Origin of the sequence: Salinicola corii, from assembly GCF_008298015.1 — a bacterium.
In the GTDB taxonomy this organism is placed as follows: domain Bacteria; phylum Pseudomonadota; class Gammaproteobacteria; order Pseudomonadales; family Halomonadaceae; genus Salinicola; species Salinicola corii.
In genome coordinates this window covers 230,686-285,107 of record NZ_VTPX01000003.1, presented here as the reverse complement: position 1 = coordinate 285,107, position 54,422 = coordinate 230,686, and the positions used below count along the sequence as shown (strand labels likewise).

Below are 54,422 nucleotides of genomic sequence, written 5' to 3'. Positions count from 1 at the left end.
GGCGCCGGCCACCTCCTGCATGAGAGCTTCGCCATCGAGCGTGAAGGTACCGAAGAAGGCCCGCTCCCGTTTCAGTTTCGCTTCCCCATTGAAAAGCCGGTTGAGAGAGGGAAGATCTCCGGTACGGCCTATCAGGCAGATCACGTCTCTCATTCGCAACCGAGTGCTTCCTTTGGGGTGCAGCATGGCGTGTTGGCGAAAGATCGCCGAGATCAGTGTTCCCGAGGGCAGGCGCAGCAAACGAATCGGCACATCGTCCAGCGATTCGTTCTCGACCTTGTAGACGAACATCTCGTAGTCGTTCTCCGGGAGAACACCTAACTGTCCCCGACGATCGGGCGTGGTGGTTTCCGGCAATACCACACGCATCCAGCGGGCGACTCGAGCCAGGATCGAACCCTGCAGCAGCAAGGAGATCAGGACGACGAAGAACGCGACATTGAAATAGAGCGTCGCGTTTTCGACGCCGCTTATAACGGGGAAGATGGCCAGCACGATAGGGACCGCACCACGCAGCCCGACCCAGGAAATGAAGCAGATTTCTCGCCAGCGAAAGTTGAAAAACGGAACCAGCGAGACCATCACGGCAACCGGACGTGCCAGCACGATCAAAGCGATACCCAGAATGGCGCTCGGTAACGCGTAATCGACCATTTCCGATGGCGTGACCAGCAGACCGAGAACCAGGAACAACCCGATCTGGCTCAACCATGCCAGCCCATCGTGGACAGGAAGGATATGGTTGAGGTGCCGTCCCGGTTGATTGCCGATCATCAGGCCGGTGAGATAGATAGCCAGGAAGCCACTTCCTCCCGCCGCACTGGTCGCTCCGAAGATACAAAAACCCAGCGCCAGTGCCAGCAACGAATAGAGGCCGGGGGCCAGATCCAGCCAGCGAAGCAATTTGGCGGAGATCCAGCCGCCCCCCAGTCCGACGGCAAGCCCCAGCCCGAACTGCAGGGCGAATCGCATCAACGTCTCCCCTATCCCTCCCACTGCGCCTGTCAGTAGCTCGGCGAGCGTGATGGTGAGAAAGATCGCCATCGGATCGTTGGTACCGGATTCGATCTCGAGCGTCGCACCCACGCGCTCGTTGAGATTGACGCCCTGCCCCTTGAGCATAGAGAACACCGCAGCGGCATCCGTGGAGCCGACGATCGCACCGACCAGAAGGCCTTCCGTGAGCGACAGGTCGAGTAGCCACATGGCCAGCAGGCCCATGATGCCGCTGGTCAGGAAGACACCGACGGTCGCTAACGATAAAGCTGGCTTCAGGCCTACGCGGAACGTCCGCAAGCGTGTCCGAAGTCCGCCATCGAGCAAAATCATCGCCAACGCCAGGTGGCCGATCAGGAAAGCCTGAGAATAGTCATCGAACTTCAGACCCAGCACGCCTTCTTCGCCGGCGAGCATGCCCAGGCCCAAGAACAGGACGAGCAGAGGCACGCCAATCCGTGACGACACGCGACTGGCCAGAATACTCAGGGCTATCAGCGCCCCGCATACGAGGAACAGGCTATTGATCGAATCCAAGAATCAGCCATCGGTTATCAATTGAGATACCTTAGTATGCCATGCACGGATGCTGTTGCGTGGCGTAAAAGGGCTGCAAATTTAATCTTTTAGCCAGTGGGGGTGATAGTAGGTCCTGGCTGTTGCCTTCTCGCCATGCAGTCCCAACAACAGCGCCAGCGATCGCATGCCAGGTCGGTAACGGGCGAGATCCGGCACGGCATGGTGGCGACGATAAGCCGCGACGAACGCATCGCGCTGGGCGCGACTCTCCAGCACCAGTTCTATCAGACACAGATCCCATTCCAGCGGCGCCCAGACCAGCGCCTCCCAGTCGCTCCATCGCCAGTCCGGGGCTCCGGCGAGAAACTGATCGCTGCGCAGATCCAGCAATGACCAGACGGCTTTCGACGGCAATGGCCACGCCGGCATTTCAGCGAGCCAGCCACGATTGGGGTGCGTCTCCGTGAAATGGCGGGCCCGCTCGGGCCAGTCCGACAGCGGGGAGACCTCGCCTGCGGGATGACCGAAGCCCGGTAGTGCTCGGCGATGCAGTAGCGCCAGTTGGATTCCGAGCCGCGCGGCCAACCCCTCGCTCATCGGCGGCGGCGTGGCAGAACACCAGGGCAGACACCAGAGCGGCGCCCCCTCCAGCCGGCCGAGGAGTGTCATCGGCACTGGCGCCATCGGCAGACAGGAAGGCAACATCGATGGGATCCGGGTCAGCGCCTCGGGCATGCGCCAGCGATCGAGGCCGAACAGTTGCTGGACACCCCACCAGAATCCATCGGTCGTCGCCGACCTCCGAGCCAGCTTGAACAACTGCGGTGACGGCCCTTCGCTCTTCCAGAGCCAGTTGGCACTGTCCGGCCAGCGCAGTGGCAGTGGCGACAGTGATTTTCCGGTCAGTTCCGCGACTCGACGGGTGAGTTCGGCATCTGCCTCGATCGGAGCGTCGTCGGTTCTCAAAGAAAGTCGTCCTCGTGTCGGTCGGCCCACAGCGCGGTGGGCAGGCGCGGCTGGTCGGCGTACAATTCGCAGCACTGGATAGGGGTGCCCGTCGACGGGCTGAGAGTGCCGTGCACAACCCTGGAACCTGAACCGGCTAGTACCGGCGGAGGAAATGCCAGCAGTTCTCGCATGACTCCGCCCGCCCCCCACTGGGAGCTGTCATGCCACCACCCGGACTCATCGTCCGCGAAGCCTCGCTGACTTTCGGCGACCGCCCGTTGTTCCGAGCGCTTCAGGCACGATTCGACGCCGGCAGCTGGACCTGCCTGCTCGGTCGCAGCGGCAGCGGCAAGAGCTCGCTGCTGCGAATGATCGCCAGCCTGAGGCTGCCTGACAACCATCACCTCGAGCTCGAGACCAGTGACGGCGCCCCGCTGAAGGGCCGGCTCGCCTGGATGGCGCAACACGATCTTCTCGTTCCGTGGCATCGGGTGATCGGCAACGTGATGCTCAGCGCGCACTGGCGGGGCCGCCCCACCGCCCAGGATCGACAGCGCGCCGAGCGACTGCTGGCCCAGGTCGGCCTGACCGACAAGACCAACCGATGGCCCGACGAACTCTCGGGGGGCCAGCGCCAGCGCGTGGCTCTCGCCCGCACGCTGTTCGAGGATGCCAGTATCGTGCTGATGGACGAGCCGTTCTCCGCCGTCGACGCCATCACCCGCCTGGAGCTTCATGATCTCGCCAGCCGGCTTCTGGACGGACGCACCGTGATCATGGTGACGCATGATCCGCTCGAGGCGCTGCGCCTGGCCGACCGAATCCTGATCCTGCAGGGAGAACCCGCTCGACTGGTATCGATGCCGGTGCCCGAAGGTCGCCGTCCCCGCCCGCTCGACAGCAGCGAATTATCGCATCGCCAGGCCGAGCTGGTAGCCGAACTGCGGGAGATGACGCATGGCTGAACCAAGGGTCTGGAAACGGTGGGTCCGCCCGCTGCTGGCGCTCGCCGTGCTCGTGGCGATCTGGCAACTGGTACTGACCCTGACCGGGGTCCCACGCTACATCCTTCCCTCGCCTGCGGCAGTCGCCAGCGCGCTGATCGAACAGCGGGAGCTGCTCGCCCGCCATGCCGCGGTTACCGCCATCGAGATCGTGGCCGGGCTGATCGGCGGCATCCTGCTGGGGCTGACGACGGCACTGGCCCTGGCTCGATTCCGTGCGCTTCGCCGAACGCTGTTGCCGCTGCTTCTGATCAGCCAGGCCATTCCGCTGTTCGCGCTGGCCCCGATTCTGATGCTGTGGCTGGGTTACGGTCTGGGTCCGAAGATCCTGATGGCCATGGTCATCATCTATTTTCCGGTTGCCTCCACCGGCTACGATGGCCTGCGACAGACACCGCAGGGCTGGCTCGACCTGGCCCGGACCTTCGGGTTGAGCCGGCGGCAGCAGCTGCTGAAGGTCCAGTTGCCGGCCGCCCTCCCCTCACTGGCTTCCGGCCTGCGCATGGCGGCGAGTGCGGCGCCGATCGGCGCGGTGATCGGCGAGTGGGTAGGCTCCAGCCAGGGGCTGGGCTACCTGATGCTCAATGCCAACGCGCGACTGCAGATCGATTTGATGTTCGCGGCCCTGGTCGTACTCGTCATCTTCGCCGTGCTGCTCTATTTCGGCGTCGATGCTGCCCTGAGGGCGGCGATGCCCTGGCAGCAGGACCGCATGACGCCCGACCAGTGAGCGAGAGAGGGGCGCGACCGGCCGACGCGCGCAAAAACGGAAACAGGGACCATGAGATGAAAAGGAACGGGAAATGACAAAGACGCTTTCGACGATGTGGCGCCGCACTCTGGCGGCAGGCCTGGCCCTGCTCGCCCTGGCCGCGGCCCTGCCCACCCTGGCGCAGGAGACCGATGACGATCTGGCACCACCGCAAATGATCCCGTTGAGCGTGATGCTCGACTGGTACGTCAACCCGGTCCATGCGCCGATCATCATCGCCCAGCAGCGCGGACTGTTCGAGAAACGTGGCCTGGATGTCGATATTCAGGCGCCGGCCGACCCCAGCGTTCCGCCCAAGCTGGTCGCCGCCGGACGGATCGATCTTGCGGTCAGCTATCAGCCCCAACTGCACCTCCAGGTCGATCAGGGGCTTCCCATCGTCCGTGTCGGCACCTTGATCGCGACGCCGTTGAACGCGCTGCTGGTGCGCGCGGACAGCGGTATCGAGGAGATCTCCCAGCTCAAGGGGAAGAAGATCGGGTACTCGGTCGGTGGCGTCGAAGAGGTCCTGCTGGCGGCCATGCTGGAGCACAACGGCCTGAGCCTGGACGATGTCGACATGGTCAACGTCAATTTCTCGCTAACGCCCGCGCTGATCAGCGAAAAGGTCGACGCCGTGACCGGCGCGTTTCGCAACTTCGAACCGGCCCAGATGAAACAGGAGGGTGTCGAAAGCAAGACGTTCTATATCGAGGAGCAGGGCGTCCCCGACTACGACGAACTGATCTTCGTGGCCAATCGTGAAACCCTCGACCAGCACCGGGACGCGGATCGGCGATTCATGGATGCCATCGGAGAGGCGACATCCTGGATCATCAACCACCCGGACCAGGCATGGCAGAGTTTCATCGGCTACGATCCCGCGCTGGACACTCCCCTGAATGCCGCCGCCTGGGAGGCCACCCTCCCCCGCTTCGCCCTGCGCCCTGCCGCACTGGACGCCAAGCGCTATCGCGATTTCGAGGCGTTCCTGCTGGAGCGCGGTCAGATCAAGGCGCAAAGTCCGGTGTCTCGCCTGGCGGTGGATCTCAACGCGCCCTAGGGAAAAATAGGCTAGATTGATGATATGACTTCAAGATCATCAAGTTACGGCCGGTTGAACCCCGAGCCGCTAGGCTACGACCCGCAGCAGGATCCGATCCGGACGCTGCCCAGCACGAGCCTGCAGGACCTGGGCGCGTTACCCGCGCGCCCGGGAGTCTATGTCTTCTTCGGTTACAACGAACTGCCGCTCTATGTCGGCAAGAGCGTCGACATCCGCAGCCGCGTTCGCAGCCATCTCCAGCAGCCGGTGTCCAGAAGACACGGGCAGATGGTGGCCCAGGCCCAGCGTATCGCCTGGCGGCGGACCAGCGGCGATCTTGGCGCTCAACTCCTGGAAGCGGACCTGATCAAGCGCTGGATACCGCTATACAACCGGCAGCTTCGCAAGCGCGTGCGCATGGTGAGCTGGAACTGGCCGCCGGGCGAGGAGCGGCCGACACTGACCGATGGCCAGTGGGTGGTGGCGGCACGCAGCCGGTTCTATGGACTGTTTCGCAATCGTCGTGATGCCCAGATGACGCTGCGAGACATTGCCACCGAGGCGTCGCTCTGCCTGCGGGTGCTGGGGCTGGAATCGGGACAGGGTCGCTGTTTCGGCTATCAGATCGGCCGTTGTCTCGGTGCCTGCTGCGGCGCGGAAACCCGGGAGGCGCACGCGCGGCGGGCACGCGACGCGATGGAACGGCTACGTATCGAGAACTGGCCGTGGCCCGGTCGCGTCGCCTTCCGGGAAAACGGCCCTCATGGCGATGTCGGGCTGCATGTCGTCGATCACTGGCACTATCAGGGAAGCGTCGAGCGGCTCGACGACCTGCATTCGCTTCCCGACACCCGTGGCTTCGATATCGATACCTATCGCATTCTCAACCGTTTCCTCTCATCGCCCGACGACACAGTCGAGCCGATCCCGATCGATGGCGAGATCGACGCGACATGAGGTCGGTTCGGCCGGAATGCCGGCTGCTCATGAAACGGTCGTGAAGCGATTCACCGCGTCCCGAAACGCGTCGGGTTGCTCGGCATGCAGCCAGTGGCCCGCCCCTTCCAGGGTTTGCCATTCGACATTGGGCATGACCGCATCAACGCTATCGCGATGACGATCCTGAACGTAGGGGGAGGCACCGCCGCGAATCAGCAGTGCCGGGCCTTCGAAAGGCCGATCGCCGTCCGGCGGTGCGATGATGTCCGCGTAACCGGCACTGATCTCGTCGAGCCCGACACGCCAGTACATGATGCCGTCGTCGCCGCGGAGCAGATTGGTCGCCAGGAACTGTCGCGTGGCTGCATCCTCGATCTCCTCCTCCATCAGTGCCATGGCATCGCGCCGAGAAGTCGGCTCGCCCGCCTCGACCCGCCGCATCGCGGCAAAGACGTCGGCGTGGCCGTGGTCGTAGGCGACAGGCGCAATATCGGCGACGATCAAGTGCGCCACCCGCGCCGGGTTCGACCGGGCCAGCGTCATCGCAACCTTACCGCCCATCGAGTGGCCCAGCAGATCGAACCGCTCGATACCGAGATCGTCCAGCAGCGCGATGACGTCGGACGCCATCGCCGCGTACCGCATCCCTTCGACATGGGGCGAGCGACCATGGTTGCGCAAGTCCACGGCAATCACGCGACGATCGCTCTGCCACTGCTTGATATGGGAGCGCCAGTTGTCGGCGCTACCGAACAGACCATGCAGTACGATCAGCGGTAGCGCCGGGCTCTCCTCGCCCGATGCGCCGGTGTCGATACAGTGAAGGTGCAACGTCGTCTCTCCCCAATCCGGTCCGGTAGCCGGAACGGCCACCGCTTCGGCCCCTAGGATAACAAAAGCAGGCGATGGCTATCCCTGCTCCCGCGGCATGCCCGGCAGGTTGGCCTGATCACGCCGCGTCAGCAGATGACGGCCGAGACAGGCCAGCAAGACGCCGTAAAGTGGCAGGAAGAAAATCAGGCTGATCGATAGTTTCACCGCGTAATCGAACCAGGCGATTTCCACCCAGTGCTCGCGCATGAAGGGGTCGGGGCCCTGCCAGAAAGCGATGGCAAAGAACGCAAAGGTATCCGCCAGATTGCCGACGATGGTGGACAGGGTCGGCGCGATCCACCAGGCACGGAGCCTGCGCAGTCGGTCGAACACGTGGATGTCCAGCAACTGGCCCAGCACGTAGGCCATGAAGCTCGCCAGTGCGATGCGTCCAACGAAAAGATTCCATTGCGCCAGCGCCTCGAAGCCCTGGAAACGCCCCTGCTGAAACAGTACCGATACCGCGTAGGAGACCAACAACGCCGGCACCATGACGCCAGCGACGATCCTCCTTGCCGGCGACTTGCCGAACAGCCGCACGGTCAAATCAGTTGCCAGGAAGATGAACGGAAAGCTGAAGGCGCCCCAGGTCGTATGTAACCCCCACAAGGTGAAAGGCAGTTGAACCAGGTAGTTGCTGGCCGTGATCACCAATACATGGAAGCTGACCAGCCACAGTAAGGCGAATCGGAGTCGACGGTTATCGAGTGCTGGCATGTGAAACCTTTTTATCTGCCTCGGCTTCGCCGCATGCTGTCTGGCGGAGCCCGGCCAAGGGGTTAGGGAACCCTCTGGGTGGCAAGGAATGTCTGAGCTATCAAGAACGGGCGCGAATTATAGGGATCCAACGAGAAGAGCACCAGCGTGGTCGCTATCGGATACGCGAAAAAACATTGTAACTCTAAGTTACATTAAGCTAATATCAGAAACGACTTACCATGAGTTCAGTAGCAGCAATCCGCCCGTCGCGCTTGGAATTCTGACTATGACGAGAAAGGCTATCCCGCTCGGCAACCACCAGATTGGCCCCGCCACCGCTGCCCTCAAGGCCATCGCCAACGAGAGCCGGCTACGCATTCTCTGCCTGCTGATGCACGGCGAGCGCTCGGTCACGCAGATCAATCAGGAGATGACGCTCAGCCAGTCGGCGCTCTCCCAACATCTTGCGGTGCTTCGACAGGAACGCCTGGTAGCGACGCGACGCAGTTCCCAGGTGATCTACTACTCACTGCGCGGCAACGTGGCCGAGCGGCTGATCCAGACACTCGGCGAACTGGATATCGCGTAGCGGGCGTCCTAGCGGCGTTGCCAGCGAAGGTCCTCGACTCGCTGTAGCACGCGATCGATGCCAGTCTCCACACCGCTCTCCACGCCCTTCCCCAGCTTTCCCATCAAGCCGGAACGAGGCGTCAGCGACACCTTCAACACCCGCGCTCGATCTCTCTGCTTCTCCAGGAGATAGGCGTCGCTGGTGCCCACCGCATCGATAAGGCCAGCCTCCAGCGCTTCGCTTCCATACCAGATTTCGCCGGTCGCGACTTTCTCGATATCCAGCGAGGGACGACGGGCGGACACGTAACGCTTGAACAGATCGTGGGTGGACTCGAGATCCTCGAGGAATTTGGTTCGGCCCTCCTCGCTGTTTTCACCCAGCACGGTCAAGGTCCGCTTGTAGCGCCCCGCCGTTAGGAGCTCGACGTCCACGTCGTGCCGTTTCAGCAAACGGTGGACATTGGGTATCTGCGCCACCACACCGATCGATCCGATCACGGCAAACGGTGCCGCGATCAGTCGGTTGGCACAGCAGGCCATCATGTAGCCACCGCTGGCGGCGACCTTGTCGACGCAAACCGTCAACCGCGCGCCGGCATCACGCAGGCGGTCGAGCTGTGCCGCAGCCAATCCGTAACTGTGCACCAGTCCACCACCGGACTGCAGGCGCAACACGACCTCGTCTCCATCGCGGATCGTTTCCAGCAGCAGTGACACCAGCTCGGCCAGCGCCGGCGTGCCGGAAGCCTTGAGGTCCCCATCGAAGTCGAGCACCCAGACACGCTCGGCCTCTTGCGACGCCCCCTGCTTCTGGGTCAGCTTGACCGACCTTCGCAACTGCTTGGACAACTGCCGTCGACGCGCCTTGGGCGCCGCGGCCAGGTTCAGCTGTCGGGACCGACGCTGAAACCGCTCATCGAGCTCCGTGACCTTCAGCCGGGCTTCGCTATCGCCCCGGCCTCTACGACGCCCATGGGCCACCAGCGCCAGAATGATCCCGATGGCGATGACCAGCGTTGCCGTCTTCGCTAGAAAGAGGCCGTACTCGGCCAGCCATTCGACCACATCACGCTCCTTGTCCTTGGTTCGGAAACTTCATCGGTTTGAGCTACTCCCGGGGGGAGATTAAGCTGCTCCGGCGCTTGCATGCCGATACTGGCGATGATCTTCTTAGCGCTTCTGTCACGGGAGATGTCATCATGGACGACGATCAGTTGATCGCCAAACTCAGGGCTCGGTTCGACGCCAAGGCTGCCGAGGGCGTTTCGGCCATCTATCAGTTCGACCTCGACGATGTCGACGATTATCACATGACCATCGATGATGGTTCGCTCGACATTCAGCCCGGTCGCCATCCGAATCCCGGCGTCACCATCTCGAGCGATACCGGAACGCTGATGGCCCTGGTCAGGAAGGAGCTCAACTCGATGCAGGCCTTGCTGACCGGCAAGGTAAAGGTCACCGGAAACATCGGCCTCGCGAGCCGGCTTCCCAAACTTTTCGCCAACTCCAGTCGATGAGCCGCAGCGATCAACGCACTGCGACCGCGCCTCGATGCGTCTCGATCAACTGACGTGAAATCGAGTACACCGGTGGCAGTTGCGGCAGCGTTTCGGGACTGAACCAGGCAGCGTCCACGATCTCTTCTCCGTCGATACGAATACGTCGGCTGGCCGCTTCGGCGAAGAACCCCATCATCAACGAGTGCGGAAATGGCCAGGACTGACTCTTGAAAAAGCTGACGCGTCCGACATCCACGCCCACCTCCTCCATCACCTCACGGCGAACGGCAGCCTCTACGGCTTCTCCAGGTTCGATGAAACCGGCAAGTGTCGAATAACGCTGTGGCGGAAAACGGGGGCTCCGCGCCAGCAGCATGTCCTTGCCATGGGTCACCAGAGTGATGATGCAGGGCGATATCCGCGGATAACCGCGCAACCCGCAGTGGTCGCACTGCATCGCGAATTCGTGAGTCAGGCGGCGGGTGGCGTTGCCGCAGCGCCCGCAAAAGCGATGATCGCGCTCCCAGCGGGTAACCTGCAGCGCGGTCGCCAGCAGTTCGCTCTGCGCGACGCTCACTTGGGCCAACCAGTCACGGAAGCCCGGCCAGTCGTCGCCGTCAGCCTCGACCACGACGGCGACCGGCTTGCCCTCCCAATACCCCAGGCGCAGCGCCTGTTCGGGCCACCGCTCACAGTAGCCGAGCATGCCGCCCGATTCGGCCGGCGCCACACCGCTGCCGTTCATCCGCAGCAGCCAGCCGCCGACCACGTCCACCGGCGGTATCTCCCGCTGCAACATCAGTGCTGGTTCTCCGGCGCTGCCAGCGTGTCCCAACGACACTCGCCGGCCGCCTTGCGGATCTGCTCCAGACGTTGATGATGAGCCTGCCACTCGGCTTCGCTGGGTCTGGTCACCGCCAGCCTCAAGCCTTCGCGGTCGATGCGACGCAGCCCGCTGGCGCCACCCGCCTCGCGATCGCCGCCCTCGTCGTTGCCGGCCAGCGACAGCGCGGTCTGGCCACCGGTCATGGCGAGGTAGACATCGGCGAGAATCTCGGAGTCCAGCAGTGCGCCGTGAAGCACGCGCTGGCCGTTGTCGATGTCGTAGCGCTTGCACAGGGCGTCGAGGCTGTTGCGCTGCCCTGGGTGCATCTCGCGGGCCATCTTCAACGTATCCAGCACGCTGCAATGCTCCGCTACCGGGCCCAGGACGGGTTCGCCGCGCAACGCTTTCAGCAGCCTGAATTCGTGATCGAAGAACCCGACGTCGAAGGGCGCGTTATGGATGATCAGCTGTGCGCCCCGCATGAACTCCCAGAGCTCGTCGGCGATCTGGGCGAAGACCGGCTCGTTGGCGACCCGGTCGTTGGTGATGCCATGTATCTCGATGGCTTCCGCCTCGATGTCACGCTCCGGATTGACGTACTGATGATAGGTCCGCCCCGTGAAACGGCGGTTGATCAATTCGATACCACCGATCTCGATGATGCGATGGCCTTCACGCGGATCGATGCCGGTGGTTTCCGTGTCCATGACGATCTGGCGCATGGTTATCCTCGCTTTTGCCTGGCGGCAGTCATGTCGTTTCGGTGCGGTAAACCGCTATTTCGAGGCTCGACGCCTGGCAACCACTTCATCGATGGCCTCGTTGACCAGCCGGTCGGCCGCTTCATTGCCCTGGTGCCCGCTGTGGCCTTTGACCCAATGCCACTCAATACTGTGGCGGCGAGTCTCGGCGAGCAACTCCCGCCATAGTTCCGCGTTCTTTACTGGCTGCTTCGCCGCGGTCACCCAGCCGCGCTTCTGCCAGCCGTGAATCCATTCGGTGATGCCCTTGCGAACATATTGGGAATCCGTCCAGAGAGAGACCCGGCACGGCCGGTCCAGCGCGCGCAGCGCCTGAATAGCGGCCATCAATTCCATGCGATTGTTGGTGGTCTCGGCCTCGCCGCCTTTCATGGTTTTTTCGTGCCGACCGGCAACCAGCAAGGCCCCCCAGCCACCGGGCCCAGGGTTGCCGCGGCACCCGCCGTCGGTATAGATCGTCACAGCGGGCATCGTCGAGGATTCGGAGGTAGGAGCGGACAAGACATACTCTCTCAGTGGCAAGCGGTCTTTGATATCTATCGGTCTTCGATGTGGTCGGGCCATCGAGCTCAGGCGATCGTCCGGGGCGATCCTTCGCGGGTGGAGGCATGCAGTTCGGATCGCTCTCGCCTCGATTCGGAGCTCCGATCTTTCCGGCCCCCACTCGGAGGCTGTGCCCCGGGTTCGACGGTCGTCCGGCACTTGGCACTGGCCGGCGTGAGGTTCGATTCGTCGCGGTTGCGCGGCCGATCGGGCCCGGCCTCCTTCGCCAGTCCGAGCCATGCGCCCGACCGGCGGCCCTGGAGCACCGGCTTGCGCAGCTTGATAGGCTGGACGGGTACGTTGCGCCGACGCGCAACCAGCAGGTAGGCCGTCGCCAGCGGCACATTGTAGCGGCGCCCGAGCGTCTCCAGACGATCGCTCCCGCTCGCCCGGCCCGGCAATCGAAAGCCGCAGTAGTCTACCCTCTCGATCTCGAAGTCGACAAACGTCAACCAGTCCCGCAGGCGCCCCGGCGTTCGCCACTGCTTCCGCCACGGTGTCGGGCGCTTGCCTCGGCGCGCCGCGGCCGGCCCGAACGGATGCCAGCCGAACACCAGCAGGCGGCCATCCGAGCGCGTGACCCGGGCGGCTTCCTGAAGAACGTGGTGCGGTTGATCCACCGCCTCCAGCAAATGATGCAGCAACGTCAGATCGACGCTGTCGTCGGCCAACGGCAGGCTATCGGGCAGACAGATCAGGCTGTTCTCGTTTCGAACGAGATCGGGAGAAGGCACCCAATCCAGCGCATGGCGAATGGGACACATGTCGCTCATCATCGGCGCCATGCCCATTTGCAGACTGACGATGCCCCGATGCTGTTCACAGTGTGGCCCGAGACAGGCACGCTCGGCTCGCCACAGCGCAACTCCGGGTGTCGATTCCCAGAACCGGCGCCCCTCTCGGACGGCGGACGGCAAGCTCTGAACGGGCGGCGAGATTGACACGGACGACTTTACTCCCCAAGGTTATCGCTTTTTGACGACGGTTCGATGCCACGTTCGACGACCGGACGGTGGTCGTCTCCGTGAACCTGTGCTCGACGCGCGGGTCACAACGGCATTCGAACCTCGACACCTGAATCTCGAGACCAACCTGCCGGAGAAGAATGCCACATGTTGACCGTGATGCCGATTCCCGCGTTCCAGGACAACTATATATGGGTGTTGCGTCAAGACACTCAGGATCGTGTCGCCGTCGTCGATCCCGGTGACGCCGATCCCGTGATCGCCTGGCTGGAGCAGGAGAATCTGACGCTCGACACCATCCTCGTCACTCATCACCACAAGGATCATACCGGTGGGCTGCAAGCGCTGACCGAGCGCTACGCGCCGCAGGTCTACGGTCCCAACAACGAAGCCATTCCCGGCATCCTCCACCGCGTCGGCGAGGGTGATGAATGCCGTGTTCTGGGTCGTCGCTTCGAGGTCTACGCCGTCCCCGGTCACACCCTGGATCATATCGCCTTCCACGCCCCCGGCACACCAGGATTACTGTTCGCTGGCGACACGCTCTTTTCCGGCGGCTGTGGCCGGCTATTCGAGGGCTCTCCCCTGCAGATGCAGGAGTCACTCGCCAAGTTCGACGCGCTGCCGGAAGACACGCTGGTGTTCGCCGCCCATGAATACACGCTGGCCAACCTCGCGTTTGCCGCCGCCGCCGAGCCCGACAACGCGATCCGGGATAGCTACCGGGCCGAGTGCCGGAAGGCGCGCGATCTCGATCGCCCCACCCTGCCGACCACCCTGGGGCGGGAGCGTCAGATCAACCCCTTTCTGCGCATCGGCGATCCGGGACTGCTCGAGACGCTTCGCCAACAGGGGCCCGTCGATGACGACGCCACCGCGTTCGCCACGCTGCGAGCCTGGAAGGACCGATTCTGACCATCACCGTGAAAGACGAGGGTATCCACCGCGCGGTCGCATCGATTGGCCAGCGGTGTCATCAAGGATGTTGAACGCATGAATTTTCGAACCGGACGCTGCCGGATTGTCGTCGGTCTCACCGGCGGCCTGCTGCTGTCGACGCTGCCCTTGGCGGCCATGGCCAAGGAAGCCCCGGATACGACGAGCAGCGCGTCCCGGCACTCGTTCTGGTCCGCTCTCGCCCTGCAAGGGCGTAGCGCCCCCGATGTCTGGAGCCGGCTGCGCAAGGGCTTCCGGCTGTCTCACGAAACGGCCAACCCCAGGGTCGCCGAATGGCTCGACTGGTATCGCGCCCACCCGCAGCACGTCGAAAGAGTCGCCTCGCAGGCCAAGCCCTGGCTGCGCTGGGTGACGCAGCAGCTGGAATCCCATCACCTGCCTAGCGAAATCGCGCTACTGCCGTTCATCGAGAGCGGCTACGACCCGACGGCCACCAATCCCGGCGGCGCCGCAGGCCTGTGGCAGTTCATGCCGGCAACCGGCGATGCGATGGGGCTGTCGCGCACGGCGTGGTACGACGGGCGTCACGACGTCGTCGCCGCCACCGCCGCCGCGATGAACTACATCCAGCAGCAGGCCAATCGCTGGTACGACGGCGATATGCTGCTGGCGTTGGCTGCGTACAATGCCGGCGCCGGCACGGTGAACGCCGCCCGGGAGGCGGCCGCCAATCGCGGCGAGCCGATCGACTACTGGCATCTGCGACTGCCCGCCGAAACCATGGATTACATCCCGCGCCTGCTGGCGCTCTCCGAAGTGGTCGCCGAGCCGGAACGATACGGCGTGGTCCTGCCGTCGATTCCGGACAAGGTCCAGTTTGCCCAGGTCGAGACCGACGGCCCCTTGACACTCTCGATGGCTGCCGAGCTTGCGGGCGTCGACCCGCAGACGCTGCGGGAGCTGAACCCGGGATTCAAACGGGCATCGACCCGGCCACGCGACGATGCCAGTATCCTGGTGCCGGTGGCGGCCAAGCAACGTTTCCTGGCCAATCTCGCAACGCTGCCCGCCTCTGAGCGCACGGTGATGAACCGCTATGTGGTTCGCCGCGGCGACACGCTCTCCGCCATTGCCGCGCGCTTCGGGGTCAGTATCGGCGAGATCCAACGCGAAAACGGCCTCGACGGCAGCACCATCCGCATCGGACAGGCGTTGACCGTCCCGTCAACGTCGCTGGCCCAGAACAGCCATCGATAGCCCTCCGGAGATAGCGCTTTGAAATCATGGTCGTTGCCGATAAAGCGTGTCGGAACGCCTGCCTCCCGCGCAGGCATCGGCACCGAGAGCAGGATGTCGACGATGGCTGGATTTCGATGGCTAATGGCGGTCATCACGCTGGCGCTGGCCGCCCCGCTGCCGGCCTCTGCCGATGGCCAGTTTAACGATACCGGGACAGCGCCTGGCGATGTCCCGACAGTGCACGCCATCGCGCTCTATGACGACCCCGCCCTGCCCGCAGACTTCGAACATCTGCCCTACGCCAACCCCGAGGCGCCCAGAGGCGGTACCTTGCGCCGAGCCGCCAACGGGAGTTTCGACTCGACCAACCCCTTCATCATCCAGGGCACGCCGGCGGATGGGCTCAATCAGATCTACGACACACTGATGGAGTCCAGCGCCGACGAGCCTTTCACTATGTATGGGCTGCTGGCCGACGGGATCCGGCTCGACCCGGAGCGCCACTGGATGGAGATCGATCTCCGGCCCGAAGCCCATTTTCACGATGGCCACTCAGTCACCGCCGAGGATGTGGTGTTCAGCTTCCGGCTGCTGCGCGACAAGGGCTCGCCCTTCTATCGCGCCTACTACGCCAGCGTGGAGTCGGTTTCGGCGCTGGACGAGCGGACGGTGCGATTCGAGTTTTCGAACAATCAATCGAGAGAGCTGCCACTGATCCTGGGTCAACTGCCGGTGTTGCCCAAGCACTATTGGCGGGAACGCGACTTCACCCGCACCACGCTGGACAAGCTCCTGGGGTCCGGCCCCTACGAGATCGCCGAGATCGACCCCGGCCGGCGCATCGTCTATCGCCGGGTCGCGGACTACTGGGGTCGCGATCTGCCGCTCAATCGGGGGCGCTACAATATCGACCGACTGGTCTACGACTATTTCCGCGACCAGTCAGTCGCCCTGGAGGCGTTCATGGCCGGCGCGCTGGACATGCGCATCGAAAGCAGCGCCAAGAACTGGGCCACCGCCTATGACACGCCGGCAGTCGAGGATGGTGTCATCCAGCGGGTGATTGTGCCGGATGGGCAGCCCGCCGGCATGCAGGGATACGTGATCAACACGCGCCGAGCGCAGCTCGGCGACCCGAGAGTCCGCCGCGCGCTGGGGCTCGCGTTCGATTTCGACTGGGTCAACCGGCACCTGTTCTACGGCGCCTATCAGCGTACCGAGAGCTACTTCCAGAATTCGGAGATGGCGGCGAGGGGATTGCCCGGAGACGATGAACTGGCGTTGCTCGAACCCTATCGCGATCGACTGCCCGCCACAGTGTTCGACCGGCCACTGCCGATAGCGCAACCGGAAGCGCTCCGCCCGCGCCTGCGCAAGGCGCTGGAGCTGTTGCGCCAAGTCGGCTATGACGTGCGTGACGGCACGCTGGTGAATCTCGAGACCGGTCGGCCATTCACCCTAGAGTTCCTGCTCTACGACAGCCAGTGGGAACGTATCACCCAGCCCTTCGTGCGCAATCTGGAGCGGCTCGGCATCCGCAGCAAGATCCGGGTGGTGGACGTCAATCAATATCTCGATCGCCTGAGGCGCTTCCAGTTCGACATGATCGTCGGCAGTTTTCCGCAGTCGGCCAATCCGGGTAACGAACAGCGGAATTTCTGGACCAGCGAGTACGCCGACGTCCCCCAGAGCCGAAACCTGGCCGGCGTGAAAGACCCGGTGGTCGATGCGCTGGTCGATGAACTGATTCGTGCGGACAGTCGCGAAAAGCTGGATACTGCCTCGCGAGCGCTGGATCGCGTCCTAAGGTGGGGATTCTACGTCGTGCCGCAGTGGAACTTCGACGGCACCCGCGTCGCGGTGTGGAACAAGTTCGCGCATCCCAGACCTTTCCCGCGCTATACGCCGGATTTCTCGGTCTGGTGGGTCGACCCCGAACGGGCCGGCGCCATCGCCGCCCGTCAGCGCGGACAGGAGTGACTGCCGACCATGGCCAGCTACGTCGTTCGCCGCCTGCTGTTGATGATCCCGACGCTGTTGGGGATCCTGCTGCTCAATTTCATCATCGTCCAGGCGGCACCGGGCGGCCCCATCGATCAGATGATGGCACGCTTCGAGGGGTTGAGCAGCACCGCGAGCACCGGCCTCGAAGGCGGTGGCGGGGACAGCGTCGGCGGCAACGACTCCCGGCGCCTCCAGGGCGTCAACGACCAGTTGCGCCAGACGCTGACCGAGGAGTTCGGATTCGACAAGCCCGCCTGGGAGCGCTTCGCCCTCATGCTGCGGGACTACGCCACGTTCGATCTCGGCGACAGCCTGTTCCGGGGTCAGCCGGTCACCACCCTGATTCTGGATCGACTGCCGGTATCGATCTCGCTGGGCCTCTGGACCACCCTGCTCGTCTACCTGATCTCGATCCCGCTGGGCATTCGCAAGGCGCTACGCCATGGCAGCGCGTTCGATATCTGGTCCTCGAGCGTCGTGATCGTCGGCTACGCGATCCCTGGATTCCTGTTTGCCATTCTGTTGATCGTGGTGTTCGCCGGCGGCAGCTACCTCAACTGGTTCCCGTTGCGCGGGCTGACCTCGGCCAACTTCGGCGAGCTCTCCCTGCTGGGCAAGATTCAGGACTACTTCTGGCATATCGCGCTGCCCGTCGCCGCCTCGGCGATCGGCAGCTTCGCCACCCTGACCATGCTGACCAAGAACAGTTTTCTGGACGAGATCCACAAGCAGTACGTGCTGACCGCCCGCGCCAAGGGGGCTTCCGACCGACGCGTGCTCTACGGCCACGTCTTTCGTAACGCCATGCTGATCATCATCGCCGGCATGCCGGCCGCGTTGATCGGCATCTTCTTCACCGGATCGCTGCTGATCGAGGTGATCTTCTCGCTCAACGGACTGGGCCTGCTCGGTTTCGAGGCCGTCATGCAGCGTGACTACCCGCTGATCTTCGGCACGCTCTATCTCTATACCCTGATCGGTCTGCTGCTGAAACTGGTCTCCGACCTGACCTACGTCTGGGTCGATCCACGCATCGATTTTGCTACCCGGGAGTCGTAATGACACCGAATCGACGTCAGCGGCTCTCGCCGATCACCCGGCGGCGGCTCCAGGTCTTCCGGCACCATGGACGCGCTTACTGGTCGCTGTGGCTCTTCGGGCTGCTGTTCGCGCTCAGCCTCGCGGCGGAATTGATCGCCAACGACAAGCCGATCGTGATGCAGTATCAGGGAGAGTGGTACTTCCCCATGCTGGTGGATTACCCGGAGACCGAGTTCGACGGATTCCTCCCCACCACGGCCGATTACCGCGACCCCTTCGTGCGCGAGCAGATCGATCGCCACGGCTGGATGCTGTGGCCCCCGGTCCCCTTCTCCTACCAGACCCTCGATCGCGACATTCAGGGCCCGGTCCCCTCCCCGCCCGATTCACGCCACTGGCTGGGAACCGACGATCAGGGGCGCGACGTTTTCGCTCGGGTGCTTTACGGCTTCCGCTTGTCGGTGACATTCGCCCTGGCCCTGACCGTGGGCTCGATCCTGCTCGGCGTGTTCATTGGCGGCGCGCAGGGGTACTACGGCGGCAAGATCGACCTGTTCGGCCAGCGCCTGATCGAGATCTGGTCGGGACTCCCGGTGCTGTTCCTGCTGATCATCCTGGCCAGCCTGGTCGAACCCAATATCTGGTGGCTGCTGGGGATCATGCTGCTGTTCTCCTGGCTGGGCCTGGTCGACATCGTGCGTGCCGAATTCCTGCGCGCCAGGAACCTCGAGTACGTCAGGGCGGCTCGAGCCATGGGCCTGCCTTCCCGGCTGATCATGCGCCGCCATGTGCTGCCCAATGCCATGGTGGCCACACTGACGTTCATCCCGTTCCTGTTCACCGGCGCCATCACCACGCTGACGGCGCTCGACTTCCTCGGTTTCGGCCTGCCGCCGGGCTCGCCCTCGCTGGGGGAGCTGGTGGCACAAGGTAAGAACAACCTGCAGGCGCCATGGCTGGGAGTCACGGCCTTCGTTTCTCTGAGCCTGATGCTGTCGCTGCTGGTGTTCATCGGAGAAGGCCTCCGCGATGCCTTCGACCCGCGCCATATCGTCACCTCGGCGGCTGCCGCGCGCCCGACGCCAGCGCACCACGACCAGGAAGGTCAGCCATGAGCCAAACGCCCCTGTTCGAACTGTGTCGGTTATCGGTCCACTTCGGCGAGACGCAGGCCGTGTCCGAGCTGGATCTGCATGTGGAGCGTGGCGAGACCGTGGCCATCGTGGGCGAGTCCGGCTCCGGCAAGTCGGTCAGCGTCCTCGGCGCGCTGGGGTTGCTTCCGCCTGGCAGCCAGGTGGCAGGGACGCGCACCTTCGCGGGTCGCGACCTGGGCCGGTTGAGCCGGCGCGAGTGGAACGATCTTCGCGGCGGCAGCATCGGCTTCGTCTTCCAGGAGCCGATGACTTCGCTCAATCCATTGCACACCATCGGCAAGCAACTGCGGGAAACGTTGCGCCTGCACCAGGGATTGCGTGGCAACGCCGCGTCGCGGCGTGCCCGGGAACTACTGGCGCAGGTCGAGCTCCCCAGGATCGACGAGCTCATGGCGGCCTGGCCTCACCAGCTCTCCGGGGGGCAACGCCAACGGGTCATGATCGCCATGGCGATCGCCAACGAGCCGCAGCTGCTGATTGCCGACGAGCCCACCACGGCGCTGGACGTCACGGTGCAACGGCAGATTCTGGCGCTGCTGGACGAGCTCCGGCAGCGCCTCGACATGGGCCTGCTGTTGATCAGCCACGATCTCAACCTGGTCCGGCGCCACGCCGACCGGGTGATCGTCATGCAACAGGGCAAGCAGGTGGAGACCGGCACGGCTCGCGCAGTCTTCGAGACACCGCAGGCGGCCTATACGCGCCAGTTGATCGACGCCGTGCCCTCCGGCCGCCCCCGGCCGTTGCCACCGCAAGGCGAGCTTCTGCTGAGCGCCAGCGATTTCAGCGTGACGTTCAAGCGGCCCAAGCCGCTACTGCGTCCCAGGCCCCCGGCCTTCGTCGCCGTCGAACCGCTGTCGCTGGAACTCCGCCGCGGCGAGACCCTCGGCGTGGTCGGCGAATCCGGGTCGGGCAAGTCGACCCTGGCCTCGGCGCTCATTCGACTGCTGCCGTCCAGCGGCGAAATCCGCTTCGACGGCCAGCGTCTGGATCGGCTGGGCGGCGAGACGCTTCGACGACAGCGACGCGCGCTCCAGATCGTGTTCCAGGATCCTTACAGCTCGCTCTCTCCTCGCATGTCGGTTGCTGATATCATCAGCGAAGGGCTACGATTTCATCACCCCGAACTGACGCCGGCGGTGGTGGCAGAACGTATCGCCGAGGCCCTTCACGACGTCGATCTGCCAGCGGATTGCGGTCACCGCTATCCCCACGAATTCTCCGGCGGTCAACGCCAGCGTATCGCCATTGCCCGCACGCTGATCCTGAAGCCCAAGCTGCTGATCCTCGATGAGCCGACCTCGGCACTGGATCGCACGGTACAGAAGCAGTTGATCGAATTGCTGCGCAACGTCCAGGCAAAGCATGACCTCACCTACCTGTTCATCAGCCACGATCTCGCCGTGGTACGCGCGATGGCACACCGAATTCTGGTGCTCAAGGATGGCAAGGTCATGGAACAGGGCGACTGTGAAACGCTGCTCCACTCGCCCCGCACCGCCTACACTCGCGCCCTCATCGAAGCGTCCTCGCTGACCGGATGACGCTCCAGTCATCTACTTTGCCGTAAAACAAGATAACGGTATAAAGTCATCAACCCGCACGGCCTCACGACCGCGATGCCTAGAAGGCCGCAATCTCTTCCGAACGTAGATGGCGACACTCCCCCGGCGCCAGGTCCGGGTCGAGGACCAAGGGACCGATGGATTCACGATGCAGCGTCACCACCGTATAACCGACCGCTGTCAGCATCCGGCGAATCTGGTGGTAGCGTCCCTCCGTTACCCCGACCACGACCTCGGACTCGCCAACGGCCTCGAAAGTCGCGGGTTTGGTGGGTTTCTCGTCGCCGTTCAGCATGACTCCCTCCGCGAACTGCCTCGCCACACGCGCCGCGTCGGCAGCGGACAGGGTTTCGCTCAATGTCGCCCGGTAGCGCTTCTCGAAAGCGTGGTTGGGCGAGGTCACGCGATGGGTCCACTTGCCATCGTCGCTGATCAGCAGCAATCCCGAGGTATCCACGTCCAGCCGCCCCACCGGATGCAGGCGCTCCAGTTGGGGTATGTCGATCAGGCTGAGTACCGATGGATAGTGCGTCGGCCGCATCGAGCACTCGACCCCGACCGGCTTGTGCATCATCAGATAGCGCATGCCGACCCGTTCCAGCGGCTCCTCGTTCCAGCGAACCTCCTGCTCGTCGCTTACCTGCCTCGCGCCGTCACGCGTCACCTCGCCATCGACGCTCACCTCAAACTGGCGCAGCGCACGCTTGGCCTGGCTTCGCGTCAGTTCCGTGGCTTCGCTAAGAAATCTATCCAACCGCATGTCAGGCTTCCCAATGAAAGGTGTCGGCATCTTGCCACGCCGGAAACTTTTCGCGAAACGTCTTCAGCGCCTCGGCGGACAGCGTCGCGGTCTCGACGAACCCTGCGCCGGTCGGGCTATCGATCATCGGCTCGCCCTTGAAGTCCACGACCATCGAGTCGCCGGCGTACTCCAGCCCATTGCCATCCCTCCCTACGCGGTTGACGCCAATGACGTAACCGAGATTCTCGATCGCCCTGGCCTGCAGCAGCGTTCGCCAGGGCTGTCTGCGCGGCGCCGGCCAGTTGGCGACGCACAATAGCGCGTCGTATTCGAAATGTTCGGGCGCGCTCGGTCGTTGGCGCAGCCAGACGGGGAACCGCAGGTCATAACAGACCGACAGCAGCAGCCGAAACCCCTTCAACTCCACGACCTTGCGGGCCTGGCCCATCGAGTAGTGCAAAGGCTCGTCGCCCATCCGAAACAGATGGCGTTTGTCGTAGTACTCGATGCCGCCGTCCGGCGTCACCCAGTAAAGCCGGTTGTATCGGGCACTGGTGTCGGCGATCGCCAGACTGCCGGCGATCGCGCAGTCGCGCAGTCGCGCAGTCGCGCTCTCGCGCCTGGCGCCTGGCGCCGCATCCAGTCCAGCGTGGGGCTCGCGTCGGCCGGCTCCGCCATCACTTCGGCATTCATGGTAAAACCGGTGGCAAACATCTCCGGCAGCACGATCAGATCCGTCCGGCTTCCGTCCAGCGTGCCCATGCGATGGTCAAGCAACTGCCGGTTGGCCTCGGGATTTTCCCACTCGAGCTCGCTCTGGACGAGACTGACTCGTAGATCGTTCATGACGTTATCTCCTGCCGCATGTCGGGATCCATCACTTCGTCAACGTAAATGGCTGTCATGATAGATTACCCAGCCTCCGAACCCGAGAGCGACGAGAAGCAATATGTCGGTATCCTCCTCAGACAAGACCCTGCTAGGTAGCGCGAAATCGGCGGACGACGCATCACGACACGAAACGCGTCGCGGTGTCGGTTACGGCGTTACCGCCTACGCCCTTTGGGGATGCTTTCCGCTCTTCTTTTCGCTGTTCGACGGGGTGCCGGCCTTCGAAGTACTCATCCAGAGAATTCTCTGGTCCTGCGCCTTCCTGATCGTCGTGGTCACGCTTATGGGCCGCTGGGCCGCCATCCGCAACGGTTTTCCCGGACCCCGGGAGGCGATCCGCAGACTGGGATGGATTATGGGTTGCGCGCTGCTCATCGCGCTGAACTGGGGGCTCTACATCTATGCGGTGGAAACGCATCGCGTGCTGCAGGCGAGTCTGGGCTATTTCATGACGCCACTGGTCAATGTCGCGCTGGGCATGCTCGTCCTGCGCGAACGGCTCGGCCGCTGGCAGATGATGGCGATGGGGCTGGCGCTGGCGGCAGTGACACTGCAACTCGTTCTGCTGGGGACCCTGCCCTGGATCAGTCTGGTGCTGGCCATGACGTTCGGCAGCTACGGTCTGCTGCGCAAACGCGTGCCACTGGATGCGCTCTCCGGCCTGCTGGTGGAGACGAGCCTGCTACTGCCCCTGAGCCTGGTGGCCCTGGCCTGGCTGACATCGCACGGGCAGTCTCACTTCGGCGGTAGCTTCGACACCACGGCACTGATGATCGTCAGTGGCGTGGTGACTACCCTGCCGCTGCTCGCCTTTGCCGGCGCCACGAAGCGTCTGACCCTCTCCACCATCGGTTTTCTGATGTATCTCAACCCCACGCTGCAATTTCTGCTGGCGCTATGGGTCTTCGGCGAGCCGCTCGCCTGGCCTCAGCTGTTGACCTTCGCGTTGATCTGGATCGGCCTCGGCCTCTACTCGGTCGAGGCCTGGCGACATCATCGCAAGGTGCTCGCCCGCAGCAGCGCTCGAGTGCCAAGATGAGCGCATCGAGCCGACTCTCGTTGCTAGGGGACGTATCGCGGGAGCCGGTCAGGAGCTGTTGACGTTTCGGCGCAACCCGGAAGACCGAGCATGAAACGTCAGCAATCTCTATACCTGCAGCCCCATGATCTCCTTGTAGGCGGTTACCAGACGGTTACGCACCTGAACCCCCATATCGAAAGAGACGCTCGCCTTCTGCATGTCGATCATCACATCGTTCAGCGCCACGTTCGGATCGCCGGCCTGGAAGGACATCGCCTGCTGGTTGGCGGTCTGCTGCATCTGATTGATTCGTCCAAGCGACGCCTGCAACTCACCGGCAAAGCTGCCACCGGTTTCGGTCAGCGATGGCTGCGATGCCGCGCCCTGACCGCTTGCCTGGGTCGATAGCGCCTGCATCTGTTGAAGCGCTGCTTGAATGGCTGGAGCACTCATGAGGATTTCCTGTATGACGATGTTTCCGAGCACGACGCGGAGAACCGTCGATGAATTCGACGCTCGCAGCCTATCAACAGCGCGACAACGGCCATCGTGGTAAATGCGTGTGAAAACACCGGCTTTTCCCACCTTCAGCGTTAACAGGCCGACACATAATGGCTGCCATCAAACTAACGCCCCGGCCAGAGCCGCTTCGGAACGGTATTCCGAGCGTGTCGAGGTACGGATGAGCAGACGCGTTGCAGGGAGCAGACTACTGCCATGTTGTCGAGTTGCACCACGTGCCATGATCGGAGCACGACATGAGCACGGCCACGTCGCCCAACGACACTCCAGGTTCAGGTAATCCGTCCGCACGACAGTCGACCCGGCAAACCGCGTCGGAGACGGCCGCTGGCGGACGCGACTGGTTGAACAAGCTTCGGGGCAGCCCGCGCGTTCCGCTCATCGTGGCCGCCGCCGCCGCCGTCGCCGTCGTGATCGCGCTGCTGATGTGGGCTCGCGCGCCGGAATACCGCGTCCTCTATTCCACCCTGACCGATGCCGACGGCGGCCGCATCATCACCCAGCTCGACGCCATGGGCATCCCCTACCAGTTCAGCGAAGGCGGTCAAGCGCTGCTGGTGCCCGCCGACCAGGTGAGACCCGTTCGTCTCAAGCTGGCCGAGCAAGGTCTGCCCGAAGCCAGCGGCGTCGGTTTCGAGCTGATGGATGATCAGGCATTCGGCATCAGCCAGTTCGCCGAGCAGGTCAACTACCAGCGCGCGCTGGAGGGCGAACTGGCCCGTACCATCGGCACGCTGGGTAGCGTCGAACGGGCTCGCGTCCATCTCGCCATGGCCAAGCCGTCGGTGTTCGTCCGCGAAAGCCAGCCCGCCTCCGCCTCCGTCGTCCTCGATCTGCAACCGGGGCGAGTGTTGGGCGAGGGGCAGGTCAACGCCATCGTGCACATGGTCTCCAGCAGCGTGCCCCAACTGGCCGTGGACGACGTCACCGTCATCGACCAGAACGGGGATCTGTTGAGCCGACCCGCCGGCAACACCAACCAGCTCGACGGCAGCCAGCTCGACTACGTCAGCAACCTCGAGACCCAGTACGCGAACCGCATCGAGGCGATCCTCGCGCCCATCGTCGGTGCACGTAACGTGCGTGCGCAGGTCACGGCCCAGGTCGATTTCTCCCAGCGGGAGCAGACGGCGGAACGTTATGGCCCCAATCAGGCACCGAATGCAGCGGCGGTCCGCAGCCAGCAGAACAGCTCGTCGTTCCAGAGCAACGACGACCTCGCCATGGGCGTCCCCGGCGCATTGAGCAACCAGCCGCCGGGCACCGCCGCTTCGCCGATCAACGCCCCGGCGACCCAGGATCAGAACGCGGCCAACGACACCGGCAACCAAGGCGACGATCAGGCAACGGATCGCCTGGGCACGGACACCCAGACCGCGAGCAATACCGATACCGGCCAGGTGCATCGCGACAGCACGATTAACTACGAAGTGGACCGCACCGTCGAACACGTCAAGCAGCACAGTGGCGATATCGACCGCCTCTCCGTCGCCGTCGTGGTCAACTATCGCGACGGGGTCGACGATGAGGGCAATCCGACCCGCGTCGCCCTGAGCGATACGGAGATGGATCAGATTCGGGGGCTCGTGCGTCAGGCGATGGGCTTCTCGGAGGCGCGCGGCGATGCCCTCGAAGTCGTCAACAGCCCGTTTCAAGCCAATGCACCGGAGTTCGAGAAGCAGCCGTGGTGGCAGACACCGGAAGTCTGGAGCCTCGCCAAGAGCGTGCTGAAATATCTCGTCGTGGCTCTGGTCGCCCTGTTCCTGTGGTTCAAGCTGCTCAAGCCGCTGATTCGTCGCCAGACTCGCGAATCGGCCCCGGTACAGCCGGCTTCATCGATGCCCGCCGCCGACGCGGCGGCGGCCGCGGCAAGCTATCAGGCTGTCGGCGGCAGCGGCGGTGTCGACAACGCGAGTCGCGCAAGTGGCACGCAGCGTGGACGTGAGCGAAATCGGCGCGGCGCCTCGAATTACGAGCAGGATCTCAAGGACGTCCGTGAAATCGCCCAGGAAGACCCTCGCCTGGTCGCCATGGTCGTCAGAAGCTGGATGGATAAATCATGACGACGCCAATGACCGGCGCCCGGCGCGGCGCCATCCTACTGCTCTCATTGGACGAGGACAGCGCTGCCGAGGTATTCAAATACCTCTCGAGCCGCGAGGTACAGGAAATCAGCCAGGAAATGGCCAAGCTGGGACAGGTCTCCCACGAAGAGATGGCGGTCGTTCTCCGTGACTTCCACGACGAGGCCGAACAGTTCACTGCCATCAACCTGCACTCCAACGATCATATCCGTGCGGTGCTGACCAAGGCGCTGGGCAGCGAGCGCGCCAGCAGTCTGATCGAAGACATTCTCGAGACCAGTAATACGGCGTCGGGTATCGATTCCCTGAATCTGATGGAAGCCTCTATGGTCGCGGAACTGATTCGCGACGAGCATCCGCAGATCATCGCCACCATTCTGGTACACCTGGAACGCGGCCAGGCCGCCGATATCCTCGAACTGTTCGACGAAAAACAGCGCGACGACGTCATGCTGCGCATTGCCACGTTCAGCGGCGTGCAGCCGGCGGCACTGCAGGAGCTTACCGAGGTGCTCACCTCCATGCTGGACGGCACCAATCTCAAGCGCAGCAAGATGGGCGGCGTGAGAACCGCCGCCGAGATTCTCAACCTGATGAATTCCGCACAGGAGGAGCAGGTCATCAACGTGGTTCGCACGCACAGCGAGGACCTTGCGCAACGCATCATCGACGAGATGTTCCTGTTCGAGAATCTGCTGGATATCGACGATCGTGGCATCCAGTTGATACTGCGAGAAATCGAGACCAACTCTCTGGTCATCGCACTGCGGGGCGCGGAGGAAACGCTGATCGACAAGTTCACGCGCAACATGTCCCAGCGCGCGGCACAGCTGATGCGCGAGGACATGGAAAACCGCGGACCGGTGCGCTTGTCCCAGGTGGAAAACGAACAGAAGGCGATCCTGGGTGTGGTACGGCGGTTGGCCGACTCCGGCGAAATCGCCCTGAGCGGTGGCGACGATGGCTACGTCTGATCGCGGCGACCGTTCTGCATCCGGCGCCCATGGCGCGTGGCACCGCTGGCAGATGGGAGACCTGGGCCACCCGCCCTCTTCCGACACCTCCGTCACTCATGCCGAACCTCCCCAACGTCGTCAACAGCAGGACGCCGAGGCCAGAGCTTGTCAGAGCATCGCCGAAAAAGCCCGACGCGAAGGGCTCGATCAAGGCTACCGCGAAGGACACGAGCAAGGATATCGGGCCGGCTACAGCGAAGGTGTCACAGAGGGCAATGCCGCCGCCGAGCTGGAATTTCACAAGCGGCTGGACATGACGCTTACCCCACTCGCCAGGCTGGCAGAAAATTTCCAGCTGGCGCTGGCATCGCTCGACGCCGAGATCGGGGATCAACTGGTCGAACTGGCGTTGATTGCCGGTCGCCAACTGGCCGGTGAATCGCTGGCCGCCAAGCCAGAGCACATCCTCAGCGTGGTGCGCGAGCTGCTCGATGCCGACACCACGTTGAGCGGCAAGCCTCGGCTCTGGCTGAACCCGCAGGATCTCGAGCTGGTGACATCGACGATGAGCGACACCCTCGAAGCCAGCGGCTGGGAGTGCCATGCCGACCCAACGTTGGAACGCGGCGGATGTCGCGCCTCCAGCGCTGGCGGTGGCCTGGATGCGAGCCTGAGCACACAGTGGAAGGCCATTCTCGATCAACGCAGGCGCTCGAGGGCCGGTTCGCCCCCCACCGATGCAGCGCCCCTCGCGAAGAAGGACACCGGTGACGAAGAGGACTTCGATGGGTGACGTCGAACGTTCTCCACAGGCCTCGGAGGTGGCTTCGCACTATCAACGCTGGCGCCTCTCGCTGGGCAAGGTCACCCAGCGGGTCGAGTCGCTCTCCCACTATCGTCATGAAGGTCGAGTGACCCGCGCTACGGGGCTGGTACTGGAAGCCGTCGGCATCCGTCTCCCCCTGGGGAGCGCCTGCCTGATCGAACTCTCTTCCGGAACGGGAAACGGTGAGGACGAACGTTTCGCCGAAGCCGAAATCGTCGGGTTCGCCGGCGACAAGCTGTTCCTCATGCCGCTGGCCGACACCAGCGGTCTGCTTCCCGGTGCCCGCGTACTGGCGCTCAGCGGCAATCGGCTCGACGTTGCCAGCGCGAGACGCTTTCCCTTGGGCGAGTGCCTGCTGGGACGCGTCGTCGATGGCAACGGTCGCCCTCTCGATGATCACGGCTCCTTGGAGCAGGTGCCACATGCCCCGCTCGAAACGCCTCCCATCAACCCCTTGGCTCGAGCCCCCATCGATACCACCATCGACGTGGGCATTCGCGCCATCAACGCCCTGCTGACCGTGGGGCGTGGCCAGCGCATGGGGCTATTCGCCGGCTCCGGGGTCGGCAAGAGCGTTTTGTTGGGCATGATGGCTCGGTACACCGACGCCGACGTCATCGTCGTCGGCTTGATCGGCGAGCGCGGACGCGAGGTCCAGGATTTCATCGAGAACATCCTCGGCGAGGAGGGGCTGGCCCGCGCCGTAGTCGTGGCGGCCCCTGCCGATACCTCTCCCCTGCAGCGCATGCAAGGCGCCGCCTACGCCACTCGCCTGGCTGAGGACTTCCGAGACCAGGGTCGCAACGTGCTACTGATCATGGACTCGCTGACCCGCTATGCCATGGCCGCCCGCGAGATCGCACTGGCGATCGGCGAGCCTCCGGCGACCAAGGGCTACCCGCCCTCCGTGTTCGCCAAGTTGCCGGCGCTGGTCGAGCGAGCCGGCAATGGCAAGCGCGGCGGCGGCTCGATCACCGCGTTCTATACCGTCTTGACGGAAGGCGACGATCAGCAGGATCCGATCGCCGATTCAGCTCGCGCCATCCTCGACGGCCATATCGTCCTATCACGGCAACTGGCGGAGAGCGGCCATTATCCCGCGATCGACATCGAAGCGTCGATCAGCCGCGCGATGCCCGCTGTCGTCGAAACAAGACGCCTGCGCCAAGCCCAGGAATTCAAGCAGATGATCTCCCGTTATCAGCGCAATCGCGACCTGATCAATGTCGGCGCCTATGTCAGTGGCCAGGATCCTCAGCTCGACCGCGCCGTCGCTCTCTATCCTCGGTTGGAGACGTTCCTGCAGCAACGGATGAACGAAACGGCCGGAATCGAGCACACCCGTTCGGAACTCGACCGCCTCATTCCGATCGACGACTGAACTGCCATCCTAGCTCGCCGTTTCACCGGTCTCCTTCCCCCCTGACCTCGATCGGGAATAGTGGTTTTTATTGCCGCTTATCGAGCCTTTGGGGTGGTATCGGCACCGTCACAATGGGAACCGTTGAATTCTCCCGTTGCCATGGCGACGGACGGATGGATAGGAGGTAACGCTTTGGCCAACATGCAAGCCATGGAGATGCTTCGAGACCTGGCACAACGCAGCAGTGAAAAGGCCGTGGAGAATCTCGGCCGTTTGCAGCGTCAACAGCAGGAAGCCCAGACACAACTAGGACAGCTGCAACGATATCGGGACGAGTATCAGCGCAAACTGCACGACAGCCTGACTCAAGGCGTTTCCTCCAGCCAGTGGCGCGACTATCAGCAGTTCATCGGCTCTCTCGACAAGGCGATCGAACAGCAGCAGCGACGACTCGGCGAGCATCAGACGCGAGTCGACAGCGGCAGAGAACATTGGCAGGGAGAACGCCGGAAGCTCAATGCCTACGAGACGCTGCATGCCAGAGGGGAGCGCGACGCCGCGTATCGCCAGGCTCGTCAGGAGCAGCGTCACAGCGACGAGATGGCCGCGCAGCTGCTTCGTCGACAACAAGACACCCGGCATCCGCAGCAAGGCTGAACTAGAGATTCGACGCGCCGAATCGAGGCCCTGATCCGAAGCGTTACCCGACCACGAAACCGATGGCCCTGCCCATGGAACTTTCTTCAATCAACGCTGTGACGCCACCCTCGGACCGTAGCGCGAGCACCAGAGACAAGGCCGCTACCGAGAGCGTCCCCTTCGCCGATTCCCTGCGCCGCGTGGCGGCCGAAAAATTACCGCAGCCGACTGCACAAGGTGGCGCATCCGCCCAGCAGGCGCCGAGCCCGGATGCCAACGGACGACCCGGCGAGGAAGTCGTGGATGGAGCGGCGCAGCGACCAGCCGACGAAAGCGCTGCGGCCGGCGCAGGAACCTCGGACGCAACTACCGCCTCCATTTCGCAAGCGCCCGACGAAGAAGACATGTCCAGGCTCCGCGCCATTCTGTCCAGCCTTTCGCCCACTGCCGGCGACCAGTCGTCAGGCACGAAAGACGTCGATGAAGGTTCGAGTGCACCCGATGCCGAAGCTCTCGCGGCCATGGTGGCCGGTTTGCCGCTCGCCATGGCATCGCATCCACTGGATCCCCCTGCCGCAAGCGGCGCTGGTGCAGCCTTGTCGAGAGGCGAACATCCGGCGCTGGCACAGCTGGTTCTCAAGGCCACCGACACCACACCGACAGCCAATGGTGCCGCCGTGATCGGTGCACCAGCCACCGAAGGTGATCAGGTCGACGCTTCGGACCGCCCCAAGGCATCCAGTGGTCAACCGGGCTTCGGTGGATTGCTGTCAGCCATCGATAGTCGACACAGCGACGGCGCCATGCCAGGGGCAAATCCCGGCATGACCGCCACCCCCGGCGCGCCGGATAACGCGGCCGTGACCACCGCCAGCCAGATTGGCGATGCCGCATCGATCGGCCTGCCCGAGCGAAACGCCCAGGATGCCGGTCCCGTCCCGACTCCCCGCTCGGACATCGGCGCGTTGACGAACGCCACCGCCGCCCCCTCCAGCGCCGCGAGCCCCGCGACGGCGAGTACGGCAACGCCAGGCTTCGTCAACGCCCCCGTGCAATCACCCCAGTGGCCGGCGTCTTTCGGCCAGCAGGTACTGCAGATGCACCAGCGCGGCGACCAGCAGATGTCGCTCCGCCTCCATCCCCAGGAGCTGGGACCATTGAACGTCTCCCTGACGGTCCAGGACCAGCAGGCACAGCTCCAGGTTCTGTCGGCACACGCCCCGGTTCGCGCCGCGGTCGAAGCGGCGATCCCCCAGCTTCGTCAGGCACTGGCGGATAGCGGCATCGCGCTGGGCGAGGCGATGGTGAGCGACCAGGGACACTTCCAGCAGGGGCAGTCATCCGGCGACGACCACCCGCACCGCAGAGCAGGCGCTGCCGGCTCCGTGTTGACGGCGTCAGGTATCAAGTCGATCGACGACGTCACGGTGCGGAGCCTGACGCTGACTGACAATGGCAATATCAACCTTTACGCCTGACTGACGCTGCCGATAACACGGATGACGACTGGCCGGTTCCAGTCGTGGCACTACGCCATGCGGTGCGTCAGCGGCCAGCCCTGCCCTGCGCCGCTTGGGCACGAAAGGGGAAGTTGGCCGACCGGAAGGCGTCTTTTCCGTCGATCGCCAGATCCCCCGTCACCGCATAATCCGCTGCAACTTCCAGAGATGACCCGTAATGGCAGAAGCAATGGCCGCACCCCGTAAAAGTCGATCCCTACTTCTCGTGGGCCTTTTGATCGTCCTGCTGGCGATCGCGAGTTCGATCGCCGTGTACTTCTTTCTCGATGCCCGTGACGGTAACGAGTCGGCCGATGTCGTCGAGGAGCAGCCGGCCGAACCGCCCGTGCCGATATTCGTGACCATTCAGCCTTTCACGGTCAACCTGCAGAGCGACTACGGAGATCGGCTGCTCTACGTGGGGCTGTCGCTACGCGTCAACGACGACGAGACCAAAGATTTCCTGACCCAGCACATGCCGGAAGTGCGTAGCCGGTTGCTGATGCTCCTCTCCGGCAAGAGCGCGGAGGAGTTGATCAAGCCTGAGGGCAAGATCAAGTTGAAGCAGCAGATTCTCGGCCTGTTCGACGAGCCGATCACCACGCCGCAGCCCACGTTAGCCATCAGTGACGTGCTGTTTTCCGATTTCATCGTGCAGTAAGCGGACACCAGGCCAACCATGTCCCAAGACGACCTGTTATCGCAGGAAGAGATCGATGCCCTCCTCAACGGCGTCAGCGGCGATGACGACAAACCCGCCGACGAGCCGAAAGGCGGACGTCGCACCCGCCCGTTCGATCCGGCAAATCAGCACCGGGTCGTTCGCGAACGCCTGCAGGCGCTGGACATCATCAACGAACGCTTCGCGCGTCTGTTTCGGGTTGCGCTGTTCAACCTGATCCGGCGCAGTGCCGATATCACGGTATCCGGCGTGCGCTACCAGAGCTACAGCGAATTCGCGCGCAATCTGCCGGTGCCGACCAACCTCAACCTGATCAGCCTCAAGCCGCTCAAGGGTACGGCACTGCTGGTGTTTCCGCCGGGGCTGGTCTTCATGGTGGTGGACAACCTGTTCGGCGGCGACGGGCGGTTTCTGACCAAATCCGACGGCCGCGAATTCACCGCCACCGAGCAACGCATCATCCAGCGGTTGATGGCGCTGGCGCTGGAGGGCTACAGCGACGCCTGGAAATCGATCTATCCATTGGAGATCGACTACATGCGCTCGGAGATGCAGGTTCGTTTTGCCAATATCACCAATTCGCCGAACGAAATCGTCGTCAACAGCACGTTTCATCTCGAAGTCGGCAATCTGGCCAGCGACTTCAACATCTGCATACCGTTTTCGATGATCGAACCGATCCGGGACATTCTCTCCAGCCCGATCGGTGCGCTCGACAGCGACGACACGCAGTGGGAATCACGCATGGCCGGCGAGATCAAGCAAACCCAGGTCGAACTGATCGCCGATTTCGTCAGGATCCCCTCGACCATCGGCGATGTACTGTCGCTGGAAGTCGGGGACGTTCTTCCCATCGAACTTCCCAAAGCCATCGACGTGCGGGTCGACGGCGTGCCGGTCATGACCTGCGAGTACGGGAGCCGGCAAGGCCAGCGCGCACTGCGGGTGAAACATCTCATCGACCATGGTACGTACTCCGCCATGAAGGACTTCGACAATGAGTGACGATCAAAAACCGGGATCCCAGAAGGGATCTTCCGATGCGGCTGAAGACAGCCAGCAGGAAGCCGAGGATCTGTGGGCCGCGGCAATGGCGGAACAGGGCGTGGAGCCCGAGACCGACGAGATCGAATCCGTCGAGACGCAGCCCGCCGAGACAGAACCCTCCCAGGTGCCCGACGTCGACGCCAACGCGAAAGCCGCGGCGCCGAGCTCGTCGAATACCGGAGTGTTCCAGTCCTTCGACCAGGGGGAGAACGACACTCGTCAGCCCCGTGATCTGGGCGTGGTCATGGACATTCCGGTCAAGCTCTCGGTCGAGCTGGGCAGAACGCGCATCACCATCAAGCAGTTGCTGGAGCTTGCCCAGGGCTCGGTCGTGGAGCTGGACGGCCTCGCCGGCGAACCCATGGACATCCTGATCAATGGCTATCTCATCGCCCAAGGCGAGGTGGTGGTCGTGGATGACAAATACGGCATTCGTATCACCGAAATCATCACGCCGTCAGAGCGCGTCCAGAAATTGAACCGATGAACGAAGATACCCTACGGCAGGCCTCCGAGGCCGGCGGCGGCGACAGTATCGGTCTGCTGATGATGGGCAAGACTGCGGCCTCCCTGCTCGTGGTCGTCGCGATCATCCTGGCCTGCGCCTGGCTGCTCAAGCGCATCGGACCCAATCGGCGAGCGGGCACGCAACATCTTCGCGTCGTGGCCAGCACGCCGGTGGGACAGCGCGAACGCGTGGTGATTGTCGAAGTCGCGGATCGCTGGCTCGTGCTGGGTGTCGGTGGCGGACAGGTAACCCGACTGGACACGCTCGAGCCACCGGCGACACCCGACGCGGAGCCTCCGCCCCCCCCGCTCGCCGGTTCCTTCGCCAGCCGCTTTGCACAGGCGCTGAAGCAGAACACGACGCGGGGCGCGGTCCGGGGTCGGCGGAACGGGCGGGACCGCAGCTAGTGGCGATTGCACTCCGACTCAGGTCGCGTCACATTGTCGCTGTTCTGGCGGCCCTGCTGACGATGATGGCTAGCCAATGGGCGGTGGCCCAGGCCCTGCCCGGCATCATCAGCGAGCCGCTGCCCAATGGCGGCCAGCGCTGGTCGTTGAGCCTGCAGACCTTGCTGTTTCTGTCGTCGCTCGCCTTCCTGCCGGCGATGCTGTTGATGATGACCTGTTTCACGCGAATCATCATCGTTCTCGGGCTGCTGCGCACGGCCATGAGCACGCCATCGGCGCCGCCGACTCAAGTCCTGCTGGGGCTCGCGCTGTTTCTCACGTTCTTCGTCATGTCGCCGGTGCTGGACCGTGTCTACGACGAGGCCTGGCAGCCTTTCTCGGCCGAGCAGATTTCGCTGGAGGAGGCACTGGACAGAGGTAGCCAGCCTTTCCGTGAATTCATGTTCGCGCAGACCCGGAAGACCGATCTGGCGATGTTCGCCCGTATCGCCGATATCGGCGAGATGCAGGGCCCGGAGGACGTGCCGATGCGGATACTGGTACCGGCGTACGTCACCAGTGAACTGAAGACGGCCTTCCAGATCGGCTTCACGATCTTTATCCCGTTTCTGATCATCGATCTCGTCGTGGCCAGCGTGCTGATGGCATTGGGGATGATGATGGTGCCACCTGCCACGATCTCGCTACCGTTCAAGTTGATGCTGTTCGTACTGGTTGACGGATGGCAACTACTGATCGGTTCGCTGACCCAGAGCTTCTATCTATCATGAGTCGCGCTGACGTGAGTCGCGCAGGGATGAATAGGGTCGCCATTCGCGCCCCGCGACCCGGAGGTGAACAGTGTCCCCGGAAATGATCATGAGCATGGCGTATCAGGGCATGAAAGTGACCCTGATGGTAGCTGCCCCGCTGCTGCTGACCGCCCTATTGATCGGCCTGCTAGTCAGCCTTTTCCAGGCCGCGACCCAGATCAATGAAATGACCCTGTCATTCATTCCCAAGATCCTGGGCGTCTTCGCCATGCTGATCGTATCCGGTGCCTGGATGATTCAGCTACTGGTCAACTTCACTCGGGAGTTGCTGCAGAACATCCCTCAGATGGTGAGCTGAGGCGCCAACGCCTGCGATGATCGACATCACCTCCGACCAATGGCTGGGCTGGCTGCAGCTATTCTTCTGGCCCACCGTCCGCATTCTCGCTTTCTTCATGGCCTCACCGCTATGGAATCTGCCCAGCGTACCGACACCGGTAAAAGCGTTGTTCGGTGCGGGAATCGCCATCGCCATCGCGCCTGCACTCCCGCCGATGCCCGCGCTTCCCCTATTCTCGGTGGAAAGCTTCGGCCTCATGCTGCAACAGATCCTGATTGGCGTCGCCATGGGCATGGTGCTGCGCATCATGATTGCCGTGGTGCAGACTGCCGGTGAATTCATCAGCATGCAGATGGGCCTCGCATTTGCGACTTTCTATCAGCCGGATGCCGGAACCAACACCATGGTGTTGTCGCGCATGCTGGAGTTGCTGACGCTACTGATGTTTCTGGCGATGAACGGGCACTTGATCACCATCGAAATCCTCGCCTGGACCTTCGAGGAGCTGCCCATCGGCACCACCTCGATCGATGCCAGCTTTGCCGAGACACTGGCCCGCTGGGGAGGCACCATATTCTCCTCGGGTCTGCTGATGGCTATCCCCATCGTCACCGCTCTGCTGCTGATCAACCTGTCGCTGGGTATTCTCAACCGGGCTTCTCCGCAGCTGTCGATCTTTTCGGTGGGTTTCCCGATGACGCTGACGGCCGGTCTGGTGCTCATCACCGCACTCATGCCGGATCTGGGCGGGTTCTGGAGCGACCTGTTCACTCAGCAGTTGCGTTTCATGCAGGGAATGATCGAGCAGATGGCTGGCCCTGCGTAAACGAGGAATATCGTGATATCCGACCTCGTCTGCTGGGGCCCATGCCGTTCGGTCTGTAGCGTCTACACCATCTGGTCTATCACCTCGACACATTCAATCAAAAGGGGCGCATCCGACGTGATGCGCCCCTTTTGATCATAGGCGGCCCATTCGAACCGGGGCCGCCCCACGTTGACTACATCATCTCGAACAATGAAGTTCCCTGCAGATCGACGAAAGCCTTCTGCGCCGCCTGTAGACCCACCTGGCGCAGCACGTAATCGGAGATCGCGGTGGTGTAGTCGAGATCGATCAGGTCGCTCTGGGTCTGGGTGTAACTGATCTTGCGATCGCTGCCCACGGTGTCGAGGGTATCCAGCTCGTTGAGGCGCGCACCGACGGAAGCCCGAACGGTCAGCACGTTATCCAGCGCATTGTCCGTCTCTCGGCTGGAGGTCGATAGCGTATTGGCGAAGGCCGCCTTGTCGGCGTCGGAATCGAGCGGATTTTCCAGCGCCGAGAGCATGTTCTCCAGCGTGGCGAATACATCCGGATTCATGTTCTTGGCGGTGCCGACCTCCAGCGCATCGCCATCTTCCGGCGTGCCTTCCAGGGTGAGACGCACCCCACCAAACTCCAGGGTGGCACTGGTGCCATCATAATTGCCGGTGGTGTCGCCATCCGGTCCGCTGATCGTGTAGTCGAAGGTGCCATCACCGTTCGCGGCGAACGAGATGGCGTAGTCGTCACCATACCCCGACGCCGTGGTATCAGCGACTTGCGGGCCGGTGAACGTCAACGTGCCGGCGTTATCTGCGCCGGCCCTGGCGACGTAGCCGGCGCCTCCCGCCACGGTCTGGAACACGTCACGACCGGTATTGCCCACTTCCATCAGGCGCGAGGAGCCCACTTTCTGCTGGCGAACCTGGTCGGAGCCGGCGTACTGCACCGCGCCGGACGCGTCCTTGACGAAAGGCTCGGCACCGTCCTGGTAACCGCCGAACAGATAGCTGCCGTTACCGTCGGTCGAGTTGGCCTGGCCGAGAAGCGCTTCGTAGACGCCGCGCAGCTCCGTCGCCATCGACTGGCGATCCGCATCGCTCAAGGTACCGTTGCCAGCATGAATCATGAGCTCCTTGGCACGGGTAAGCGAGTCGGAGACGCTGTTGAGAACGCTCTCCTCCTGGCTCAGCGAGTTGCGCGCCGTGATCCGGCTGTCGCTCTGCTGGGCGTTGGACGCCAACGACTGCGACACGCCGACCGCACGGGAAGCGGCCTGAGGGTCGTCGGAGGGACGCACAACGCGCTTGCCGGAGGCGATTTGTTCGCCGACTTGCATGAAGGCGCTCTGCTGGCGGTTCATCGAGCTGACACTGCGCTCGAACATCATCACGGTGCTGACACGCACGGCTCTCTCCTCGAAGGCGCCTCGACTTGGCGCACTCAATGGCTATTCAATAACGACGCGAAGTCGGCCCCCGGGTAATCGCTGGATCATGCCGCCGCGCCTCAGGCCCGCAGCCCCAGGATTGTATCCAGGACGGTCGAGCCCGCCTCGATGATCTTGGCATTCGCCGAGTAATACTGCTGATACTGCAGCAGATTGGCGTACTCTTCATCCAGGTTCACGCCCGAGTCGGCCTGCTGGTAGGCGAAGAGCTGATCGCTCAATCCCGTCTGCGTGGTGAGATTGGCCTGGGTGATCGCAGCCCGATTACCGACATCGCTGACCAGCGAGGCGTACCCGCCACTGAAGGTCTTGCTTCCCCCGACCAGCTTCTGGTTCTGCAGATCGAGCAGCGCCAGCGCATTTCGGTTATCGCCACTACCGCCGCTGTCGGCATCCGCGGCGGCGATCTTGTCGGTGTCACTCACCGCGACATCGAACGCCGCAGCGGCGTTACGCGTCGGCTGCAGCATGAAGACGTCGCCTTCGGCCGGCGTACCGCTCGGCGTCAGGGTCACGCCGCCGACGGATAACGTGCCATCCGCCGCCGGCGATACCGAGCTGGTCTTGCCGCTACCGAGATTCTCCACCGAGTAGCTGCCGTCCGCCTGGTAGGTGAGTCGATAATCGTCCGCCGTCAGCTCGCCGGCATCGCCGTACTCGGCAGCCAGGACCCCATCGCCCGCATTGGTGGCATCGCTGACGACGATCGGGCTACCGATGGCGAAGAACGCTTCACCGGCATTGCCGTCTAGATCCACCCCGGCCTCGTGCTGGGCATTGAAGCTCTGCGCCAGCGTTACCGCCAACTGGCCGAGCTGGTTCTGCGCACTATCCAGGGTTTCACTGCGAAAGCCCAGCAGCCCGCCCAGCTCACCGCCCTTTATCACCGACTCCTTGAGCGGCGAACGGGAACCGCCACCATCCTCGTAGGCGATGGTAATGCTGGAGGGATCTTCGCTGCTCTTCACCGCCACCAGCTCGAAGGACTTGTTGCCGGCGACCAGCGGCATGCCGTTGGAGAGCGATACCTGGTAAGTGGATCCGTCCTGCACCTGAACGTCGACGTCAACCAGGTCGCCGAGATCGCTGACCAGCTTGTCGCGCTGATCCAGTAGCGCGTTGGGCTCTTCACCGCTGCGGGCACGCGCCAACGTCACCTGCTTGTTGAGATCGGCGATCTGGTCGCTGAGATTGTTGACCTGGGTGACCACGTCGCCAATCTGGCCATTGATGCCTTCGCGCATGTCGCTGAGATAGCCGTCGTAGGCGCGAAACTGCGCCGCCATGCTGCGAGACGTGCCGAGCACGCCTTCCCGAGCCGCTGCATCCGCCGGCGAGCCGGTCAGATCCTCCACGCTGGAGAAGAACCCCTGCATCAGCGTCGCCAGACCGGAGTCGCTGTCCGCCAACAGATCGTCGATCTGGTTGACCTGACTCTGGTAGGTCTCCAGTGCCGACTGCCGGCTGTTGACCTGGTTGAGCTGCGAACTGATATAGCTGTTGTACTGGCGCTGGATGCCGTCGACGTTGACGCCGGAGCCCGCGCCGCCGCCACTGGCGTTCTGCCCCAGTAGCGTCAGCTGTCGGCTATAGCCATCGGTATAAACGTTGCTGATATTGTTGCTGGTAGTGGACAGCGCATTCTGTGCCGCGCTCAACCCACTGAGACCAATCGAAAACAGGCTCATATCGCTATCCCGTGAAACGCCATGAAGAGTCCGGCGAGAATCCGTGCAAGGTTATGATTTCTATCGGCTGCAGCAGCCGTTTCTTGAATCCCACGGGGCGGTATTTCGCAATGTTTTGTTACCGCGCCCCAGACCGAGAATGATGGCTAGAAGATCGCGGAGGGCACCGCGCCCGGACCGAAAGGATTGTCGTTATCTCCAGAGGCTGCCAGCAGGTCGCGGCCTCTTGGGGCATCCAACTCGCCCAATTGCGCCATGACTCCCTGAAGCTTTTCGGCATATCGTGGGTCCGTGGCGTAGCCGCCGTACTGCAACGCCTGTGCGGCCAGATCTGGCGACGAAGCTGCCACCACGCCTCGATAACGGGGATTGCCCCCGATCAAGCTGGCGTAATCGGCGAACGCTTCCGTGTAGGAGTCGTAAACACGGAAGCGGTCGGACACCTTGATCGGCCGGCCATTCACGTATTCGGTGGTGGTGATTTCCGTAGTAGCGCCCTGCCACGACTGGCCGGCCTTGATACCGAACAGATTGTGACTGTTTCCACCGCGGGCCGTGGGGATCTCACGCTGCCCCCAGCCTGTCTCGAGCGCCGCCTGGGCGAGGATCAGTTCGGCGGGCACTCCCGAAGCCTGCTCGGCGCGCCGGGCGGGACCCGCCAAACGCTCGAGGAAGGCACGGACGTGGGCCGGACGATCGCCGTCATCGGCGCGTGCCGACGAAGGTGCGACGGCAACATCGTTGTCCGTCGCGCTGTTGCCTGGCGTTCCAGACAGCGCCATATCATGCCGAGACGAATCCGGCGCGAATCCGGGAGTTCGCTGACCATCGTGCAGCAGACGTGGCGTGCCACGGGGAATACCCGCAATCAAGGTCGAGGTGTCCTCCTTCCCGCTGGTTGCCGGCAGCGCCGACGTCCCGGGCAATCCGCTTCCTTCCAACTGCTGCACGAGTTGGTCGGCCAACCCCAACCCCTTTCCCGCCAGCTGCTGGGCCCACTGCTGGTCCTGCATCGAGCGCATCATGTCCATCTGATGGCTCTGCAGCAGACCGGACTTGGGGCTGGCATCGCGCATGCTCTTGAGCATCATTTGCAGAAAGATGGCCTCGAACTGGCGCGACGCTTCCTTGAGGCTGCCCTGCGATGAGTTCGCCGCGCTGTACTTGAGCCGCTGGACGCTCTGGACGTCGAGCGCGAACTGGTCGGAGAGATCGTTGCCCATCGTCATCAGATGATATCCAGTTCGGCGTTGAGCGAGCCCGCGGACTTCAATGCCTGCAGGATCGACATCAGGTCCTGCGGCGAAGCCCCCAGCGCGTTCAACGCGTTGACGACATCCATCAGGTCGGCGCTGGTCTGGACCATCTGCAGCGCGCCGCCCTCCTGTTGAACGCTGATATCGGCATTGGGTACCACGACCGTGTCACCGTCGGCCAGGGCATTGGGCTGACTGACCTGTGGGTTGGAATCGATGACGATCGACAGGTTGCCGTGAGCTACCGCCGCCCGGTTCAACGTGACGGTATCCGACAGCACCACGGAGCCGGTGCGAGCGTTGACGATCACCTTGGCCGGGCCACGCTCGGTGGTGACGTCGATACCCTGCACGCGTGCCAGGAAGGTGACTCGATCGTTGCCGTTGGCCGGCAGCTTGAGTTGCACCGTCCGCCCATCGAGTGCGGCCGCCACCGGCGCTCCGAACTCCTGGTTGATCGCCGCCACCATCCGGCGCGCATTCTCGAAGTCGGACTGCTTGAGGAACAGATCCAGCGTGCCGCTGGCATCCCCAAGCCGCACCGGTACTTCCTGCTCGACCAGACCGCCGCCCGGTATTCGACCCGCCGCCAGGTGATTGACGGACACACTGCTGCCGGCAGCCTGGCCACCGGCACCGCCGACATAGACGTTGCCTTGGGCCAGTGCATAGACACGGCCGTCCGCGCCCTTGAGTGGCGTCATCAGCAGCGTTCCACCCCGCAGGCTATCGGCGTTGCCAACCGACGAGACAGTGACGTCGATCTCCTGTCCCTGGCGCGAGAAAGGCGGCAATTTCGCCGTCACCATGACCGCGGCCACGTTGCGCAACTGCATGTTGGTACCAGCCGGAATCGTCACCCCGAGTTGCGACAACAGGTTGGTAATGCTCTGGCCGGTGAACGGAGCCTGGGTGGTCTGATCTCCCGTGCCATCGAGGCCGACGACCAGCCCGTAGCCGACCAGCGGGTTGTCACGCACGCCCGAGAAGTTGGCGAGATCCTGAATGCGCTGGGCCTGCGCGCCCAGGCTGAACGGCAGCATCACCACCAGCACCAGTGTTTGCGCCAGCAGCAGGCGGCGAATCGAACGGGACAGGCGGGTCATAGGCATCAGAAAGGCGAAATATTGAGGAAAAAGCGCTGCAGCCAACCCATGGTCTGCGCTTCGTTGATATAGCCGTCACCGATATATTCGATGCGGGCATCGGCGACCTGGGTCGACTGCACGGTATTGGAACCGGTAATCGCGCGGGGATTGACCACGCCGGAGAAGCGGATGTACTCGGTGCCCTGGTTGATCGCGATCTGCTTTTCCCCCCGTACCTTGAGGTTGCCATTGGCCAGCAGGTCGTAGACGGTCACGGTGATCGTCCCGGTAAAGGTGTTGTTGGCATTTGCCCCACCGGACCCGTTGAACACGTTCTCGCCCTCCAGGTCGGTACCGTACCTCTCGAGGAAGTCGATCGGGTTGGGAACCACCCCCGGCGTGAAGGTGGCGGATCCGTTGCGCGTGGCGTTCGCAGCGGAGTTCTTGCTGGCACTGACCTGCTCGTCGAGTACGATGGTGATGATGTCGCCGACCTGGCGCGGGCGCCGATCCTCGAACAGCGGCTGGAAGCCGAAGCGGGCTTGGTAGATGGAGCCATTGGCCTGGGACGGCGGCGTCGAGGGGATTTCCACCGGCGCGGAATTCTCGACCACGGAGTGCCTGGGAATCTGCGCGCAGCCCGCCACGACCGTCGCCAGCCCCAGGCCGATCAGCATCATCACTCTACGCCACGTCGTGGCTAGTTCTGCGGTCAGCAACACGCGTCTTCCCCGGTTTATAGCTGCGTCAGACGCTGAAGCATCTGATCGGACGTTTCGACGGCCTTGCTGTTGATCTCGTAGGCACGCTGCGTCTCGATCATGCTGACCATCTCCTCCACCACATTGACGTTGGAGGTCTCGACATAGCCCTGATAGAGCTTGCCGGCGCCATCCAGGCCCGGGTTGAGATCGGTACGCGGGCCCGAAGCATCGGTTTCCAGGTACAGGTTCTGGCCAATGCTCTGAAGCCCTGTCGGATTGATGAAGGTGGAGAGCATGATCTGCCCCACTTCATTGCTCTGGGACGTTCCCGGCTGGGTGACGGACACGGCGCCGTCCTGACTGACGGTGATCGAGAGCGCGTTCTGCGGAATCACGATCGGCGGATCGACGGGATACCCCCCGGCGGTGACCAGTTGGCCGTTCTCGTTGACCTGGAAACTGCCGTCGCGGGTATAGCCGGTGGTGCCGTCAGGCATCTGCACGGCGAAGAACCCCTTGCCGTTGATCGCCAGGTCCCGGGAGTTCTCGGTATTCTGCAGCCCGCCCTGTGTGTGCAGCCGCTCGGTCGCCACGGGGCGCACGCCGGTACCCACCTGCATGCCGGAAGGCAGGGTATCGACCACCGAAGACTGGGCGCCGGGCTGGCGCACGTTCTGGTAGAGCAGATCCTCGAACACGGCGCGGGATCGCTTGAAGCCGTTGGTCGAGACGTTGGCCAGGTTGTTGGAGATCACATCCAGCTTGACCTGTTGCGACTCCAGACCGGTCTTGGCCGTCCACAGAGATTTGATCATGACAGGAACCTCATTGTCGGTGCGCTAGCGTGAAGTGGCTGGCACCGCTGGTCGAAATTGACGTCAGCTGGTTAGCGAGAGAAGGCTGTTGGCGCGCTGTTCGTTCTCGTCCGCGCTCTCGATCATTTTCATGTGCATGTCGTAGCGGCGGGCACTATCGATCATCGAAATCATCGCCTCGGTTGGAGTGACGTTGCTGCCCTCCAGCGCCCCGGGAACCAATCGCCGGGTATCGTCGGCCGGCAACGGTGCCGCGACATCCTCGCCCTCCGCCGGCACCCTGCGGAACAGGCCATCCTCCCCGCGCACCAGGTTGTCGTTGCCCGGCACCACCATCTTCAGGCGCGCCAGCGGTGCCACGGCGTCCGGATTCTGGCCCGGCTCCAGCACGCTGATAGAGCCGTCCGGCGCGATCGTCACGTCGCCCCCGAGCGGCACCACGATGGCCTGCCCGTTGTCGGAGAGAACCGGATTGCCGAGCGACGTCAGCAGGCCGGTGGCGTCGACCTGGAGATCGCCGCGCCGCGTATAGGCCTCCCCGCCGTCTGGCGACTGCAACGCCAGCCAGGTGTCATCGCCCTGCAGCGCGACGTCGAGGCTGCGCCCGGTGGTACTGATGGTACCCGGCGTGAAATCGGCACCGGGGGTAGTCATCATCGAAGCAATGCGAGTCGGCAGGCGCGCGTCGCCTTCCACCGGTACCGCGCGGAGAGCCATCAGCTCGCCACGGAAACCGGGGGTACTGACGTTGGCCAGGTTGTTATTGACCACCGACTGCTGAGCCATGGTCTGGCTCGCGCCACCACCGGCGGTATATAGAATCCGATCCATGCTGAAACCCTTTGGAAGCGAGGTTGCCGCCGATCACGACATGATCGGCGGCATGTCGTCATCAGCGCAGTTGGGCGACCTGATCCATGACTTCGGACTGGGTACGAATCGAATTGGTGTTGGCCTGATAGTTGCGTTGCGCAATGATCAGGTTGACCAGTTCCGTCGTCAGGTCGACATTGGAAGCTTCCAGCGTTTCGGCCTCGATCGATCCCAGTGTTCCTGTTCCCGCGATGCCCAGCAGTTCGTTGCCGGAGGTGGCGGTCGCTGCGAACAGGTTGCCGCCGGAGGGCGACAGGCCCTCGGGATTGCGGAAGGTCGCCAGCGCGATCTGCCCGAGGTTGACGGTCTTCTCGTTCGAGTAGCTGCCGACGACGGAGCCGTCATCGGCGAAGCTGACGCCGACCAACGCCCCGGAGGCGTAGCCATCCTGCGCCAGGCTCTTGACCGTGGAGTCGTTGGAGAACTGGGTGCTGCCCGCCATGTTGAAGGTGGCGCTGATCGGATCGACGCCGTCGCCAAGCTCGTTGTTGGTGAATGCCAGATTCGGCCAGGTGACCGGATTGGCCGTGGCGTCCTCGCCATCGATCGTGGCCAGCTTGCCGGCGCTATCGAAAGTCGCCGTGAGCGTCTGATCGGTGAGCACGCCGTCCAGCGCCGTGCGGGCGCTCCAGGCGTTGTCGCCGGTCTTCTGGAAGTACAGCGTGGCGTTGTGCTGCGCACCCTGCGAGTCGTAGACCGTGAAGCTGGTGGAGTAGTTGTAGGCGACGGAGGTCTGCTGGGTGGTATCTTCGGCGGTCTTGGCGGCAAGGTTGTCGTAGAGCACCGCGGTCGAGGAGTCGTCGGCCACGGTGAAGGCATCCAGGTTGAGCTGAATGTTGATGCCCGTTCCGGTGGCACCGGTGGCGCTTGCCGGCATATCCGCCGCCGGCACGTTGAGCACCTGCGGCTGGCCACCGACGACGACGCCGGAGTTGACGTCAGCGGCATCCGCCAGGCCGTAGCCCATCAACCGGGCGCCTTGGGCGTTTTCCAGAAAGCCGTCGGCGGTCAGCGTCAGCTGGCCGTTGCGCGAGTAGCCGACTTCGCCCTCCTGCTGGAAGCGCAGGAAGCCATCGCCGCTGATGGCGATGTCCAGGTTGCGCCCGGTGGACTCGAGGCTGCCGGTGCTGAAGTCCTGGAGCACGCCGGAGACCCGGGTGCCCAGGCCGACGGCGCTATTGGCGAAGACATCGGAGAACTGGACCGACCCACTCTTGAACCCCTTGGTCTGAGAGTTGGAAATATTGTTGCCGATCACATCCAACTGCTGGGAAGCGGCGTTGACGCCGCTCAATGCCTGCGAAAAACCCATGACTGATCCCCTACGTTTATCGGTTGCGTCCGCTAGAACGGTTCATGTCGTTACTGAATCTCACTCAGAGAATCTGACGCACTTCCGAGAGCGCCACGGGATCCTGAGCGTATCCCAGGTCGAGCTGGGCGCCGTTCGCCCCCTGAATCACCCCGTTGACCAGGGCATAGTTCAGCGCAGTCGGCGCGTAGGTGTCGTCCCCGACGGTTCCGGTCAAGGAAGCCGTGTAGGTGCCGTCGATGGCAGCGCTGGAGCCATCGGCCAACTTGCCATCCCAGGTAAAGCTGTGGACGCCAGCGGACAAGGGCCCGGTGGAGAAGCTGTCGATGATCTCGCCGCTGGCGCCGCGAATATCGATCTGCAGATCCTCGACGGCGCCATCCAGCTCCACGCCGATCGGCGTCGTGACCACACCGTCGGTGCCATCGGAGGATCCCACCAGGATCCTGTTGCCCGGCACCATCACGCCCTGGCCGATCAACGCCGTGGCCTGCAACGCCTGGCCCGCGTCGATCTGGTCGGTAATCGCGGACAGGCTGTCGTTGAGCTTCTCGATACCGCTGACGGTATTGATCTGAGCCAGTTGCGCCGTCATGTCCGAATTTTCCATCGGGCTGGTCGGGTCCTGGTTCTTCAACTGCGTCACCAGCAACGTCATGAAACGATCGTTGAGCTCGCTACCGGAGTCGACTCCCGTGGTAGAACTCTGGGCGGCCGCACCATTGATGTTGGCCAGGGTACTGTTGCCGATCACCGGACTGGACATGACATCTCCTCGATATGGACCGACACCGATCAGCCTTCGCCGATGGTGAGTGTTTTCGTCATCAGCGTCTTGGCGGTGTTCATGACCTCGACGTTGGCTTGATAGGAGCGGGAGGCGGCGATCATGTCCACCATTTCGTTAACCGGATCGACATTGGGCATCGTCACGTAGCCCTGTTCGTCCGCCAACGGATGCCCCGGCCGATATTCCATACGCATCGGCGTGGTGTCGTCCTCGATCACGCCGTTGACGCGAACACCGCCCACACTGCCGCCCTGCTGGCTCATCGCCTGGAACATCACCTGTCTGGCGTGATAAGGCTGTCCTTCAGGCCCGGCAACGCTGTCCGCATTAGCCAGGTTGCTGGCCGTCACGTTCATCCGTTGTGAATTGGCGGACAGCGCCGAGCCGGAAATTTCGAATACGCTGAACATCGACATCGTGTTACTCCGATTGCATGGCTTTCTTCAGCCCCTGGATCTTGCGACTGACGAAAGTGACATCCGCCTGATAACGCAGCGAATTGTCGGCAAAGGCCGAGCGCTCCCGATCCATATCGACCGTATTGCCATCGAGGCTGGGCTGATCCGGCATCCGGTAGAGCAGGTCTCGAACGCCCGTCCTTCCCCCAGCCTGCCCGGGAATGTGTCGGGCGGAGGTCCGTGCCAGTGACAATCCTCCGGAAGACTCGCTGCGGCCCTGCTCCATCACCCGGTTCAACTCGGCGCGAAAATCGAAGTCGCGCGCCTTGAAGTTGGGTGTATCGGCGTTGGCGATGTTATTGGCCAGCACCTGTTGGCGCTCCGCCCGCAGATTGATGGCCTCCTGCTGGAAGCGCAGCGCGTTATCCAACTTGTCGAACATGCCGTGCACCTCGAGTGGCGTTCGCTGGAAAATTGACAGAGTGGAGAATAGCGGCGGGATGTTCGTGCCAAACGTGTAAACAGACCCGTAATTGCGCGCCATTTTTATCAATGCCTTGCGGCGAGCCTGTTTAAAATCCCTTCCACTATGGGGATTTCCGTCGATCGACGCGGTATACCGCGAGCCTGCTAGCCACCGAGGTCCATGTCATGCGAGCAGATCCGCCCGAAACGTTTCAGCGCTCCCGGTCGAAGTTCCGTCCCGGTCTGCGACGCGTCGTCTGGACCGGAGCCATGACACTGATGGCACTACTGTTCGCGCTGTCGCTGTTGCCGATACCCTCGATATCGCAGGCAGATACCGATGTTCCGCCGAACGATGCGGTCAACGCGAGCGTGAAGCGCTTCCTGCAACGGCAGACCGCCTCACTCGGCGACCAGGTCAAGATCGAGCTTCAGGAAAGTGCGGCCGATCTCGGGGATTGCCCAGAGCCCCGGCCTTTTCTGCCTCGGCCGGGTGTGCCTCAAGGCCGGGTGACCGTTGGCGTGCACTGCGGTAGCGATGACAGCCGCGCCCGCTATCTGCAGGCCACGGTCTCCGCCGTCGTCCGTCATCTGGTGGTGCGTCAGCCGATCGATCCGGGGCAACGGATCGATGCGACGGCGCTGGACTGGCAGCAGACGGACATTTCCCGCCTCCGCCGTGGCTATCTGGATGATCCCGCTCGGGCGGCCGGAATGATCGCCACCCGACGCATACCGCCTGGCACCACACTGACCGACGACATGATGCGGAAGCCCTGGATGGTAAAACGTGGCGACACGGTGGTGCTTACCGCTGTCGGGCAGGGATTCCATGTCAGTCGCAACGTCGAGGCGCTGGATAATGGTGGCCTGGGGAGTACGATCCGTCTCAAGACGGAGAACAACCAGATCCTTCAAGGGAAAGTGACGGGCCAGGATCGACTGCGGGTCGACTTCTAGCCCGGCCGGATAAATTTCTTAACAAAACTCTTCTTCGATCTCTTTCAGCTTCCGTCGGTTTGGCCGATAACGTAGGAAACCACGTCATCGTGCATCCAGCCATGAGGTAACGACCTTGAAAATCGACCAGACACAACCGCTGACTCGTCCCACTCAGAATGAAGCCACCGAGCAGCGCAAGAGTGTTGAATCGTTGGAGAGCACCAAGACGACGGCCGGCTCGACGACGACATTGAGCCAGATTCCGACCACTGACGATAGTGGTGACATCGATACTGCCCGGGTCAACGACATTCGCCAGGCCATCTCCGAGGGCCGGCTCGAACTCGACACCGGCAAGATCGCCGACGGCCTGATCCAGAGTGTCCGCGATATGCTGGACGAACGTTGATCATCCGACTTCCCAGGTCCGGATCCAGGAATCTTACATGACACCAGCCGAACTGCTCCGCGAGCAACAATCCCTATTGCAAGCTTTCGCCGAAACACTGGATGCCGAGGCCATCTGTCTCGGCTCGGGTAACGCCGATGGCGAACGCCTCGGCGAGCTGGCGGCGTCGAAGCAGCAGCAGTTGAGCGAGCTTGATCGGCTCGAGAGTCTACGCAGAGAACACCAACGGTCGCAGGGGTTTGGTGTCGGAAGCCAAGGCGCGGATCGATTCGCTAACGCCATCGGCATGAATGAAACCTGGCAACGGATTCGTCAATTGGCAGAACAGGTTCGCCGAACCAACCGCCTCAACGGCCACATCATCTCCTCACGGCTAGAGCATAACCAGCGGGCGATCGATTTTCTGAACCGCGCCATTGGCGGCAGCGTTTACGGGCCGAGCGGCGAATCTCGGCACGGCGGCTTCGGCGGCATCAGTTCCAAGGCCTGACGGCGCCCAAAAACAGAACCCTCCGCCAAGACCTATGGCGGAGGGTTCTTTCGGCTAAGCGGGGTGAAGAATAAAAACCGCTCAATCTTCCGTTCTGACGACCCAAGATTCGACGGTATCGCCACCGTGCTCGTCTTTCCAGGCTTTCAACGTCTTGTGATTGCCGCCACGTGTCTCGACGACTTCGCCTGTCTTGGGGTTCTTGTAGATTTTCAGCTTGCGCTTGCGGCGCCCACCGATCGAGCCCGCCTGCGTGTTCGAGGCCTGGGGACCTTCGGCCGGGCTCAACAGTTCGATGACGTCACGCGTCGTCTTGCCGTATTCCGCCATCAGGGCTTCGAGCTTCTCCTTGAACTCGAGTTCGGACTTCAGGCGCTGATCACCCTCCATTCGCTTCAGCTCTTCTTCAAGCTGCTTCAGGAGCTGTTCTTTCTTGACGTAATCGCTGAGTAGAGACATTCGTTGTTCCGTTGCGGATTGGTTTAAGCGAGGACATTATTGCCGATATCTAAAAACTTGCAAGGCTTGTCGAGATGATTTTTTTAACGGGTATCAATTACCGATATTTATTTAACTCATGGTTCATTTTTCCTTTATTCTCTCGACCGGCTTTGGAAAAGGCCAGAGCAACGTTTTATAGGTCGTGGCTCAAACAGTCGCTGTCGATGTAAAGCCGATGTTATTCCAGCAAAAAACATCGAATGGGATGCTTTGGCAACGGAAGGGATTATCCGGTGCATTTCGTCTCCAAGACTGACAGCCTGCAAAAAACCTGAATAAGTTCGAGCTAAATCAATGACATCTAATTGCTTATGCCTCTGATGGCAACACTACAGTTTCCCTTCGGACCGTCGATATGGAACATGAGGCCATGCGCAATCCGGATGGACTCGCTTTCCGCTCATCCGACGACGTACTGCGGTACCAGGACATCGGTTCTAGACATGTCGAAAATAAAAAATCACTTGTTGACCCGGACGCTGGGTGTTCTGGCTGGGGTCTGGCTATGCAGTTCGCTGGCAATCACAACAGTGGCCTGGCTCGTGGCCACCGCCAGAGGTACATTCGGGCTTGCCATGTTGATAGCCTGTCTATTTGGCCTATGTGGACTGGCTGCCACGCTATGGCTGATCGATCGACGGCTGCTGGTGCCGCTCAGACGCTTGGCCGACCATGTTCGCTTCGAGCATGATTTCGGCGGTACGCCGCGCGAGATACCCTTCGATCTCTCCAGCCGTACCGATGCCGAGGGTCTTCTGGCTCGACAACTGCAGAAGCTGATAGAGGCGTCGAGAAACCACAACGCTGCACTGCTGGAACAGACGCTCAACGATCCTCTGACAGGACTCGGCAACCGGCGAATGCTGGAAAAGCGCCTGGATATTCTCGTCCCGCTCAGTCGCCGGTTGAGCTGCACGGTATCGGCGATGATGATCGACGTGGATCATTTCAAGCCCTTCAACGATAACTATGGTCATTTGGCAGGCGACAGCTGTCTCGTGGATATCGCCGGGGTGCTGAGGGACACTTTTCGTCGGGATACCGACGTCGTGGTGCGCCTAGGCGGTGAAGAATTTCTGGTATTGCTTATCAATACCGGCAAGGAGGAAGCCTGGGCACTGGCAGATGCGATGCGAGGCATGATTCAGGCGCTGGGATTGCCCCACGAATATTCCCCCGTTGCCCCCGTCGTCACCGTCAGTGTCGGCGTGGTCACAAGTCCCAACGGCTTGTTGATCGATATCGACGAGATGATTACCTACGCGGATCAGGCGCTCTACGACTGCAAGGCGCATGGTCGAAATCGGGTGGCAGCCAGGCTGATCGGTGCCGACGAAACATCGGCGGAGCCCATCGCTGCTGCCGAGCCTACAGCCCAGACATCGTCAGGATAACAAAACTTACAACCAGGAGCTGGATATATATACAGCCATCATTTACCTTCAGCTTATCGATACCTTCAGCACCTCTGCCTTGATAGCTTTTTTTATGCATAAATACAAAAATAGCTTTTTTAGGCTATAATCCATCTACCTTGTATGGATATCGATAAGGAGTCTCATGTCATCGATCGGTGTGCTCAGTGGCGACATCGTTGCCTCTCGCGATATTGCCGATAAGCGCAAGTTACGCGGCGCGATCGATACGGGAATCGAACGTCTCGGCCAGACCTTGGGCGCAGTGGGCACCCGATTCCGTGGCGATGCCTTCCAGTTGGCGGTTCCCAGGATCGAAGACACCATCGTCGCGGCCGTTATCATGCGTGCCAGCCTGATCGAGCATTCCCCTTCACGACAACAGACCTGGGACGCACGCATCGCCATCGGGATCGGCGAGGGTAAGGTTCCTGCGCCGGACGATTTCATCAATGCCGACGGGGAGGCTTTCGTGCGCTCCGGTCAGGGTCTGGACGCGTTGAGCCAGAGCCATCAGCGCCTGGGACTGTTTCTCGCCGTTTCCCAGCCCGACCTCAACCTGCTGATCCAGTTTGCCGACGATATCATCAGCCACTGGAGTCACAACGCAGCGGAAGTGGTTCGCCTCAGTCTTCTCGCTGATCATTCCCAAAGTGAACTGGCCAAACGCCTGGGTCGCTCGCAGCCGACCATCAATCGCCGCCTGAGCGCAGCACGCTGGTCGCTGATTCGAGAATTCCTCGAGTTTACCCGGCAACGCCTGGAGGCCATGACATGAGCGAAATCAGCTTGTCGCTGCTACTGGCGCTGCTGCTATCGCACACCATCGCCGATTTCATCTTGCAGAGTGACACCTGGGCACTCCAGAAACAGCAACACCATTTTCGCGCTCGCTCGCTTTACTGGCATGTCGGCATTCATATGCTGTTGTGCCTGGTTATCCTGGTCGCTTTTGGCGTGCCCTTTCGCGACGCCTTGATCGGTACGGGGATCGTGGGATTGACACATTGGATGATCGACACGCTCAAAAGCTATACGCCGGCTCGTCGCGTCAGCTTCTTCATTCTCGACCAGCTTTTGCATCTACTGGTCCTGGTCACCGTCTGGTGGTGGGTCATCGATGGCAGCGCCCTGCCTGTCACCATCGATATCAGCCTGATGTGGCAACCCCGAACCCTGCTGGTCGCCCTGGCATATCTACTGGTCATGCGCCCCGCCTCGGTCATGATCGCGCTGATCATGCGCCGCTGGAGCGAAGGGGTCGATACCCGCGGCACTCTAGCCGACGCAGGCGCCAGAATCGGCATGCTGGAACGTTTTCTCATTCTGACTTTCGTGCTGAGCCACCAGATGGCCGCGATCGGTTTTCTACTGACCGCCAAGTCGGTGCTACGTTTCGGCGACCTCTACGAAGATCGCGACCGAAAGCTCACCGAGTACGTGCTCCTGGGTACGATGTTGAGCTTCTCGATCACCCTCGCTCTGGGTCTGCTGACCCGCTATCTGCTGAATGTGTTATGACGCCTCATCACGTTGCATCGTGGCGTGGCATTGCGACCCTGCTGTTCATCGGCGCCTTATCGATGACGGTGCTGGCCGGCTGTGCAAGTTCGCCGGGCCTGGAACCCCGACAAGGCTACGTGGCCGTTCACACCCATCAGTCGCAGGCCTACAATCACCGCGTCCGCTATCTGGTTCTGCACTACACCGACTCCGAAGCGCCTCGAGCGCTTCGCACACTGCTTGGGCCCAACGTCAGTTCGCACTATCTGGTGGCTCGGCACCCGCGGGCCGAAAGTGCCATGCCACGCGTGTGGCAACTGGTCGACGAAAGCGACCGTGCCTGGCACGCCGGTATCAGCGCCTGGGAGGACCGCACGCAGCTCAACGACACCTCCATCGGCGTGGAGATCGTCAATCAGGGACCCCGCGAAACGGCGTCGGGGAGACAGTGGCAGACCTATCCGGACCAGCAGATCGAAGCGGTCGTCGCGTTGGCGAAAGACATCATTCGTCGCTACGACCTTCCACCGACCTCGATCCTGGGGCATTCGGACATCGCCCCATCGCGCAAGATCGACCCCGGTCCGCGCTTTCCCTGGAAAAGGCTTCACGACGCAGGCGTTGGCGCTTGGCCCGACGATGAAGACATCATGACCTACCGTCGTCGTTTCGAGCACTGCTCGCCAACGATGGCGCAATACCAACGCGCGTTGAGCGCCTACGGTTATCGGCTTGCGACGACGGGCGTCCTCGACAAGAAAACCCGCGACGTCACCAGAGCGTTCCAGATGCATTTCCGTCCCGCCAACTACGCCGGCCAGCCGGATGCCGAGACCGCCGCCATCCTCTGGGCGCTGCTGGCCCGCTATCGACCACAGGAACTGATGGCGTCCGATCTGGCGGCGCCATCGGGCTGCGTCACGCCGGAGCAGGAGGCGGTCGACAGCCCCCGGGCACAACGACTCATGCGCTGAAAGGATAGTGAATCAGATCGTGAATCTTCGCTGTCGCCGGCCCCCGGTTGCGATACCCATGCGGCTGGTCCGCCGCGAAGCGCAGCACTTCCCCTGCCACCAGCGTTTGCCACCCCCTTCGACGAAGAGCTCTATCTTACCTTCCAGCACGACCACATGCTCGATCACCCCCGGGGCATGCGGCGACGACTCGCTCAGGCAGCCCTGCGGCAGCTCGATCGCGAACATCTCGAACCCCAGGAGCGGATCGAACGTATGAAAGGGGGAATCCGGTTGAAACCGGCACGGCGCCGGCGTGCGGCTGGCGCGATGCACTAGATGTTATCGAAGAAGAGCCGACTCGGTGGATTACAGTGATGGCATTCGAACGTACGCATGACCAATCTCCTTATCGATGGCGCAGCGAGGCCGACGCTGGAATGATTCCAGACGCCAGACGAGCAGATTAGCAAAATGCGGCGGACTCACGAGTCCATCGCGTTGCGACGATCGGATTCGATTCTGGAGATGGCCTGATCCAGGCTTTCCACGCGCTCCACCACTGCGGGCTCCCCGGCCTCGATATCTTTCCCGGTACGCGTCTCGATCAAGGCAGCGAGCGATGCGCTGTCCAGTTGGCCGTCGTAGTGGACGGAATCGACCGAGGCGTCGGCGGAACCCGGCAGATAGATAGTGTTGTTGGAAAAGTCCACCGCATAGGCGATCACGCCGGGGATGATGAACAGCAGCAGTCCCAACCCATCGGCAATCGCCACACCAGGATCGATGCGACCCTGGAGCTGCCCCTTGCGCTCGGGATAGAAAAGCGTGCCGCAACCGGCAAGCGAGAGGACAAGCCCGGACACGACCGCGCCCACTACGAGACGTCGCAACAGAGAAGGCATTGAAGAGTTCCAGTGACAGTTGGTGACGCAAGGTAACCTAATCCATCACCCACCGTCCGTCCAGGCACCAAGCCTGGCCGAGCGCCTTCAAAAGTGGCGCCCGAGCTCCGGTCGGGCGCCTGACAAGCGCTGGACTACCGGATCAGACCAGCGACGCGCCGTAACCCCAGAGCAGCACGGTAATGGCCAGCAAGGCTTCCAGCACCAGCACGCCAATGGCGAGCGCGGCGCTCGAGGCCCGCATCCCCTCGTGCTGATCGATGCCCAGGAACGACGGCAATCCCGCGTAGACGAGGTACACCGTGTAACAGAGCCCCGCAATGCCGGCCAGCAGGCACAGCCATACCAGTGGATAGAGCGCCACCACGCCGCTCAAGAACATGGGTGTCGCCATGTATCCCGCGAACACGACGCAATGGCTCAAGTCGGGGCGCTCGGGGTAGCGGCGCGCCAGCCAGTGGATGACGTTCCCCATCAGCCACACGGCTCCCAAAATCAGCGCATAGAAGATGATGGCCAGCAGCACGGCCGTCGATG

At 62.6% G+C, this 54,422-nt stretch carries 61 protein-coding genes and 1 riboswitch (2 of these 62 only partly in view); of the genes, 33 read left to right on the top strand and 28 right to left on the bottom strand.

All coding sequences use genetic code 11. From position 1 onward, the window contains the following. Window positions 1–1,533, bottom strand: partial view of a potassium/proton antiporter gene (locus F0A16_RS07765; protein WP_149434811.1) — the 5' portion only. Its footprint begins 177 nt before the window's first position; the window shows 1,533 of its 1,710 coding nt (coding positions 1–1,533); the start codon lies at window positions 1,531–1,533; the stop codon falls past the left edge of the window. A gap of 81 nt (window positions 1,534–1,614) precedes the next feature. Beyond that, the gene (locus tag F0A16_RS07760; RefSeq protein ID WP_149434810.1) at window positions 1,615–2,481 is read right to left on the bottom strand and encodes a phosphotransferase family protein; all 867 of its coding nucleotides are present in this window, start codon (window positions 2,479–2,481) and stop codon (window positions 1,615–1,617) included. Between the two features lie 70 nt (window positions 2,482–2,551). Then, a riboswitch (TPP riboswitch) is annotated at window positions 2,552–2,652 on the top strand. Between the two features lie 32 nt (window positions 2,653–2,684). Between F0A16_RS07760 and F0A16_RS07755 the strand changes: the two genes are divergently transcribed. From F0A16_RS07755 to F0A16_RS07740, 4 genes are all read left to right on the top strand, one after another. After that, window positions 2,685–3,428: an ABC transporter ATP-binding protein gene (locus tag F0A16_RS07755; protein WP_149434809.1), complete on the top strand. Its 744-nt coding sequence runs from the start codon at window positions 2,685–2,687 to the stop codon at window positions 3,426–3,428. Further along, window positions 3,421–4,197, top strand: coding sequence for an ABC transporter permease (locus F0A16_RS07750; protein WP_149434808.1), 777 nt, complete (start codon window positions 3,421–3,423; stop codon window positions 4,195–4,197). The genes F0A16_RS07755 and F0A16_RS07750 overlap by 8 nt, the downstream gene beginning before the upstream one ends. A gap of 73 nt (window positions 4,198–4,270) precedes the next feature. After that, window positions 4,271–5,281, top strand: a complete 1,011-nt coding sequence (locus F0A16_RS07745; RefSeq protein WP_223119732.1) for an ABC transporter substrate-binding protein — start codon at window positions 4,271–4,273, stop codon at window positions 5,279–5,281. Between the two features lie 24 nt (window positions 5,282–5,305). Further along, on the top strand, window positions 5,306–6,220 hold the full coding sequence (locus tag F0A16_RS07740) for a hypothetical protein (RefSeq protein WP_149434807.1): 915 nt from the start codon (window positions 5,306–5,308) through the stop codon (window positions 6,218–6,220). A 27-nt stretch (window positions 6,221–6,247) separates the two neighbouring features. Here the strand turns inward: F0A16_RS07740 and F0A16_RS07735 are convergent, their stop codons facing one another. Together F0A16_RS07735 and F0A16_RS07730 are read right to left on the bottom strand one after the other, a co-directional pair. Then, complete coding sequence (locus tag F0A16_RS07735; protein ID WP_149434806.1) at window positions 6,248–7,033, bottom strand: alpha/beta fold hydrolase; 786 nt, start codon at window positions 7,031–7,033, stop codon at window positions 6,248–6,250. Between the two features lie 78 nt (window positions 7,034–7,111). Then, a complete protein-coding gene (locus tag F0A16_RS07730; RefSeq protein ID WP_149434805.1) occupies window positions 7,112–7,792 on the bottom strand; it encodes a 7-cyano-7-deazaguanine/7-aminomethyl-7-deazaguanine transporter in 681 nt (226 codons plus the stop codon). Between the two features lie 268 nt (window positions 7,793–8,060). Between F0A16_RS07730 and F0A16_RS07725 the strand changes: the two genes are divergently transcribed. After that, window positions 8,061–8,363: an ArsR/SmtB family transcription factor gene (locus F0A16_RS07725; RefSeq protein WP_149434804.1), complete on the top strand. Its 303-nt coding sequence runs from the start codon at window positions 8,061–8,063 to the stop codon at window positions 8,361–8,363. Window positions 8,364–8,371: 8 nt separating this feature from the next. Here F0A16_RS07725 and sohB read toward each other — a convergent pair whose 3' ends face one another. Next, window positions 8,372–9,412: a protease SohB gene (sohB, locus tag F0A16_RS07720; protein ID WP_149434803.1), complete on the bottom strand. Its 1,041-nt coding sequence runs from the start codon at window positions 9,410–9,412 to the stop codon at window positions 8,372–8,374. A 134-nt stretch (window positions 9,413–9,546) separates the two neighbouring features. Here sohB and F0A16_RS07715 point away from each other — a divergent pair, with 134 nt between their 5' ends. Beyond that, entirely contained in the window at window positions 9,547–9,867 is a 321-nt protein-coding gene (locus F0A16_RS07715) for an SCP2 sterol-binding domain-containing protein (protein ID WP_149434802.1), read from the top strand. 10 nt (window positions 9,868–9,877) lie between these two features. On the opposite strand, the gene nudC is transcribed toward F0A16_RS07715, so the two are convergent. The 4 genes from nudC to F0A16_RS07695 all read right to left on the bottom strand — a co-directional run bounded on the left by nudC (window position 9,878) and on the right by F0A16_RS07695 (window position 12,923). Next, window positions 9,878–10,648 carry an NAD(+) diphosphatase gene (gene nudC / locus F0A16_RS07710; protein ID WP_149434960.1) on the bottom strand — a complete coding sequence of 257 codons (771 nt, stop codon included), beginning with the start codon at window positions 10,646–10,648 and terminating at the stop codon, window positions 9,878–9,880. Beyond that, a complete protein-coding gene (gene dnaQ, locus F0A16_RS07705; RefSeq protein WP_149434801.1) occupies window positions 10,648–11,397 on the bottom strand; it encodes a DNA polymerase III subunit epsilon in 750 nt (249 codons plus the stop codon). The genes nudC and dnaQ overlap by 1 nt, the downstream gene beginning before the upstream one ends. Before the next feature lie 54 nt (window positions 11,398–11,451). Further along, entirely contained in the window at window positions 11,452–11,907 is a 456-nt protein-coding gene (rnhA, locus tag F0A16_RS07700) for a ribonuclease HI (protein ID WP_149434959.1), read from the bottom strand. 98 nt (window positions 11,908–12,005) lie between these two features. Next, entirely contained in the window at window positions 12,006–12,923 is a 918-nt protein-coding gene (locus F0A16_RS07695; RefSeq protein WP_149434800.1) for a class I SAM-dependent methyltransferase, read from the bottom strand. Window positions 12,924–13,091: 168 nt separating this feature from the next. Between F0A16_RS07695 and gloB the strand changes: the two genes are divergently transcribed. The 6 genes from gloB to F0A16_RS07665 all read left to right on the top strand — a co-directional run bounded on the left by gloB (window position 13,092) and on the right by F0A16_RS07665 (window position 20,823). Next, window positions 13,092–13,859: a hydroxyacylglutathione hydrolase gene (gloB, locus tag F0A16_RS07690; protein WP_149434799.1), complete on the top strand. Its 768-nt coding sequence runs from the start codon at window positions 13,092–13,094 to the stop codon at window positions 13,857–13,859. A 78-nt stretch (window positions 13,860–13,937) separates the two neighbouring features. Further along, a complete protein-coding gene (locus tag F0A16_RS07685; RefSeq protein ID WP_149434798.1) occupies window positions 13,938–15,098 on the top strand; it encodes a transglycosylase SLT domain-containing protein in 1,161 nt (386 codons plus the stop codon). A 102-nt stretch (window positions 15,099–15,200) separates the two neighbouring features. Continuing rightward, window positions 15,201–17,060 carry an extracellular solute-binding protein gene (locus tag F0A16_RS07680; protein WP_239023751.1) on the top strand — a complete coding sequence of 620 codons (1,860 nt, stop codon included), beginning with the start codon at window positions 15,201–15,203 and terminating at the stop codon, window positions 17,058–17,060. A 9-nt stretch (window positions 17,061–17,069) separates the two neighbouring features. Next, window positions 17,070–18,143, top strand: coding sequence for a microcin C ABC transporter permease YejB (locus F0A16_RS07675; protein WP_149434797.1), 1,074 nt, complete (start codon window positions 17,070–17,072; stop codon window positions 18,141–18,143). Further along, window positions 18,143–19,240 (top strand): ABC transporter permease, encoded by a 1,098-nt coding sequence (locus F0A16_RS07670; RefSeq protein WP_149434796.1) that lies wholly within the window; start codon window positions 18,143–18,145, stop codon window positions 19,238–19,240. The genes F0A16_RS07675 and F0A16_RS07670 overlap by 1 nt, the downstream gene beginning before the upstream one ends. After that, a complete protein-coding gene (locus tag F0A16_RS07665; protein WP_149434795.1) occupies window positions 19,237–20,823 on the top strand; it encodes an ABC transporter ATP-binding protein in 1,587 nt (528 codons plus the stop codon). Before F0A16_RS07670 ends, F0A16_RS07665 begins: the two co-directional genes overlap by 4 nt. Before the next feature lie 79 nt (window positions 20,824–20,902). On the opposite strand, the gene F0A16_RS07660 is transcribed toward F0A16_RS07665, so the two are convergent. The 3 genes from F0A16_RS07660 to F0A16_RS22245 are packed head-to-tail and all read right to left on the bottom strand — an operon-like array spanning window position 20,903 to window position 22,432. Beyond that, window positions 20,903–21,604: a pseudouridine synthase gene (locus tag F0A16_RS07660; RefSeq protein WP_149434794.1), complete on the bottom strand. Its 702-nt coding sequence runs from the start codon at window positions 21,602–21,604 to the stop codon at window positions 20,903–20,905. Window position 21,605: 1 nt separating this feature from the next. Next, complete coding sequence (locus F0A16_RS07655) at window positions 21,606–22,151, bottom strand: nitrilase-related carbon-nitrogen hydrolase (protein ID WP_420853075.1); 546 nt, start codon at window positions 22,149–22,151, stop codon at window positions 21,606–21,608. Then, window positions 22,109–22,432 (bottom strand): carbon-nitrogen hydrolase family protein, encoded by a 324-nt coding sequence (locus tag F0A16_RS22245; RefSeq protein WP_420853069.1) that lies wholly within the window; start codon window positions 22,430–22,432, stop codon window positions 22,109–22,111. Before F0A16_RS22245 ends, F0A16_RS07655 begins: the two co-directional genes overlap by 43 nt. Before the next feature lie 103 nt (window positions 22,433–22,535). Between F0A16_RS22245 and rarD the strand changes: the two genes are divergently transcribed. After that, window positions 22,536–23,516, top strand: coding sequence for an EamA family transporter RarD (gene rarD, locus F0A16_RS07650; protein ID WP_149434793.1), 981 nt, complete (start codon window positions 22,536–22,538; stop codon window positions 23,514–23,516). A gap of 108 nt (window positions 23,517–23,624) precedes the next feature. Here the strand turns inward: rarD and fliE are convergent, their stop codons facing one another. Next, on the bottom strand, window positions 23,625–23,951 hold the full coding sequence (fliE, locus tag F0A16_RS07645; protein ID WP_149434792.1) for a flagellar hook-basal body complex protein FliE: 327 nt from the start codon (window positions 23,949–23,951) through the stop codon (window positions 23,625–23,627). 305 nt (window positions 23,952–24,256) lie between these two features. On the opposite strand from fliE, the gene fliF reads away from it, so the two are divergent. From fliF to fliR, 13 genes are all read left to right on the top strand, one after another. Further along, window positions 24,257–26,083 (top strand): flagellar basal-body MS-ring/collar protein FliF, encoded by a 1,827-nt coding sequence (fliF, locus tag F0A16_RS07640; RefSeq protein WP_149434791.1) that lies wholly within the window; start codon window positions 24,257–24,259, stop codon window positions 26,081–26,083. After that, window positions 26,080–27,078: a flagellar motor switch protein FliG gene (fliG, locus tag F0A16_RS07635; protein ID WP_149434790.1), complete on the top strand. Its 999-nt coding sequence runs from the start codon at window positions 26,080–26,082 to the stop codon at window positions 27,076–27,078. Before fliF ends, fliG begins: the two co-directional genes overlap by 4 nt. Then, window positions 27,065–27,853 carry a flagellar assembly protein FliH gene (locus F0A16_RS07630; protein ID WP_149434789.1) on the top strand — a complete coding sequence of 263 codons (789 nt, stop codon included), beginning with the start codon at window positions 27,065–27,067 and terminating at the stop codon, window positions 27,851–27,853. Before fliG ends, F0A16_RS07630 begins: the two co-directional genes overlap by 14 nt. Beyond that, window positions 27,846–29,267 (top strand): flagellar protein export ATPase FliI, encoded by a 1,422-nt coding sequence (fliI, locus tag F0A16_RS07625; protein ID WP_149434788.1) that lies wholly within the window; start codon window positions 27,846–27,848, stop codon window positions 29,265–29,267. Before F0A16_RS07630 ends, fliI begins: the two co-directional genes overlap by 8 nt. Before the next feature lie 183 nt (window positions 29,268–29,450). Beyond that, window positions 29,451–29,906 carry a flagellar export protein FliJ gene (gene fliJ, locus F0A16_RS07620; protein ID WP_239023762.1) on the top strand — a complete coding sequence of 152 codons (456 nt, stop codon included), beginning with the start codon at window positions 29,451–29,453 and terminating at the stop codon, window positions 29,904–29,906. A 74-nt stretch (window positions 29,907–29,980) separates the two neighbouring features. Then, complete coding sequence (locus F0A16_RS07615) at window positions 29,981–31,366, top strand: flagellar hook-length control protein FliK (RefSeq protein WP_187775936.1); 1,386 nt, start codon at window positions 29,981–29,983, stop codon at window positions 31,364–31,366. A gap of 199 nt (window positions 31,367–31,565) precedes the next feature. Continuing rightward, complete coding sequence (gene fliL, locus F0A16_RS07610; protein WP_338100600.1) at window positions 31,566–32,048, top strand: flagellar basal body-associated protein FliL; 483 nt, start codon at window positions 31,566–31,568, stop codon at window positions 32,046–32,048. Between the two features lie 18 nt (window positions 32,049–32,066). After that, window positions 32,067–33,074 (top strand): flagellar motor switch protein FliM, encoded by a 1,008-nt coding sequence (gene fliM / locus F0A16_RS07605; RefSeq protein ID WP_149434785.1) that lies wholly within the window; start codon window positions 32,067–32,069, stop codon window positions 33,072–33,074. Then, entirely contained in the window at window positions 33,067–33,603 is a 537-nt protein-coding gene (gene fliN, locus F0A16_RS07600; protein ID WP_149434784.1) for a flagellar motor switch protein FliN, read from the top strand. Before fliM ends, fliN begins: the two co-directional genes overlap by 8 nt. Then, a complete protein-coding gene (gene fliO / locus F0A16_RS07595) occupies window positions 33,600–34,031 on the top strand; it encodes a flagellar biosynthetic protein FliO (RefSeq protein WP_149434783.1) in 432 nt (143 codons plus the stop codon). The genes fliN and fliO overlap by 4 nt, the downstream gene beginning before the upstream one ends. Before the next feature lie 62 nt (window positions 34,032–34,093). After that, a complete protein-coding gene (gene fliP / locus F0A16_RS07590) occupies window positions 34,094–34,801 on the top strand; it encodes a flagellar type III secretion system pore protein FliP (protein ID WP_149434956.1) in 708 nt (235 codons plus the stop codon). Window positions 34,802–34,871: 70 nt separating this feature from the next. After that, window positions 34,872–35,141 carry a flagellar biosynthesis protein FliQ gene (gene fliQ / locus F0A16_RS07585; RefSeq protein ID WP_149434782.1) on the top strand — a complete coding sequence of 90 codons (270 nt, stop codon included), beginning with the start codon at window positions 34,872–34,874 and terminating at the stop codon, window positions 35,139–35,141. A gap of 16 nt (window positions 35,142–35,157) precedes the next feature. Further along, window positions 35,158–35,949, top strand: a complete 792-nt coding sequence (gene fliR / locus F0A16_RS07580; protein ID WP_149434781.1) for a flagellar biosynthetic protein FliR — start codon at window positions 35,158–35,160, stop codon at window positions 35,947–35,949. Window positions 35,950–36,124: 175 nt separating this feature from the next. Here fliR and flgL read toward each other — a convergent pair whose 3' ends face one another. The 11 genes from flgL to flgB form a co-directional block, all read right to left on the bottom strand. After that, entirely contained in the window at window positions 36,125–37,336 is a 1,212-nt protein-coding gene (gene flgL, locus F0A16_RS07575; protein ID WP_149434780.1) for a flagellar hook-associated protein FlgL, read from the bottom strand. A 101-nt stretch (window positions 37,337–37,437) separates the two neighbouring features. Further along, window positions 37,438–39,066, bottom strand: coding sequence for a flagellar hook-associated protein FlgK (flgK, locus tag F0A16_RS07570; RefSeq protein WP_149434779.1), 1,629 nt, complete (start codon window positions 39,064–39,066; stop codon window positions 37,438–37,440). A 146-nt stretch (window positions 39,067–39,212) separates the two neighbouring features. After that, entirely contained in the window at window positions 39,213–40,295 is a 1,083-nt protein-coding gene (gene flgJ, locus F0A16_RS07565; RefSeq protein WP_149434778.1) for a flagellar assembly peptidoglycan hydrolase FlgJ, read from the bottom strand. Beyond that, window positions 40,295–41,428, bottom strand: a complete 1,134-nt coding sequence (locus F0A16_RS07560) for a flagellar basal body P-ring protein FlgI (RefSeq protein ID WP_149434954.1) — start codon at window positions 41,426–41,428, stop codon at window positions 40,295–40,297. The genes flgJ and F0A16_RS07560 overlap by 1 nt, the downstream gene beginning before the upstream one ends. A gap of 5 nt (window positions 41,429–41,433) precedes the next feature. Next, window positions 41,434–42,090, bottom strand: coding sequence for a flagellar basal body L-ring protein FlgH (locus F0A16_RS07555; RefSeq protein WP_149434955.1), 657 nt, complete (start codon window positions 42,088–42,090; stop codon window positions 41,434–41,436). Between the two features lie 56 nt (window positions 42,091–42,146). Then, window positions 42,147–42,929 carry a flagellar basal-body rod protein FlgG gene (flgG, locus tag F0A16_RS07550; RefSeq protein WP_149434777.1) on the bottom strand — a complete coding sequence of 261 codons (783 nt, stop codon included), beginning with the start codon at window positions 42,927–42,929 and terminating at the stop codon, window positions 42,147–42,149. A 63-nt stretch (window positions 42,930–42,992) separates the two neighbouring features. Further along, window positions 42,993–43,760, bottom strand: coding sequence for a flagellar basal body rod protein FlgF (locus tag F0A16_RS07545; RefSeq protein WP_149434776.1), 768 nt, complete (start codon window positions 43,758–43,760; stop codon window positions 42,993–42,995). A 61-nt stretch (window positions 43,761–43,821) separates the two neighbouring features. Beyond that, complete coding sequence (gene flgE, locus F0A16_RS07540; protein WP_149434775.1) at window positions 43,822–45,114, bottom strand: flagellar hook protein FlgE; 1,293 nt, start codon at window positions 45,112–45,114, stop codon at window positions 43,822–43,824. 64 nt (window positions 45,115–45,178) lie between these two features. Further along, complete coding sequence (locus tag F0A16_RS07535; RefSeq protein WP_149434774.1) at window positions 45,179–45,880, bottom strand: flagellar hook assembly protein FlgD; 702 nt, start codon at window positions 45,878–45,880, stop codon at window positions 45,179–45,181. A 29-nt stretch (window positions 45,881–45,909) separates the two neighbouring features. Continuing rightward, a complete protein-coding gene (gene flgC / locus F0A16_RS07530) occupies window positions 45,910–46,320 on the bottom strand; it encodes a flagellar basal body rod protein FlgC (protein WP_149434773.1) in 411 nt (136 codons plus the stop codon). Between the two features lie 4 nt (window positions 46,321–46,324). Then, a complete protein-coding gene (gene flgB, locus F0A16_RS07525) occupies window positions 46,325–46,744 on the bottom strand; it encodes a flagellar basal body rod protein FlgB (RefSeq protein WP_149434772.1) in 420 nt (139 codons plus the stop codon). A 293-nt stretch (window positions 46,745–47,037) separates the two neighbouring features. On the opposite strand from flgB, the gene flgA reads away from it, so the two are divergent. From flgA to F0A16_RS07510, 3 genes are all read left to right on the top strand, one after another. Continuing rightward, window positions 47,038–47,727 carry a flagellar basal body P-ring formation chaperone FlgA gene (flgA, locus tag F0A16_RS07520; protein WP_187775935.1) on the top strand — a complete coding sequence of 230 codons (690 nt, stop codon included), beginning with the start codon at window positions 47,038–47,040 and terminating at the stop codon, window positions 47,725–47,727. 115 nt (window positions 47,728–47,842) lie between these two features. Further along, window positions 47,843–48,118 (top strand): flagellar biosynthesis anti-sigma factor FlgM, encoded by a 276-nt coding sequence (gene flgM / locus F0A16_RS07515; protein ID WP_149434770.1) that lies wholly within the window; start codon window positions 47,843–47,845, stop codon window positions 48,116–48,118. 37 nt (window positions 48,119–48,155) lie between these two features. Further along, the gene (locus tag F0A16_RS07510) at window positions 48,156–48,608 is read left to right on the top strand and encodes a flagella synthesis protein FlgN (RefSeq protein ID WP_149434769.1); all 453 of its coding nucleotides are present in this window, start codon (window positions 48,156–48,158) and stop codon (window positions 48,606–48,608) included. Between the two features lie 81 nt (window positions 48,609–48,689). Here the strand turns inward: F0A16_RS07510 and F0A16_RS07505 are convergent, their stop codons facing one another. Then, on the bottom strand, window positions 48,690–49,067 hold the full coding sequence (locus F0A16_RS07505) for a histone-like nucleoid-structuring protein, MvaT/MvaU family (RefSeq protein ID WP_149434768.1): 378 nt from the start codon (window positions 49,065–49,067) through the stop codon (window positions 48,690–48,692). 617 nt (window positions 49,068–49,684) lie between these two features. Between F0A16_RS07505 and F0A16_RS07500 the strand changes: the two genes are divergently transcribed. From F0A16_RS07500 to F0A16_RS07485, 4 genes are all read left to right on the top strand, one after another. After that, a complete protein-coding gene (locus F0A16_RS07500) occupies window positions 49,685–50,503 on the top strand; it encodes a GGDEF domain-containing protein (RefSeq protein WP_187775934.1) in 819 nt (272 codons plus the stop codon). Between the two features lie 166 nt (window positions 50,504–50,669). Then, window positions 50,670–51,302: a hypothetical protein gene (locus tag F0A16_RS07495; RefSeq protein WP_149434766.1), complete on the top strand. Its 633-nt coding sequence runs from the start codon at window positions 50,670–50,672 to the stop codon at window positions 51,300–51,302. Beyond that, complete coding sequence (locus F0A16_RS07490) at window positions 51,299–52,045, top strand: DUF3307 domain-containing protein (protein ID WP_149434765.1); 747 nt, start codon at window positions 51,299–51,301, stop codon at window positions 52,043–52,045. The genes F0A16_RS07495 and F0A16_RS07490 overlap by 4 nt, the downstream gene beginning before the upstream one ends. Beyond that, window positions 52,042–53,001 carry an N-acetylmuramoyl-L-alanine amidase gene (locus F0A16_RS07485; RefSeq protein WP_149434764.1) on the top strand — a complete coding sequence of 320 codons (960 nt, stop codon included), beginning with the start codon at window positions 52,042–52,044 and terminating at the stop codon, window positions 52,999–53,001. Before F0A16_RS07490 ends, F0A16_RS07485 begins: the two co-directional genes overlap by 4 nt. 12 nt (window positions 53,002–53,013) lie before the next feature. Here the strand turns inward: F0A16_RS07485 and F0A16_RS07480 are convergent, their stop codons facing one another. The 3 genes from F0A16_RS07480 to F0A16_RS07470 all read right to left on the bottom strand — a co-directional run. Further along, window positions 53,014–53,229, bottom strand: coding sequence for a cupin domain-containing protein (locus F0A16_RS07480; protein ID WP_149434763.1), 216 nt, complete (start codon window positions 53,227–53,229; stop codon window positions 53,014–53,016). Window positions 53,230–53,465: 236 nt separating this feature from the next. Then, the gene (locus F0A16_RS07475) at window positions 53,466–53,885 is read right to left on the bottom strand and encodes a hypothetical protein (RefSeq protein WP_149434762.1); all 420 of its coding nucleotides are present in this window, start codon (window positions 53,883–53,885) and stop codon (window positions 53,466–53,468) included. A gap of 142 nt (window positions 53,886–54,027) precedes the next feature. Continuing rightward, on the bottom strand, window positions 54,028–54,422 hold the 3' portion of the coding sequence (locus tag F0A16_RS07470) for a Yip1 family protein (protein WP_206019075.1). It continues 211 nt past the right edge of the window; only the last 395 of its 606 coding nucleotides appear in the window; its start codon lies off the right edge, out of view; it ends in the stop codon at window positions 54,028–54,030.

What these genes read in the sequence shown, in the direction of transcription:
- F0A16_RS07475 (WP_149434762.1), bottom strand. Translation starts at nt 53,885, where the DNA reads ATGCCTTCTCTGTTGCGACGTCTCGTAGTGGGCGCGGTCGTGTCCGGG.
- flgB (WP_149434772.1), bottom strand. Translation starts at nt 46,744, where the DNA reads ATGTTCGACAAGTTGGATAACGCGCTGCGCTTCCAGCAGGAGGCCATC.
- F0A16_RS07535 (WP_149434774.1), bottom strand. Translation starts at nt 45,880, where the DNA reads ATGTCCAGTCCGGTGATCGGCAACAGTACCCTGGCCAACATCAATGGT.
- fliJ (WP_239023762.1), top strand. Translation starts at nt 29,451, where the DNA reads ATGCAAGCCATGGAGATGCTTCGAGACCTGGCACAACGCAGCAGTGAA.
- F0A16_RS07505 (WP_149434768.1), bottom strand. Translation starts at nt 49,067, where the DNA reads ATGTCTCTACTCAGCGATTACGTCAAGAAAGAACAGCTCCTGAAGCAG.
- F0A16_RS07545 (WP_149434776.1), bottom strand. Translation starts at nt 43,760, where the DNA reads ATGGATCGGATTCTATATACCGCCGGTGGTGGCGCGAGCCAGACCATG.
- F0A16_RS07750 (WP_149434808.1), top strand. Translation starts at nt 3,421, where the DNA reads ATGGCTGAACCAAGGGTCTGGAAACGGTGGGTCCGCCCGCTGCTGGCG.
- F0A16_RS07730 (WP_149434805.1), bottom strand. Translation starts at nt 7,792, where the DNA reads ATGCCAGCACTCGATAACCGTCGACTCCGATTCGCCTTACTGTGGCTG.
- fliR (WP_149434781.1), top strand. Translation starts at nt 35,158, where the DNA reads ATGATCGACATCACCTCCGACCAATGGCTGGGCTGGCTGCAGCTATTC.
- F0A16_RS07675 (WP_149434797.1), top strand. Translation starts at nt 17,070, where the DNA reads ATGGCCAGCTACGTCGTTCGCCGCCTGCTGTTGATGATCCCGACGCTG.
- flgK (WP_149434779.1), bottom strand. Translation starts at nt 39,066, where the DNA reads ATGAGCCTGTTTTCGATTGGTCTCAGTGGGTTGAGCGCGGCACAGAAT.
- F0A16_RS07480 (WP_149434763.1), bottom strand. Translation starts at nt 53,229, where the DNA reads ATGTTCGCGATCGAGCTGCCGCAGGGCTGCCTGAGCGAGTCGTCGCCG.
- F0A16_RS07685 (WP_149434798.1), top strand. Translation starts at nt 13,938, where the DNA reads ATGAATTTTCGAACCGGACGCTGCCGGATTGTCGTCGGTCTCACCGGC.
- F0A16_RS07740 (WP_149434807.1), top strand. Translation starts at nt 5,306, where the DNA reads ATGACTTCAAGATCATCAAGTTACGGCCGGTTGAACCCCGAGCCGCTA.
- rarD (WP_149434793.1), top strand. Translation starts at nt 22,536, where the DNA reads ATGTCGGTATCCTCCTCAGACAAGACCCTGCTAGGTAGCGCGAAATCG.
- fliP (WP_149434956.1), top strand. Translation starts at nt 34,094, where the DNA reads ATGATGGCTAGCCAATGGGCGGTGGCCCAGGCCCTGCCCGGCATCATC.
- rnhA (WP_149434959.1), bottom strand. Translation starts at nt 11,907, where the DNA reads ATGCCCGCTGTGACGATCTATACCGACGGCGGGTGCCGCGGCAACCCT.
- flgC (WP_149434773.1), bottom strand. Translation starts at nt 46,320, where the DNA reads ATGTCGATGTTCAGCGTATTCGAAATTTCCGGCTCGGCGCTGTCCGCC.
- gloB (WP_149434799.1), top strand. Translation starts at nt 13,092, where the DNA reads ATGTTGACCGTGATGCCGATTCCCGCGTTCCAGGACAACTATATATGG.
- F0A16_RS07670 (WP_149434796.1), top strand. Translation starts at nt 18,143, where the DNA reads ATGACACCGAATCGACGTCAGCGGCTCTCGCCGATCACCCGGCGGCGG.
- F0A16_RS07500 (WP_187775934.1), top strand. Translation starts at nt 49,685, where the DNA reads ATGTTGATAGCCTGTCTATTTGGCCTATGTGGACTGGCTGCCACGCTA.
- F0A16_RS07715 (WP_149434802.1), top strand. Translation starts at nt 9,547, where the DNA reads ATGGACGACGATCAGTTGATCGCCAAACTCAGGGCTCGGTTCGACGCC.
- fliL (WP_338100600.1), top strand. Translation starts at nt 31,566, where the DNA reads ATGGCAGAAGCAATGGCCGCACCCCGTAAAAGTCGATCCCTACTTCTC.
- F0A16_RS07665 (WP_149434795.1), top strand. Translation starts at nt 19,237, where the DNA reads ATGAGCCAAACGCCCCTGTTCGAACTGTGTCGGTTATCGGTCCACTTC.
- F0A16_RS07680 (WP_239023751.1), top strand. Translation starts at nt 15,201, where the DNA reads ATGGCTGGATTTCGATGGCTAATGGCGGTCATCACGCTGGCGCTGGCC.
- fliF (WP_149434791.1), top strand. Translation starts at nt 24,257, where the DNA reads ATGAGCACGGCCACGTCGCCCAACGACACTCCAGGTTCAGGTAATCCG.
- F0A16_RS07660 (WP_149434794.1), bottom strand. Translation starts at nt 21,604, where the DNA reads ATGCGGTTGGATAGATTTCTTAGCGAAGCCACGGAACTGACGCGAAGC.
- F0A16_RS07755 (WP_149434809.1), top strand. Translation starts at nt 2,685, where the DNA reads ATGCCACCACCCGGACTCATCGTCCGCGAAGCCTCGCTGACTTTCGGC.
- flgE (WP_149434775.1), bottom strand. Translation starts at nt 45,114, where the DNA reads ATGGGTTTTTCGCAGGCATTGAGCGGCGTCAACGCCGCTTCCCAGCAG.
- fliM (WP_149434785.1), top strand. Translation starts at nt 32,067, where the DNA reads ATGTCCCAAGACGACCTGTTATCGCAGGAAGAGATCGATGCCCTCCTC.
- fliG (WP_149434790.1), top strand. Translation starts at nt 26,080, where the DNA reads ATGACGACGCCAATGACCGGCGCCCGGCGCGGCGCCATCCTACTGCTC.
- F0A16_RS07560 (WP_149434954.1), bottom strand. Translation starts at nt 41,428, where the DNA reads ATGACCCGCCTGTCCCGTTCGATTCGCCGCCTGCTGCTGGCGCAAACA.
- F0A16_RS07725 (WP_149434804.1), top strand. Translation starts at nt 8,061, where the DNA reads ATGACGAGAAAGGCTATCCCGCTCGGCAACCACCAGATTGGCCCCGCC.
- dnaQ (WP_149434801.1), bottom strand. Translation starts at nt 11,397, where the DNA reads ATGCGCCAGATCGTCATGGACACGGAAACCACCGGCATCGATCCGCGT.
- fliN (WP_149434784.1), top strand. Translation starts at nt 33,067, where the DNA reads ATGAGTGACGATCAAAAACCGGGATCCCAGAAGGGATCTTCCGATGCG.
- fliO (WP_149434783.1), top strand. Translation starts at nt 33,600, where the DNA reads ATGAACGAAGATACCCTACGGCAGGCCTCCGAGGCCGGCGGCGGCGAC.
- fliE (WP_149434792.1), bottom strand. Translation starts at nt 23,951, where the DNA reads ATGAGTGCTCCAGCCATTCAAGCAGCGCTTCAACAGATGCAGGCGCTA.
- F0A16_RS07495 (WP_149434766.1), top strand. Translation starts at nt 50,670, where the DNA reads ATGTCATCGATCGGTGTGCTCAGTGGCGACATCGTTGCCTCTCGCGAT.
- F0A16_RS07485 (WP_149434764.1), top strand. Translation starts at nt 52,042, where the DNA reads ATGACGCCTCATCACGTTGCATCGTGGCGTGGCATTGCGACCCTGCTG.
- flgA (WP_187775935.1), top strand. Translation starts at nt 47,038, where the DNA reads ATGACACTGATGGCACTACTGTTCGCGCTGTCGCTGTTGCCGATACCC.
- flgJ (WP_149434778.1), bottom strand. Translation starts at nt 40,295, where the DNA reads ATGACGATGGGCAACGATCTCTCCGACCAGTTCGCGCTCGACGTCCAG.
- F0A16_RS07615 (WP_187775936.1), top strand. Translation starts at nt 29,981, where the DNA reads ATGGAACTTTCTTCAATCAACGCTGTGACGCCACCCTCGGACCGTAGC.
- F0A16_RS07510 (WP_149434769.1), top strand. Translation starts at nt 48,156, where the DNA reads ATGACACCAGCCGAACTGCTCCGCGAGCAACAATCCCTATTGCAAGCT.
- F0A16_RS07630 (WP_149434789.1), top strand. Translation starts at nt 27,065, where the DNA reads ATGGCTACGTCTGATCGCGGCGACCGTTCTGCATCCGGCGCCCATGGC.
- F0A16_RS07490 (WP_149434765.1), top strand. Translation starts at nt 51,299, where the DNA reads ATGAGCGAAATCAGCTTGTCGCTGCTACTGGCGCTGCTGCTATCGCAC.
- F0A16_RS22245 (WP_420853069.1), bottom strand. Translation starts at nt 22,432, where the DNA reads ATGAACGATCTACGAGTCAGTCTCGTCCAGAGCGAGCTCGAGTGGGAA.
- F0A16_RS07745 (WP_223119732.1), top strand. Translation starts at nt 4,271, where the DNA reads ATGACAAAGACGCTTTCGACGATGTGGCGCCGCACTCTGGCGGCAGGC.
- flgG (WP_149434777.1), bottom strand. Translation starts at nt 42,929, where the DNA reads ATGATCAAATCTCTGTGGACGGCCAAGACCGGTCTGGAGTCGCAACAG.
- fliI (WP_149434788.1), top strand. Translation starts at nt 27,846, where the DNA reads ATGGGTGACGTCGAACGTTCTCCACAGGCCTCGGAGGTGGCTTCGCAC.
- F0A16_RS07555 (WP_149434955.1), bottom strand. Translation starts at nt 42,090, where the DNA reads ATGATGCTGATCGGCCTGGGGCTGGCGACGGTCGTGGCGGGCTGCGCG.
- nudC (WP_149434960.1), bottom strand. Translation starts at nt 10,648, where the DNA reads ATGTTGCAGCGGGAGATACCGCCGGTGGACGTGGTCGGCGGCTGGCTG.